Source organism: Streptomyces sp. DG2A-72 (assembly GCF_030499575.1).
GTDB lineage: Bacteria > Actinomycetota > Actinomycetes > Streptomycetales > Streptomycetaceae > Streptomyces.
Map to the genome: position 1 here is coordinate 9,919,790 of NZ_JASTLC010000001.1, position 57,671 is coordinate 9,977,460.

General features: G+C 69.8%; 50 protein-coding genes and 4 pseudogenes (2 of these 54 running past the window's edge). 27 read left to right on the forward strand and 27 right to left on the reverse strand.

Annotated elements, in window-relative coordinates; translation table 11 throughout:
* Nucleotides 1-442 carry the 3' portion of an arsenite methyltransferase gene (arsM, locus tag QQY66_RS46965; RefSeq protein ID WP_301986641.1) on the forward strand. Its footprint begins 383 nt before the window's first position, so the window shows 442 of its 825 coding nt (coding positions 384-825); the start codon falls outside the window, past its left edge; its stop codon occupies nt 440-442.
* A gap of 122 nt (nt 443-564) precedes the next feature.
* Entirely contained in the window at nt 565-2,289 is a 1,725-nt protein-coding gene (locus tag QQY66_RS46970) for a dolichyl-phosphate-mannose--protein mannosyltransferase (RefSeq protein ID WP_301986643.1), read from the forward strand.
* Nucleotides 2,290-2,324: 35 nt separating this feature from the next.
* Here QQY66_RS46970 and rox read toward each other — a convergent pair whose 3' ends face one another.
* The 3 genes and pseudogenes from rox to QQY66_RS46985 form a co-directional block, all read right to left on the reverse strand.
* On the reverse strand, nt 2,325-3,752 hold the full coding sequence (rox, locus tag QQY66_RS46975; RefSeq protein WP_301986644.1) for a rifampin monooxygenase: 1,428 nt from the start codon (nt 3,750-3,752) through the stop codon (nt 2,325-2,327).
* A 231-nt stretch (nt 3,753-3,983) separates the two neighbouring features.
* Nucleotides 3,984-4,647 (reverse strand): annotated as a pseudogene (locus tag QQY66_RS46980) (phosphotransferase).
* A gap of 247 nt (nt 4,648-4,894) precedes the next feature.
* Nucleotides 4,895-5,770: a helix-turn-helix transcriptional regulator gene (locus QQY66_RS46985; RefSeq protein WP_301986646.1), complete on the reverse strand. Its 876-nt coding sequence runs from the start codon at nt 5,768-5,770 to the stop codon at nt 4,895-4,897.
* A 105-nt stretch (nt 5,771-5,875) separates the two neighbouring features.
* Between QQY66_RS46985 and QQY66_RS46990 the strand changes: the two genes are divergently transcribed.
* The 8 genes from QQY66_RS46990 to QQY66_RS47025 all read left to right on the forward strand — a co-directional run bounded on the left by QQY66_RS46990 (nt 5,876) and on the right by QQY66_RS47025 (nt 13,950).
* On the forward strand, nt 5,876-6,574 hold the full coding sequence (locus QQY66_RS46990) for an SDR family NAD(P)-dependent oxidoreductase (protein ID WP_301986647.1): 699 nt from the start codon (nt 5,876-5,878) through the stop codon (nt 6,572-6,574).
* A gap of 159 nt (nt 6,575-6,733) precedes the next feature.
* Nucleotides 6,734-7,303, forward strand: a complete 570-nt coding sequence (locus QQY66_RS46995; RefSeq protein ID WP_301986648.1) for a dihydrofolate reductase family protein — start codon at nt 6,734-6,736, stop codon at nt 7,301-7,303.
* Between the two features lie 254 nt (nt 7,304-7,557).
* Nucleotides 7,558-8,373 (forward strand): ABC transporter ATP-binding protein, encoded by an 816-nt coding sequence (locus QQY66_RS47000; protein ID WP_301986649.1) that lies wholly within the window; start codon nt 7,558-7,560, stop codon nt 8,371-8,373.
* The gene (locus tag QQY66_RS47005) at nt 8,370-10,856 is read left to right on the forward strand and encodes an FtsX-like permease family protein (RefSeq protein ID WP_301986651.1); all 2,487 of its coding nucleotides are present in this window, start codon (nt 8,370-8,372) and stop codon (nt 10,854-10,856) included. The genes QQY66_RS47000 and QQY66_RS47005 overlap by 4 nt, the downstream gene beginning before the upstream one ends.
* 215 nt (nt 10,857-11,071) lie before the next feature.
* Nucleotides 11,072-11,719: a hypothetical protein gene (locus QQY66_RS47010; RefSeq protein WP_301986653.1), complete on the forward strand. Its 648-nt coding sequence runs from the start codon at nt 11,072-11,074 to the stop codon at nt 11,717-11,719.
* 10 nt (nt 11,720-11,729) lie between these two features.
* Nucleotides 11,730-12,689 carry a sigma-70 family RNA polymerase sigma factor gene (locus tag QQY66_RS47015; protein ID WP_301986655.1) on the forward strand — a complete coding sequence of 320 codons (960 nt, stop codon included), beginning with the start codon at nt 11,730-11,732 and terminating at the stop codon, nt 12,687-12,689.
* Between the two features lie 109 nt (nt 12,690-12,798).
* Nucleotides 12,799-13,341, forward strand: coding sequence for a hypothetical protein (locus QQY66_RS47020; protein ID WP_301986657.1), 543 nt, complete (start codon nt 12,799-12,801; stop codon nt 13,339-13,341).
* Nucleotides 13,342-13,419: 78 nt separating this feature from the next.
* Nucleotides 13,420-13,950 (forward strand): AAA family ATPase, encoded by a 531-nt coding sequence (locus tag QQY66_RS47025; RefSeq protein ID WP_301987731.1) that lies wholly within the window; start codon nt 13,420-13,422, stop codon nt 13,948-13,950.
* A gap of 15 nt (nt 13,951-13,965) precedes the next feature.
* Here the strand turns inward: QQY66_RS47025 and QQY66_RS47030 are convergent, their stop codons facing one another.
* The 4 genes from QQY66_RS47030 to QQY66_RS47045 form a co-directional block, all read right to left on the reverse strand.
* Entirely contained in the window at nt 13,966-14,775 is an 810-nt protein-coding gene (locus QQY66_RS47030) for an SAM-dependent methyltransferase (RefSeq protein WP_301986659.1), read from the reverse strand.
* 32 nt (nt 14,776-14,807) lie between these two features.
* Complete coding sequence (locus QQY66_RS47035; RefSeq protein WP_301986660.1) at nt 14,808-15,332, reverse strand: hypothetical protein; 525 nt, start codon at nt 15,330-15,332, stop codon at nt 14,808-14,810.
* A gap of 224 nt (nt 15,333-15,556) precedes the next feature.
* Nucleotides 15,557-15,802: a DUF397 domain-containing protein gene (locus QQY66_RS47040; protein WP_301986661.1), complete on the reverse strand. Its 246-nt coding sequence runs from the start codon at nt 15,800-15,802 to the stop codon at nt 15,557-15,559.
* 3 nt (nt 15,803-15,805) lie between these two features.
* Nucleotides 15,806-16,672: a helix-turn-helix transcriptional regulator gene (locus QQY66_RS47045; protein WP_301986662.1), complete on the reverse strand. Its 867-nt coding sequence runs from the start codon at nt 16,670-16,672 to the stop codon at nt 15,806-15,808.
* A gap of 238 nt (nt 16,673-16,910) precedes the next feature.
* On the opposite strand from QQY66_RS47045, the gene QQY66_RS47050 reads away from it, so the two are divergent.
* Nucleotides 16,911-18,323: a hypothetical protein gene (locus QQY66_RS47050; RefSeq protein WP_301986664.1), complete on the forward strand. Its 1,413-nt coding sequence runs from the start codon at nt 16,911-16,913 to the stop codon at nt 18,321-18,323.
* 14 nt (nt 18,324-18,337) lie between these two features.
* On the opposite strand, the gene QQY66_RS50710 is transcribed toward QQY66_RS47050, so the two are convergent.
* Nucleotides 18,338-18,751 (reverse strand): SDR family NAD(P)-dependent oxidoreductase, encoded by a 414-nt coding sequence (locus tag QQY66_RS50710; RefSeq protein WP_367667051.1) that lies wholly within the window; start codon nt 18,749-18,751, stop codon nt 18,338-18,340.
* Between the two features lie 375 nt (nt 18,752-19,126).
* Between QQY66_RS50710 and QQY66_RS47060 the strand changes: the two genes are divergently transcribed.
* The 3 genes from QQY66_RS47060 (at nt 19,127) to QQY66_RS47070 (ending at nt 23,128) form a co-directional block, all read left to right on the forward strand.
* Nucleotides 19,127-19,645 carry an ATP-binding protein gene (locus tag QQY66_RS47060; protein ID WP_301986666.1) on the forward strand — a complete coding sequence of 173 codons (519 nt, stop codon included), beginning with the start codon at nt 19,127-19,129 and terminating at the stop codon, nt 19,643-19,645.
* Complete coding sequence (locus QQY66_RS47065; RefSeq protein WP_367667052.1) at nt 19,642-20,256, forward strand: DUF6624 domain-containing protein; 615 nt, start codon at nt 19,642-19,644, stop codon at nt 20,254-20,256. The genes QQY66_RS47060 and QQY66_RS47065 overlap by 4 nt, the downstream gene beginning before the upstream one ends.
* Nucleotides 20,257-20,584: 328 nt before the next feature.
* Entirely contained in the window at nt 20,585-23,128 is a 2,544-nt protein-coding gene (locus QQY66_RS47070; protein WP_301987733.1) for a polysaccharide lyase family 8 super-sandwich domain-containing protein, read from the forward strand.
* A gap of 97 nt (nt 23,129-23,225) precedes the next feature.
* Here the strand turns inward: QQY66_RS47070 and QQY66_RS47075 are convergent, their stop codons facing one another.
* Entirely contained in the window at nt 23,226-24,362 is a 1,137-nt protein-coding gene (locus tag QQY66_RS47075; RefSeq protein WP_301986668.1) for a sorbosone dehydrogenase family protein, read from the reverse strand.
* 293 nt (nt 24,363-24,655) lie between these two features.
* On the opposite strand from QQY66_RS47075, the gene QQY66_RS47080 reads away from it, so the two are divergent.
* Nucleotides 24,656-25,777 (forward strand): DUF6183 family protein, encoded by a 1,122-nt coding sequence (locus QQY66_RS47080; protein ID WP_301986670.1) that lies wholly within the window; start codon nt 24,656-24,658, stop codon nt 25,775-25,777.
* A gap of 125 nt (nt 25,778-25,902) precedes the next feature.
* On the opposite strand, the gene QQY66_RS47085 is transcribed toward QQY66_RS47080, so the two are convergent.
* Both QQY66_RS47085 and QQY66_RS47090 read right to left on the reverse strand, forming a co-directional pair.
* Nucleotides 25,903-26,799 carry a PfkB family carbohydrate kinase gene (locus tag QQY66_RS47085; protein WP_301986671.1) on the reverse strand — a complete coding sequence of 299 codons (897 nt, stop codon included), beginning with the start codon at nt 26,797-26,799 and terminating at the stop codon, nt 25,903-25,905.
* A 68-nt stretch (nt 26,800-26,867) separates the two neighbouring features.
* Nucleotides 26,868-26,990: pseudogene (locus QQY66_RS47090) on the reverse strand (SAM-dependent methyltransferase); the annotation flags it as partial.
* A gap of 269 nt (nt 26,991-27,259) precedes the next feature.
* Here QQY66_RS47090 and QQY66_RS47095 point away from each other — a divergent pair.
* Nucleotides 27,260-28,975 carry an IlvD/Edd family dehydratase gene (locus QQY66_RS47095; protein WP_301986672.1) on the forward strand — a complete coding sequence of 572 codons (1,716 nt, stop codon included), beginning with the start codon at nt 27,260-27,262 and terminating at the stop codon, nt 28,973-28,975.
* 418 nt (nt 28,976-29,393) lie between these two features.
* A pseudogene (locus QQY66_RS47100) lies at nt 29,394-29,995 on the forward strand (hypothetical protein); the annotation flags it as partial.
* 35 nt (nt 29,996-30,030) lie between these two features.
* Here QQY66_RS47100 and QQY66_RS47105 read toward each other — a convergent pair.
* Entirely contained in the window at nt 30,031-30,312 is a 282-nt protein-coding gene (locus QQY66_RS47105) for a hypothetical protein (RefSeq protein ID WP_301986673.1), read from the reverse strand.
* 313 nt (nt 30,313-30,625) lie between these two features.
* Nucleotides 30,626-30,892: a hypothetical protein gene (locus tag QQY66_RS47110; RefSeq protein ID WP_301986674.1), complete on the reverse strand. Its 267-nt coding sequence runs from the start codon at nt 30,890-30,892 to the stop codon at nt 30,626-30,628.
* Between QQY66_RS47110 and QQY66_RS47115 the strand changes: the two genes are divergently transcribed.
* Nucleotides 30,867-31,127 (forward strand): hypothetical protein, encoded by a 261-nt coding sequence (locus QQY66_RS47115; protein ID WP_301986676.1) that lies wholly within the window; start codon nt 30,867-30,869, stop codon nt 31,125-31,127. The two genes, QQY66_RS47110 and QQY66_RS47115, sit on opposite strands and share 26 nt — an antisense overlap.
* Before the next feature lie 51 nt (nt 31,128-31,178).
* A pseudogene (locus tag QQY66_RS50715) lies at nt 31,179-32,031 on the forward strand (transposase family protein).
* A 195-nt stretch (nt 32,032-32,226) separates the two neighbouring features.
* On the opposite strand, the gene QQY66_RS47125 reads toward QQY66_RS50715, so the two are convergent.
* The 5 genes from QQY66_RS47125 to QQY66_RS47145 all read right to left on the reverse strand — a co-directional run bounded on the left by QQY66_RS47125 (nt 32,227) and on the right by QQY66_RS47145 (nt 36,254).
* A complete protein-coding gene (locus QQY66_RS47125) occupies nt 32,227-33,093 on the reverse strand; it encodes a hypothetical protein (protein ID WP_301986678.1) in 867 nt (288 codons plus the stop codon).
* Nucleotides 33,094-33,303: 210 nt separating this feature from the next.
* Nucleotides 33,304-33,708, reverse strand: a complete 405-nt coding sequence (locus QQY66_RS47130; protein WP_301986679.1) for a hypothetical protein — start codon at nt 33,706-33,708, stop codon at nt 33,304-33,306.
* A 90-nt stretch (nt 33,709-33,798) separates the two neighbouring features.
* On the reverse strand, nt 33,799-34,023 hold the full coding sequence (locus QQY66_RS47135) for a response regulator transcription factor (RefSeq protein WP_301986681.1): 225 nt from the start codon (nt 34,021-34,023) through the stop codon (nt 33,799-33,801).
* A 252-nt stretch (nt 34,024-34,275) separates the two neighbouring features.
* Nucleotides 34,276-35,556 carry an ATP-binding protein gene (locus tag QQY66_RS47140; protein WP_301986682.1) on the reverse strand — a complete coding sequence of 427 codons (1,281 nt, stop codon included), beginning with the start codon at nt 35,554-35,556 and terminating at the stop codon, nt 34,276-34,278.
* Nucleotides 35,557-35,597: 41 nt separating this feature from the next.
* Entirely contained in the window at nt 35,598-36,254 is a 657-nt protein-coding gene (locus tag QQY66_RS47145; RefSeq protein WP_301986683.1) for a response regulator transcription factor, read from the reverse strand.
* A 144-nt stretch (nt 36,255-36,398) separates the two neighbouring features.
* On the opposite strand from QQY66_RS47145, the gene QQY66_RS47150 reads away from it, so the two are divergent.
* Genes QQY66_RS47150 through QQY66_RS47165 form a run of 4 tightly spaced genes read left to right on the forward strand, consistent with a single transcriptional unit; the run spans nt 36,399 to nt 40,070 of the window.
* A complete protein-coding gene (locus QQY66_RS47150; protein WP_301986685.1) occupies nt 36,399-36,956 on the forward strand; it encodes a hypothetical protein in 558 nt (185 codons plus the stop codon).
* Nucleotides 36,953-38,098 (forward strand): peptidoglycan-binding domain-containing protein, encoded by a 1,146-nt coding sequence (locus QQY66_RS47155; protein WP_301986686.1) that lies wholly within the window; start codon nt 36,953-36,955, stop codon nt 38,096-38,098. Before QQY66_RS47150 ends, QQY66_RS47155 begins: the two co-directional genes overlap by 4 nt.
* Complete coding sequence (locus QQY66_RS47160; protein WP_301986687.1) at nt 38,095-38,844, forward strand: ABC transporter ATP-binding protein; 750 nt, start codon at nt 38,095-38,097, stop codon at nt 38,842-38,844. The genes QQY66_RS47155 and QQY66_RS47160 overlap by 4 nt, the downstream gene beginning before the upstream one ends.
* The gene (locus tag QQY66_RS47165) at nt 38,841-40,070 is read left to right on the forward strand and encodes an ABC transporter permease (RefSeq protein ID WP_301986689.1); all 1,230 of its coding nucleotides are present in this window, start codon (nt 38,841-38,843) and stop codon (nt 40,068-40,070) included. Before QQY66_RS47160 ends, QQY66_RS47165 begins: the two co-directional genes overlap by 4 nt.
* A gap of 280 nt (nt 40,071-40,350) precedes the next feature.
* Here the strand turns inward: QQY66_RS47165 and QQY66_RS47170 are convergent, their stop codons facing one another.
* Complete coding sequence (locus QQY66_RS47170; protein ID WP_301986691.1) at nt 40,351-40,506, reverse strand: hypothetical protein; 156 nt, start codon at nt 40,504-40,506, stop codon at nt 40,351-40,353.
* A gap of 568 nt (nt 40,507-41,074) precedes the next feature.
* Between QQY66_RS47170 and QQY66_RS47175 the strand changes: the two genes are divergently transcribed.
* Both QQY66_RS47175 and QQY66_RS47180 read left to right on the forward strand, forming a co-directional pair.
* Nucleotides 41,075-47,641: a type I polyketide synthase gene (locus QQY66_RS47175; RefSeq protein WP_301986692.1), complete on the forward strand. Its 6,567-nt coding sequence runs from the start codon at nt 41,075-41,077 to the stop codon at nt 47,639-47,641.
* Complete coding sequence (locus QQY66_RS47180; protein ID WP_301986694.1) at nt 47,638-48,765, forward strand: thioester reductase domain-containing protein; 1,128 nt, start codon at nt 47,638-47,640, stop codon at nt 48,763-48,765. The genes QQY66_RS47175 and QQY66_RS47180 overlap by 4 nt, the downstream gene beginning before the upstream one ends.
* Before the next feature lie 71 nt (nt 48,766-48,836).
* Here QQY66_RS47180 and QQY66_RS47185 read toward each other — a convergent pair whose 3' ends face one another.
* Nucleotides 48,837-49,349 carry a hypothetical protein gene (locus QQY66_RS47185; RefSeq protein ID WP_301986696.1) on the reverse strand — a complete coding sequence of 171 codons (513 nt, stop codon included), beginning with the start codon at nt 49,347-49,349 and terminating at the stop codon, nt 48,837-48,839.
* Between the two features lie 69 nt (nt 49,350-49,418).
* On the opposite strand from QQY66_RS47185, the gene QQY66_RS47190 reads away from it, so the two are divergent.
* Complete coding sequence (locus QQY66_RS47190; protein ID WP_301986697.1) at nt 49,419-49,937, forward strand: hypothetical protein; 519 nt, start codon at nt 49,419-49,421, stop codon at nt 49,935-49,937.
* A 334-nt stretch (nt 49,938-50,271) separates the two neighbouring features.
* Nucleotides 50,272-50,631 (forward strand): ester cyclase, encoded by a 360-nt coding sequence (locus QQY66_RS47195; RefSeq protein ID WP_301986698.1) that lies wholly within the window; start codon nt 50,272-50,274, stop codon nt 50,629-50,631.
* Nucleotides 50,632-50,691: 60 nt separating this feature from the next.
* On the opposite strand, the gene QQY66_RS47200 is transcribed toward QQY66_RS47195, so the two are convergent.
* From QQY66_RS47200 to QQY66_RS47230, 7 genes are all read right to left on the reverse strand, one after another.
* Nucleotides 50,692-50,994: a YciI family protein gene (locus QQY66_RS47200; protein ID WP_301986700.1), complete on the reverse strand. Its 303-nt coding sequence runs from the start codon at nt 50,992-50,994 to the stop codon at nt 50,692-50,694.
* Between the two features lie 94 nt (nt 50,995-51,088).
* Nucleotides 51,089-51,850: an IS21-like element helper ATPase IstB gene (gene istB / locus QQY66_RS47205; RefSeq protein ID WP_301986701.1), complete on the reverse strand. Its 762-nt coding sequence runs from the start codon at nt 51,848-51,850 to the stop codon at nt 51,089-51,091.
* On the reverse strand, nt 51,847-53,442 hold the full coding sequence (istA, locus tag QQY66_RS47210; protein ID WP_301986703.1) for an IS21 family transposase: 1,596 nt from the start codon (nt 53,440-53,442) through the stop codon (nt 51,847-51,849). Before istA ends, istB begins: the two co-directional genes overlap by 4 nt.
* A 545-nt stretch (nt 53,443-53,987) precedes the next feature.
* A complete protein-coding gene (locus QQY66_RS47215) occupies nt 53,988-54,464 on the reverse strand; it encodes a hypothetical protein (RefSeq protein WP_301986704.1) in 477 nt (158 codons plus the stop codon).
* A 2-nt stretch (nt 54,465-54,466) separates the two neighbouring features.
* Entirely contained in the window at nt 54,467-55,330 is an 864-nt protein-coding gene (locus tag QQY66_RS47220) for a hypothetical protein (protein WP_301986705.1), read from the reverse strand.
* The gene (locus tag QQY66_RS47225; RefSeq protein WP_301986706.1) at nt 55,331-56,563 is read right to left on the reverse strand and encodes a hypothetical protein; all 1,233 of its coding nucleotides are present in this window, start codon (nt 56,561-56,563) and stop codon (nt 55,331-55,333) included. It abuts the gene before it with no gap.
* A 67-nt stretch (nt 56,564-56,630) separates the two neighbouring features.
* Nucleotides 56,631-57,671: the 3' portion of a hypothetical protein gene (locus QQY66_RS47230; protein WP_301986707.1), read on the reverse strand. It continues 702 nt past the right edge of the window; the window shows 1,041 of its 1,743 coding nt (coding positions 703-1,743); its start codon lies beyond the right edge, outside the window; the stop codon is at nt 56,631-56,633.

Genomic DNA, 57,671 nt, shown 5'->3' on the forward strand with positions numbered 1-57,671 from the left:
CAACGTCGAGTTCCTCAAGGGCACCATCGAATCCATCCCGCTGCCCGCGAACACCATCGACGTGGTGATCTCCAACTGCGTCATCAACCTGTCCGCCGACAAGCCCGCCGTCTTCGCCGAGACCTTCCGCGTGCTCAAGCCCGGCGGCCGGATCGGCGTCTTCGACATCGTCGCCGACGACACCCTCACCACCCGACAGCGCGCCGAGCGCGGCGACTACGCCGGCTGCATCGCGGGAGCCCTGTCCTTCGCCGAATACCGCGCGGGCCTGGAGGCCGCCGGTTTCACGGACATCGAGATCACCCCGACCCACTCGGTCGCCGGCGGCATGCACTCCGCCATCGTCCACGCCACCAAGCCCACCACCGCCACCGGCCCGCACACCGCCGCGACGCCTGCCGCGGACGACGCCTGCTGCGGCGTCACCACCTGCCAGAACTGACCCCGCACGCCCCGCGGCAAGGACCCACATCACTGCTGCTCCATACCTGTCGTACGACGTGCTTCCCGCCCTAACTGCAAGACCGCCCACCCACCCCACACGTCACTGCTTAAGGTCATCCGGTGACGAGTAGCAACGCGCCCCGTTCCCATGTCCTTGATGGCACCCGTCCGAGAGCGGCGCCCAGCAACTGGCGCTATCGGCTTCGCCAGTTCGGATACACCGGACACCCCCCGACCGACACCCGCGAGCGCCTGGTTCCGCCCTTTCCGAGCCCGTCCACTCGCCTCTGGGAATTCATGGGCTTAAGCCCGGCACCGGCCTCCCGCCTCGCGAGGGCGATGGACTGGCTGGGGCCGGTACTCGTCGCCGTACTGGCCGGAGCGATACGTTTCTGGCAGCTCGGCCGTCCACATGCCTTCGTCTTCGACGAGACCTACTACGCCAAGGACGCCTGGTCCCTGCTGCGGTTCGGCTACGAGGGCACCTGGCCGGACCGCAAGATCGCCGACCCGCAGGTACTCGCGGACCCTCAGGTGATCCTGCTCTCCGACACCGGGGCCTTCGTCGCACACCCGCCCATGGGCAAGTGGGTGATCGCCCTCGGCGAGGGGATGTTCGGCCTCGACCCGTTCGGCTGGCGCTTCATGACGGCGGTCCTGGGCACGCTGTCGGTGCTGATGCTGTGCCGAATTGGCCGCCGCCTGTTCCGTTCGACGATGCTGGGCTGCCTGGCCGGCGCACTGCTGGCGGTCGACGGTCTGCATGTGGTGATGAGCCGTACCGCTCTGCTGGACCTCGTCGTCATGTTCTTCGTACTGGCGGCGTTCGGATGTCTGCTGATCGACCGGGACCAGGCGCGGGCCCGGCTCGCGGCGGCCTTGCCGGTCGGTGAGGACGGCCGTACGCGACCGGACGGGCACACGGGTGATCATGCCGGGACGGGAGTACGTCCGTGGCGGCTCGCAGCCGGCGTCTTCCTGGGGCTGGCGGCTTCGAGTAAATGGAGCGGCCTGTATTTCCTGGTCCTCTTCGTGGCCCTGACCTTGCTGTGGGACGTCGGCTCCCGCCGCGTGGCGGGGGCCCGCCGCCCGTATCGTGCGGTGTTGCGCAAGGACCTCGGCTGGTCGGTGCTGTCCCTCGCCGCGGTCAGTGTGGTGACGTATGTGGCGACATGGAGCGGCTGGTTCCTGTCCGACAACGGTTCCGGACGCCACTGGGCGGACGGCCGCGGCGGCACCTGGTCGTGGATTCCGGCTCCGCTGCGCAGCCTGTGGCACTACGAGTACGGGGTCTACCAGTTCAATGTGGGGCTGCAAACTGCCCACAAGTACGAGTCCAACCCCTGGAGTTGGCTGGTCCTCGGCCGCCCGGTGCTCTTCCACTACGAGTCGCCGGCACCCGGGAAGGACGGCTGCACTACGACGACCGACTGCTCACAGGCCATCCTCGCGCTCGGCACGCCGCTCCTGTGGTGGTCGGCCTGCTGCGCACTCGTATACCTGCTCTACCGATGGGCACTGCGCCGCGACTGGCGCGCCGGCGCCATCCTGTGCGCGGTGAGCGCCGGTTATCTGCCCTGGTTCCTGTACCAGGACCGTACGATCTTCTCCTTCTACGCCGTCGTCTTCGTGCCGTACCTGAGCCTGGCCGTGACGATGATGCTGGGAGCGGTGCTGGGGCCGCCGGGAGCGGCTGAGAAGCGCCGCATCCAGGGTGCGGTGGCGGCGGGTGCGCTCGTGCTGCTCATCGCCTGGAACTTCATCTACTTCTTCCCGATCTACATGGGACAGACGATCCCGAACGCCGACTGGCGCGCCAGGATGTGGCTCGACACGTGGATCTGAAGCCCACGGCAGGCCGCGAGGGAGGCGGCGCGCGCTCAACTGGCGGCTGCGCCGAACCACTTGGGCAGTCGGCTGAGCAGATCCTGCTGATCGTCGCCGACCCAGGCCACGTGGCCGTCCGGCCGGAGGAGTACCGCGGGAACGTCCAGTTCCTCGCTCACGTCGACAACGTGGTCGACCCGGTCGTCCCAGCCCGCCACCGACAACCGGCCGGTCTGGTCGAGCAGCAGCCCGCGACCGCCGTGCATCAGCTCGTAGAGGTTCCCCCGCTTCAGCTCCACGTCCCGCAGCCGCCGGCCGAGGAGTTCGTGGCCCTCGCCGAAGTCGTAGCGGATCGCGGTCGCGGTGATCTTCTCGGTCAGGTACCGGTTCACCTCCTCGAAGTCCATCAGTTCCGACAGCAGCCTGCGTACGGCCTGGGGGCCCGGCTCGTTGGAGATCAGCTCCATCTGCGCGCGGGTGTTGGTCAGCACGTCGGCGGCCACCGGGTGCCGCTCGGTGTGGTAGCTGTCCAGCAACCCCTGCGGTGCCCAGCCGCCCACCTCGGCGGCCAGTTTCCAGCCGAGGTTGAACGCGTCCTGGATGCCGAGGTTGAGCCCCTGCCCGCCGACCGGCGGGTGGATGTGCGCCGCGTCGCCGGCCAGCAGCACCCGGCCGACCCGGTAGCGCTCGGCCAGCCGGGTGGCGTCGCCGAAGCGGGACAGCCAGCGTGGTGAGTGCACGCCGAAATCGGTGCCGGCGATCACCCGCAGCCGGCGCTGGAACTCCTCGAGAGTCGGCGGTACGGAGCGGTCCTCGGCCACCCCCTCCGCGGGCACGCCGACGCGGTACACCCCGTCTCCGAGGGGCATGGCCCCGAACCGCTTCTCGGTCTTGCGGACTTCGGCCATCACGGCGGCCAGCGTCTCCGGCTCCGCGGTCACCTTCATCTCGCCCAGCAGGGTCTCGACCCGGCTGGGCTCGCCGGGGAAGCCCACGCCGAGCAGCTTGCGCACCGTGCTGCGGCCGCCGTCGCACCCGACCACGTAGCGCGAGCGCAGCCGCGTGCCGTCGGCCAGCTCGGCGCTCACCCCATGGTCGTCCTGGGTCAGCCCGGCCAGCGTGCAGCCGCGCCGGACCTCGGCGCCGAGCTCGATGGCGCGCTCGGCCAGCAGACGGTCGGTGGTGGTCTGCGGGATGCCGAGGACGTACGGATGTGAGGTGTCCAGCCGTTCCGGCGCGGGCTTGCTGATTCCGGCGAAGTAACCACCGACCGGGTACTGCTGACCGAGCGCCAGGAAACGGTCGAGCAGCCCGCGCTGATCCATCACCTCGATGCTGCGCGCGTGCAGGCCGAGCGAGCGGACAATCGGAGTCGGCTCCACGTCCTTCTCCAGCACGACCACGTGCACCCCGTGCAACCGCAATTCGCCGGCCAGCATTAAACCGCTCGGGCCGCCGCCGACCACGATCACGTCAATCATCAGAACGCCCTTTCAACGGGATTGGATTTCGGCCGTCCGCTACGTGAAAAGCGCACGTACTGTGTGAATCCGTCATTTCCGCAGCTTCTGGCTTTGGCCGCCCATTCTGTGGGACGACCAGGGCCTTGCCGCAAGCCCCCCAGTGCGCTATAGGTTGAGAGTGGCAAGGAGTACACAATCTCCTTGCCTTTGCTTTTGTCGTCCGCTGTGGACGGACCTGACGCGATTGGCTCAGCCCAGCGTGTCCATCAGGGCGGTGACATAGGCATCCAGCCGTTCCTCCACAGCCCGCGTAGTCAGCTCCGCCCTCCCCGCTTCCTGCCACGGCCGCGCCACCGACCGCACTTCTTCCGCCTCAGCGAACGGCGGACCCCATGCCGGGCCGTGCAGCGGCGCGAGATTGGTGGAGCAGTGCGCCACATCGAGATCCGGTGCAGGAATCGCCCTTCATAGGGCGGCGCCGGCTTGCGGATCACGTCTATCGCCTTGGCCCACACCGCCGCGTCTGCGCCCTTCGGAACGACGACGGCGTCGGCGGTCGTCAACGCCTCAAACTCCCGGGCCGTTCGGCGGGCCGCAACGCTTGGATCGCCACGAGTTGACGGGCCGACAAAGGGGCGCGCGCCTCCGATCCCTCATCTTCGAGGACGGTCCGGCCCGCCAGATATGTCATCAGGAGCGACGGATACTCGCAATGCGCGGCGGTCGGATCAACCGCGACCAGTCCAGGAGCCGGCACGTCCGTCCCCGTGAGCATGGTCAGGGAGTCGGCCTCCCGGTTCAGCCAGTCCTCGGCACGGTCCACGAAGAACGGGTCGACGAAGGTCCGCAGCACCAGGTCGCGGATGTCGCCGTCCCGCGTACCGACGGTCGGTCTCCGCATTTCGGCGGTGATGTCAAGGGTCGGACGGTCCCCGCCTCATCGTGGATCATGCAGCATCACGCCCGGCGTACCACCACAGCCACCGGCGACTCCACCGAGGCGACTCCAACAGGCCCCAGCTCACGGTCAGTTCGTGGAGATCGGGCCTCGTGGGGTGGCTCGGGAGGGTGGTTGAGTCCGGAGCGACTGGGGTGGCGGCGGGCAAGGATTCAGCACTCACCGAGCACCCGCAGGCGGTCGGACGGCGCGTAGGGCGGGATCAGTTGTGCGTGGTGGCCGGTGGGCAGGCGGCGGCGGTGAGCCGGAGTTTGGTCTCGTCTTCGCCGGCGGGCACCGCGGTCATGATGACGATCTTGAGCTCGGAGTCGCCGTCGGTCAGGACATCGCAGTCCACCGTGATGGGGCCCACCGACGGGTGGTCGATCGTCTTGTGGTCCTCGCGGTGCGCGGCCACCTCACCCGTCGCCCATAGCTCGGCGAACCTCCTGTTGCCCGCGTTCAGATCGCGGATCAGCGCGGCCAGGCGGCTGTCCTGAGGGAAGCGGCCGGTGGCGCGGCGCAGGTCGGAGACGACGGCGGCGTCGGTGGCGTCGCCGTCCGCCTCGGTCACCGGCCACCGCGCGAGGCGGACGGGGCAGCCGTCCACCGGGAATCTGTCGCGGGCGAAGTTGCGCAGCCGGGGCGGCGTGGGGGAGGGGTCGCCCAGCAGGGCGGCCCACCCACGGTTCCACCACACCAGTTGCCAGTCCGCCGCGAACACGGCGACCGCCACGTCCCCGAGGCGGGCGAGGACCCGCTGCATGCCGGGCGGGAGATGGTCGCAGATCGTGCCGCCCACCGGCGGTACGAGCCGGGCCAGCCGGTACAGGTGGTCCCGCTCGGCGATGGAGAGTTGCAGGGCGCGCGCGAGGGACGCCACGACCGACGCCGAGGGTGTCGTGGCCCGTCCCTGTTCCAGCCGCACGATGTAGTCGACCGACACCCCGGCCAGGTCAGCCAGTTCTTCCCGCCGCAGCCCTGCCGCCCGGCGCCCGCGCGCCGCCGGCAGCCCGGCGGCCGACGGGGGCAGCCGGTCCCGCCATGTGCGGAGCACCGCGCCCAGTCCCGTTCCGGGTGACGTCGACATGATCTCCATTCTCCCGCATCCCCGGTCGTATATGTGGGCTCGAGGGTGGTACTGGTCTTCCTACCGTCGAAGCCTCCCTGGTCCGCCTCCCTGGCCGGGACCACCATCGAAGGCATGACGATCACCTTCATCACCGGAGCCAACAAGGGTCTCGGCCGCGAGACCGCCCGCCGCCTGATCGAGTACGGCCACACCGTGCTCGTCGGAGCCCGTGACCGCGAGCGGGGCGAGGAGGCCGCTGCCGCGCTCGGCGCCCGCTACGTCCCCATCGACGTGACCGACGACGCGTCCGTGGCCTCCGCAGCCGCCAACATCGCCGAACACGAGGGCAGGATCGACGTTCTGATCAACAACGCCGGTGTGCACGGCCCCGTAGGCGATCCCAGCGATCTCACCGCCGCCGACGCCCGCGCCGTCCTGGACGTCAACGTCATCGGCGTGGTCCGCACCACCACCGCGTTCCTGCCGCTGCTGCGCCGCTCGGACGACCCTGTGATCGTCAACGTCAGCAGCGGCATGGGCTCCCTCGCCCTCACCCATGACCCCGACCGGCCCGAGTCGCGTGTCGTCGTGCCGCTGTACACCGCGTCGAAGGCGGCGCTGACGATGTTGACCACGCAGTACGCCAAGGGGCTCAAGGGCATCCGCGTCAACGCCGCCGACCCCGGCTACACCGCGACCGACCTCAACGGTCACAGCGGCCCCCAAACCGTCACCGCGGGCACGGACGCGATCGTCGCCCTGGCCACCGAGGGGCCCGGCGCCGGTACCGGACGCTTCGTCTCCCGGCATGGCGAGATCGCCTGGTCGTGAAACCGGCCGTACCGGATCAGCTCCTCAGAGGCATCGCCACCCGATACGAGAACCTGGCGCCCATCGGTTGTCGGCCGGTCCAGGGGATCCCGCGAGCCGTGATGAGTTCTGCGGCGTCCGGCGGTCATAGTGTCGAACCTTTACCGAGGAGGACTGCTGATGCGCAGCGTGACCTATTCGATGGGTGCCTCGCTCGACGGCTACATCGTCGGGCCGGACGGCAACTTCGACTGGACGGAGCCCGACGCGGAGGTCTTCCGCTTCTGGATCGACGAGATTCGACAGGTCGGCGTCCACCTGCTGGGACGACGGCTGTACGAGACGATGCTGTACTGGGAGACCGCCGACCAGGATCCATCGCTCGACGAGGCCGGGCTCGAGTGGGCCGGGCTCTGGAATCCGCTCCCGAAGGTGGTGTTCTCCACCACGCTGTCGGCGGTGCAGGGCAATGCCCGCCTGGCCTCCGGCGGCCTGGCGGAGGAGATCGAGCGGTTGCGAGCCGAGCCGGCGGAGGGCGAGATCGCGATCGGCGGCGCGACTCTCGCCGCCGAGGCCGCCGCGCTGGGTCTGATCGACGAGTACCGGGTCATGGTCCACCCGGTGCTGGTGGGCGGTGGCATTCCGTTCTTTCCCCAGCACGAGCGCCGGGTGGATCTCGAACTCGTCGAGACGCGCACCTTCAGTTCGAAATTCGTCTACCTCCACTACCGCGTGGCGTCAGCGAAATGATCCGCGCGAAGCGGTGTGAACCACCGCCCGCACCGCACTCACCCGTGCCCTTTTCCTTACCTTCTGATCCTTCTGGACAACCAGCTGTGGTGGTCGGGTAGCCGGAGCCCATTGCTGGGCCCCGGCCCGCCCGGCCTCTCGTGGCGCCCTCGGGTTATCCCCACCTCCGATCCGCCAGCAGCCGCCATGGTCCGCGATCACCGTGATCCGTAGCTTCGAGTCATCGGCTCGAAAAGATCGCGAGAGGACGGACCATGAGGCTGCGCAGCGGCAAGCGGCAGAAGACGGACGACCGGCCGGCGGCCCAGGGCACCCCCGGTCTCGCCGTCGAACTGCGTGGCGTCCGGCGGCAGTACGGCCGCGGCGGCGGTGCCGTGCACGCGCTCGCGGGCATCGACCTCGCCCTGCCACGCGGCACGTTCACCGCCGTCATGGGCCCTTCCGGCTCCGGCAAGTCCACCTTCCTGCAGTGCGCCGCCGGTCTCGACCGGCCGTCGGCCGGATCCGTGCGCCTGGGCGGTACGGAGATCACGGGCATGCGCGAGAATCAGCTCACCGAGCTGCGCCGCAGCCGCCTCGGCTTCGTCTTCCAGGCCTTCAACCTCCTGCCCTCCCTCACCGTCGAGCAGAACGTGCTGCTCCCGATGCGCCTCGCCGGGCAGCGCCGGGACCGCCGACGGGCACAGGCGGTGCTCGCGCAGGTCGGCCTCACCGACAAGGCGAAGCGGCGGCCCGGCGAGCTCTCCGGCGGCCAGCAGCAGCGGGTGGCCATCGCCCGCGCCCTGATCACCAGCCCGGACGTGGTGTTCGCCGACGAGCCCACCGGCGCCCTCGACACCGGCACCGCCGCCGAGGTCCTCGGCCTGCTCCGGCACGCGGTGGACACCCTCGGGGCCACCGTCGTCATGGTCACCCACGACCCGGCCGCGGCGGTCTGGGCCGACCGTGTGCTGTTCCTCGCGGACGGCGTCTTCGCCGGCGGCATCGACCGCGGCTCGGCCGAGCAGATCGCGGCACACATGGCAGCCCTCACCTCCCGTACGGGCGCGATGGTGGGGGCGGCGGCGTGAGGAGCTTCGCCCCCAACGGCCTCGCCCGCGCGGCCGTGCGCTTCAAACCCGCGTCGTTCGCGGGCACGTTCGTCGCGCTGATGATGGCGGCGCTGATCGTCTCCGCCTGCGGCATCCTCCTGGAGACAGGCGCCCGCGCCTCGGTTCCGCCCGAGCGGTATGCCAAGGCGCCGGTGGTCGTGGCCGCGGACCAGTACGCCCGCTTCGTCACGGGCAGCGGGGACAGCCGGTCCGAGTCGGCGGACCTGCTGCCGGACACGGCGCGCGTGGACGCCGCGCTGGCCGACAAGGCGGCCCGTGCGCCCGGCGTGGAGGGGGCGGTGCCGGACTTCACGTTCCCGGTGCGCCAGGACGACGGCGCGCTGACGGGCCACGGCTGGGGAGCGCACGCCTTCACCGGTGCCGCGCTCACCTCCGGTGCCGCACCCCGTACCGGCGAGGTCGTACTCGACGGCGCCGCTGCGCGGGCCGTGAAGGCCGGCGTCGGCGACACGGTCACGCTCGAAACCGCCACCGGGCGCGCCGACTTCCGCGTCTCCGGGCTGGCGAAGGCCGGACCCGGCGACGTGGCCAAGGGCGCCACGGGCTGGTTCGCCGACGCCCAGGCTTCCGCGCTGGCCGGGCATCCCGGCAAGGCCGACGCAATCGCCGTACTGGCGAAGGACGGGGCCGACGCCGATGCGCTCGCCGCGGGCGTGAAGAAGGCGCTCGCCGGCTCCGGCGCCAGGGTGCACACCGGCGACGATCGCGGCGCCGTCGAGGACCGTGGGCTCGGGTACGCCAGGGAGATGCTCACCGGGCTCGGCGGCTCCTTCGGCGGGATCGCCGCCATGGTCGCCGTCTTCACGGCGTCCGGCACGGTCGCGCTGTCCGTCGCCCAGCGAGCCCGGGAGTTCGCGCTGCTGCGCGCCGTCGGAGCCACTCCGCGGCAGATCCGACGCGCGGTCGCAGCGGAGGCGCTGCTCGTCGCGCCCGCCGCCGGTCTGGCCGGCTGCCTGCCCGGGATCGGGCTTGCCCACTGGTGGTTCGGGCAGTTGCAGGACCGCGGGGCCGTCCCGGAGGCCGTGGACCTGTACATCTCCTGGATCCCCCTCGTCGTCGCCGTCGGCGCGGGACTGCTGACCGCGCTCGCCGCCGGCTGGGCCGCCGGGCGCCGGCCCGCGAAGATCAAGCCGGGGCAGGCGCTCACCGAGGCGTCGGTGGAGCGACTGCGGCCAGGCGTGATCCGTACGGTGCTGGGCCTGGGCGCCCTCGTCGGCGGCGGGTTCCTCACCGTCGTCGCCGCCCGTTCGGCCGGGGAGGACGCGGCCAACGCCGCCCTCGGCGTCGTCATGCTGTTCATGCTCGCCGTCGCGCTGCTCGGCCCGCTGGTGGCGCGGCTGTGCGCGGAGCTGTTCGGGCTCCCGCTGAGCGGCGGCGGTGCCTCGGCCTCGCTCGCGGCCGCCAACTCCCGTACGAACGCCCGTCGGCTGGCCTCCGCGATCACCCCGATCGTGCTGGCCATGGCCTTCGCCTCGACGCTCGTCTTCATGCACACGAGCGAGAGTCATGTCGCCGCGAAGCAGCTGCGCGCCGGAGTCACCGCGGACCACGTGGTCACGGGCCCGGCCGGGTTGCCCGCCGACGCCGTCGACCGGGCCGCCCGCGCGCCCGGCGTCGACGCGGCCGTGGGCCTGCTCGACACGCAGGTGCTCGTGCCCGTCGGGTCGGGCGGCGACCGGTGGCTGCAGAGCTCGGCGACCCAGGGCGTCTCCGGCTCCGGCGCGCAGCTCGCGAAGGTGCAGGACCTCGACGTGCGCAGCGGCAGCCTGGACCGGGTCGGCAAGGGCCGGATCGCCATCGACAAGACGCTCGCCACGTCGGCGAAGGTCAAGGTCGGCGACAAACTGCCCATCTACCTCCCGGACGGCACCAGGACCAGCCCCGAGGTCGTCGCCGTGTACGGCCGCGGGCTCGGCCTCGCCGCGGTGACCATGGACCGCGCGTCCCTGGCCGCCCACGTCACCTCGGGCTTCGACAGCACGCTCCTGGTACGGGGCGGCGACGCAAAGGCCCTCGCCCCGCTCGGCAAGGTCACCGACGCCTCCGGCTACGCAGTCGAGCAGAACACCGACCGCGAGCTCAACGCCTGGGCCAACTACACGATGGCCGGCGTCCTCGGCGGCTTCGCCGCTGTCGCCGCCGTCAACACGCTCGTGATGACCGTCCTCGACCGCCGCCGCGAGCTCGGCATGCTCCGCCTCATCGGCTCCACCCGGCGCCAGGTGATGCGGATGCTGCGCTGGGAAGGCCTTCTGGTGGCGGTGACCGGCATCGTCCTCGGCACGGCCATCGCCGCCGCGACGCTGATCCCGATGATGCGCGGCCTCACCGGCGAGGCCCCGTACGTACCTCCCCTGGTGTACGCAGCCTTCGCCGGTGGCGCGGTGGGACTGGGCCTGCTGGCAGTGACCCTGCCGGCGAGGGCGGCGCTGCGGCGCTGAGGCGCGCCCCGCAGAGCAGCAGAGACGGCGGACCTGTGCTCGCCGAGCGGCGGGTGGCGGTCCGCACCATCTTCGCCTGCGACTACCTCGCCGGCCCGGGCGGCGCGGGGCGGTGCATCTGCCGCTCTATGACCCACGCCATATGCGGTTCCTGTCAGCAATCGGAGAGCTGCTCCGCTCAACACCAGGAGCAAGCGAACCGACGGGAGCATCACATGAAGCACCGCATCGTCGTCCTCGGTGCCGGCTCTGCAGGAGCCTACGTGGCCGGGAACCTGGCCCGCCGGCTGTCCCCGGCGGACATCGAGGCTCCGCAGCTCGCCGACGTCTTCGCGGGCACGGGGATACGACTGCGCCTGGACCGTGTCACCGCCGTCGACGCCGAGCGCCAGGTCGCCCCCATCGCCGCCGCCGGCGGGCTCGAGTTCACCGAGGACGGTCGGATCGTCGTCGATCGCACCATGTGGTCGGTCTCGCACCCGAACGTCTACGCCGTCGGCGACAACGGCCGGCCGCTGCCGGTGTCCTGCGCATCGACCGGCTGCACCGGCATGCAGGCCATGGAGGCGATCGTGGGAGATCTGACCGGCCGCAAGATCGCGAACATGAAGCTGGACCACTCGGGCAACCACATCAGCCTCGGGCGGCGGGACGGGATCCTGCACATGGTCGACGACGAAGCGCAGGAGAAGCCGAAGTTCATGGGCGGCCGGAAAGCCGCGCGGATCAAGGCGGGCATTCTCAAGATGTCGCTGTGGACCACCTCGCACCCGACGTTCGGTCTGCCCAAGCGCAGGCGCCGCCTTGCCGCCACGCTGGATACGTCCGCCGAAAAGGCCGTCGCGCAGCCGCCTGATATCTAGGGTGGTCCGCGTGGACAGCACCGACATTGATCGTATCGACACCAGTCGGTTCGAGGCGAGCCGGAACCGGCTGGCCTCGCTCGCCTACCGGCTACTGGGCTCCGCCACCGACGCCGAAGACGCCGTGCAGGATGGGTTCCTGCACTGGCAGGCCGCCGACCGGGAGCGCATCAAGGTGCCGGAAGCATGGCTGACCAAGGTCGTCACCAACCTGTGCCTCGACCGGCTCCGCTCGGCACAGGCCCGCCGCGAACGCACCGTCGGCGCCTGGCTCCCCGAACCGCTCCTCGACGGCGACCCCATGCTCGGTCCGGCCGACACGTTCGAGCAGCGCGAATCGGTCTCCCTGGCCGTGCTGACTCTCATGGAGCGCCTGTCACCCGTCGAGCGGGCCGTCTACGTCCTGCGCGAAGCGTTCTCCTACAGCCACGCCGAGATCGCCGAGATCCTCGATGTCACGGAGTCCGCAAGCCAGCAGCACCTCCACCGGGCCCGGCGCCGCATCACCGCCGCGCGCCGCCGCGAAGGCAGCGAAGTCGACCCGGTATCCGCCCGCAGGATCGTCGAGGAATTCCTCGCCGCTGCCACCTCGGGCCGCACCGAACGGCTGGTGGCGCTCCTCACCGACGACGCGATCGCGATCTCCGACGGCGCCGGCGGCCTGGCCTCGAAGCTGCTGCAGTTCGACACTCCGCAGCGCGTCGCCGCCGTCGTACGGGCCGGCTTCAAACCCACAGCCGCGAAACGGCGACTTGCAGGCGGCACGCCCGCCATCCACTACGCGCTCGTCAACGGCGCCCCCGCCATCCTCTTCGTGATCGGCGACCAGGTCATCGGCACCGCGACGTTCGACATCGCAAGCGGCAGGATCGCAACCGTGCGCGGCATCGCCGCCCCCACCCGCCTCGTCCGCCTCACCGAAGCCTGGCGGCGGCACGGACCGGACACGCCGCTCATCACCCAGTGGTGACCCGGCGCCGACGTGGAATCGCACGACTGGACATCGGCTGACGGATCTCTCGGTCGCCGCGGTGTTGGAGACGCCCATCCGTAGGGGCCCGGTGTGCCAACGTGTGCCCATGACGACTCTTGCCCAGCTCCGCAAAGCGGCGCTTTCCTTTCCCGAGACCGTCGAGCAGGCCACCCGTACCGCGACGGCCGCTTTCATGGTCGGCGACAAGCCGTTCGCCTCGCTGGGCAAGGACAAGTGCGTCCACCTTCACCTTCCGGCCAAGGACGCGGATGAGATGGTCGCCGCGCACCCGGCCGCAGAGCAGTACAACCGCGGCGCGGTGCGGATCGGCGTACGTGTCCCGTTGGGGGAGATCGACGGGCAACAGCTCAACCACTGGGTACGACGTGCCTGGTTGGCGCGTGCCCCCAAGCATCTCGCCGCGCAGGTGGCGGCAGCCGACACCGCGGTTGCCGGCGCGGTCGGCAACCTGCCGAAGGCGATCGGCAGGCCCGCAACACAGGCGCTCGCTTCCGCCGGGATCACGACCCTCGACCAAGTGGCCCGCCTGACCGAGTCGGAGCTGCTGGCCCTGCATGGCGTCGGTCCGAAGGCCGTCCGCATCCTGGCCGAGACCCTGACCGCCACCGGCCGCGCCCTCAAGGGCTGAAGCCGTCCAGGCGGGGAACACGTGCTGGTTGTCGATGCCCGGACCGTGTCACTGGCTGTCGGTAGCGTGACCGCCGTGATGGTGGGAACCGAAGAAACACGGCTGGTCATCCTGCGCGGCAACAGCGCCTCGGGCAAGTCGACCGTCGCGGTCGGACTTCGCGAGCGGTTCGGCCGTGGCCTGGCCCTGGTCGGCCAGGACAACATCCGCAGGGTCGTCCTGCGCGAGCGGGACCGGCCGGGCGCCGCGAACATCGGCCTGATCGACCTGACGGCCCGTTACGCCCTGGACGCCGGATACCACGTCGTCGTCGAAGGCATCCTCTACGCCGATCGTTACGGCGACATGCTCGCCCAACTGCGCCGCGACCACCGCGGCCCGACCCACGCCTACTACCTGGACGTCCCGTTCGCCGAAACCCTCGCCCGCCACGCCACCAAACCGTTCGCCAACGACGTCAACGAGACGCAACTGCGCGACTGGTACCGGCCCTTGGACCTTCTGCCCGGTGGCATCGAGACCGTCGTCGGAGCCGACAGCACCCTGGCCGCGACAGTGGACCGCATCATGCTCGACACAGGCCTGACCGGCCTCCCGGCGCTGGAGTAGCTGCGCGGCGGCGCGTCAGGGCTTGCGGGCCACCCCGCCGTAGACGTCCGTGGGCTCGGGCGCGGTGCCGGGCTCGGGGTGCCACAGGGGGCAGGAGACGATGCCGGGTTCGAGCAGTTCCAGGCCCTCGTAGTACGCGGCGAGCTGCTGAGGGCTGCGCAGGACGTACGGGATGGCGCCGGTGTCGTCGTAGCCCTCCTGGGCCCGCTTGAGTTCCTCGTCCGTGTCCGTGCTGTCGTAGTGCACGAAGTAGCTGCCGGGACACAGGTCCGCTTGGAGGCGGCGGACGATTGACTTGGCCTCCTCGTAGTCCTGGATGTGGCCGAGGATTCCCATGAGCATGAGGGCGACCGGCTGGTCGAAGTCCAGGATCCGGCCCGCCGCTTCGAGGATCTTCTCCGGTTCGTGGAGGTCCGCGTCGACGTACTCGGTGACGCCTTCGGGGGTGCTGGTGAGCAGGGCCTGGGCGTGCCGGAGGACGAGCGGGTCGTTGTCGGCGTAGACGATGCGGGACTCGGGTGCCACCCGCTGCGCGACCTGGTGGGTGTTGTCGTACGTGGGCAGGCCGGTGCCGATGTCGAGGAACTGTCGGATGCCGAGATCGCCGGCCACGAAGGTGACGGTGCGGATCAGGTACTGGCGGGAGGCGCGGGCCATGGTCTCGATGTTCGGCGCGGTCTCGCGGTAGGCGTCGCCCGCGATCCGGTCGACCTCGTAGTTGTCCTTGCCTCCCATCCAGTAGTTCCAGATGCGGGCGGAGTGCGGCACCGTGGTGTCGATCTTGGACAGTGCTTCCTGGTCGGGGGCGGGCCGGCCGTCTGCCATGGGGGTTCTCCTGCCGTGCGTCACGAGGTCTGTTACCAACGTACCGTCAACTGATGCTTCTTTCGGGCGAGTTCGCGGTGCGCAGGGGTGCCGGGGCGGGTTGGGTGGGTGAGGTCGGCCGCGTCGAGGCTGACGACGGGGACGTGTTGGGCGAGGGTTCGCATCGCCCGCGCATAGGCGTCGGCCGCCTCGGTGAAGTCCGTGCAGGCGGGCCGGGGGAAGCTCACGGATGCCGTCAGGTGAATGAGGGCGCCGTCGCGTTCGGCCACGGATTCGGCGAAGTCCAGTGCCTGGATCCAGGTCACCCGGGAGTGGCCGCGGCGCAGTGGCCCGTAGACGAGTTCGTGGATGATGCTGCCGTCGAGCGCCACGCGCCCCGGTGCCGCGAGGAGTTCACGGTAGGGCCGGGTCGGGTCCACATGGTGCAGACGGTCCGGCAGGTGCTGGATCGGGAAGCCGTGACGGGCCAGCCCGGCGATGAGGCCGTCGCGGGGGATGCCGTCGGCGCCCTCGATGACCAGCGTCCGGTGGCGGAGGAGCGCCTGCGGCAGGTTCATGCCGTCGCCTCGGGGCCGACCCGGGTGGTGGTTCGGCGCGGAGCGATGCGGCCCGGGCGGGTGGAAGGCACGGTCCGGCCGGGGAGTCGGGGTGACGCGTGCATACCACTTCCGTTCGAGGCGAGGGACCTGCTCAGTGTGGTCGGACGACCCGCACGGCGGCAGTGGGCGTGCGGGTTGTCCGGTTGTGCGCGCGTAGTGGTGTGCCGGGACGGGTGGCGGAGTCAGGCGACCAGGAAGTCGGCCTGGCCGGCCTTCGCGCCTTCCAGGAACACGATCATCTCGTCGCGGGAGTAGACCAGCGCGGGACCGTCGGGGTCCGTGGACTGGCGGAAGGCGACGCTGCCGTCGGGCAGCCGCTTGGCCTCGACGCAACTGCCGCCGTTGGTACCGCTCCAGGGCTTGTGCCAGCCCTCGGTGCCCAGATCGGAGGCTGACATACCGCTGTAGATGGGGCCCTTGGATCCCATGGATCACAACTCCTTACGCAGTTCACCCAGGATGGCCCGGGTTCGATCAACCGGCTCCGCCTGCACGGACATCCGGTCCAGTACTTCGAGGTAGGCGCCGACGTCCTCGGGCCGGTCGACATAGACCGCGCCGGCCAGGCTCTCCACGTAGACGATGTCGGGCAGTTCGGAGAATCCGAAGCGAAAGTGGTGGAACGGGCCGAAGGCGCCGGGATGGGCGCCCGCCGCGAAACGCATGATCTGAATCCGGACCTTCGGCAGATCCAGGGCCGCGTGCAGCCGGTCGATCTGAGCCCGCATCACCTCGGCCCCGCCGACCGCCCGGCGCAGCACCGTCTCGTCCAGGACGGCCCAGATGGCGGGCGCGTCCGGCTTGGCGAGCAGGTCCTGGCGTTTGAGTCGTAGATCGACGCGGCGGGCTGTCTCCTCCTTGGGCTCGTCGGGGAAGCCGACGCGCATGAGCGCCCCGGCGTACTCGTGTGTCTGCAACAGGCCGGGGACGTAGTGGGGTTCGTAGAGACGGATGACCGAGGCTTCGCTCTCCAGGCTCACGTATGCCTTGAACCATTCCGGGAGCACGTCGCGGTACTGGTACCACCACCCGGGCTGGTTCGCCTTGCGGGCCAGATCGAGGAAGTCCTCGATCTCCGCCGCCGGGACGCCGTAGGTCTGCAGCAACTCCTTCACGTACGGAATGCGCAGCCCGACCTCGGCCTTCTCGATCCGCCGAACCGTGAGCGCGGTGACCTCGATGGCGCGCGCCGCGTCCTCGAAGGACACTCCGGCCTGCTCCCGCAGCTGTTTGAGCCGCTTGCCGAGGACCATCCGCAGGACGGTGGGTGCACTGCCGCTCGAGCGGTTCTCGCTCACGTCCTACCTCCCTCGGCGGCCATCACAGCGTGCAGTGTGCCACGCGGTCCACGACACAGACAGAGCGATGCGGATCGATACGAAATTATCAGAACGGCAGTTGCGTATCGAGTATCTACGCGACCATAGTTCTCGTGGGACCTCCCGCGCGGAGCAGCGCGACGAAGGTCAACTCTGCTCGGGCGGCGCTGACTTGACGGCCCGGCAGGTACGGCGCAGCACACGATGCGAGACCTGGATGGCCACCGTGACCGACGGACACGCAAGGAGCCCGGGCAAGGGCCCCGCCGGAGGCAATGCGGCACTGGCGACCGCGCTGAAGGAGGCCGGCTGCTCCTACGCCTCCCTCGCCCTCAGGGTCAACGAACTCGGCCACTGCCAGGGCGCCGACTCCAGCTACGACAAGGCGTCGGTGACCCGCTGGCTGCAGGGACAGCAACCCCGGGGCAGGACACCGGAGTTGATCGCCACGGTGCTGTCCGAACGGCTCGGCCGCGCTGTATCTCCCGTGGACCTCGGCTTCCATCCCGACCAGCAACGCCCGGTCGTGGCCAGGACACTCATGTACGGCGAAGACATGGCGGACACCCTGCACGCGCTCGCCGAGCTGGGGTCGACCGACATCTCCCGGCACAGCCTGCTCGGCTCGGTCCCCTTCGTCGCCGGCGCCCTGACCGACCCTCAGCGCGAGTGGCTGCTGTGGCTGCTGGAGAACCAGGACACCGGGCAGCTGACGCCGGTGGCCGACGGCGGCCCCGTCGAACAGGTGCACGCGATGATCGCCATGTTCGACGAGATGGACAACCACTACGGCGGTGGCGGGGTGCGCACCAGCATCGTGCACTACCTGTCCACCGAGGTCGTCCCGATGCTGCAGCGGCGCGGTACGTCCCCACAGGTGCAGCGCCCCCTGTACACCGCCGCGGCGCGCCTCGCGGCGATGGCCGGCTGGAGCTCGTACGACGCGGGGGAGTACGGGCTGGCACAGCGCTACATGATCCAGGCGCTGCGCCTGTGCGCCGAGGGCCGCGACCGGGTCCTGGGCGGGCAGATCCTGGCCGGACTGTCCCACCTGGCCACCAGCCTCGGCCGTCCCGACGAGGGGGTGTGCCTGGCCCGCGCGGGCATCGTCACCGCCAAGGAAGCGGGCAGCCCACTGGGCCTGATGCGTCTGCACGCCATGTTGGCCCGCGGACACGCGGCCCAGGGGCACGCGCGCGAAGCCGGCGATGCGCTGCGCCGGGCCGAGCGGCACCTGGATGCCAGCCGCGGTGTCGAACAGGAGTCTCCCTGGGTGCGCTTCCTCGACGACCACTATCTGCAGGCCGAATCCGCGCTCTGCTTCCGCGACTTGGGGCTCGCCGCCCAGGCCGAGCGCACGGCGAGGGAGTCGGTCGGCGCCAATGCCGACCGGCGCAGGCGTCAGGCCATCAGCCGCTCCGTACTGGCCACGGCCCACTTGCAGCAGAACCGGCTGGACGAGGCCGTCGGTACCGCCACCGAGGCGCTCGACGGCCTCGCCACCGTGCACAGCGAACGCTCCATACAGGCTCTCCGCGACTTCCGCAGGCGGCTGGAGCCCCGCCGCGATGAACCCCTTGTACGGGAGTTCGAGCGCCGGTCCCGTGCGGTGCTGGGGGCGGCGGCGTGAACGGAGGACCCGCCTCAGTACCCGTCCGGGGACGGGGCATTCTGCGCCCGGTCCACCGGCACATGGGCGCCCGAGACACCGCTCGACCAGTCGGACAGCAGGAACGCCACCACCCGCGCCACCTCCTGGGGCGCAACCGGTTCTCCGCCCGGCAGCTCCGCCGCCGCGAACCCGGCGAACCGCTCGGGATCCTCCCGGCGCATGTGCTCCCAGCGTCGGCCGGGGATGAGCATCGACCCCGGGGAGACGGCGTTCACCCGGACCCCGTCCGGACCGAGTTCACGCGCGAGCGACGCGGCCAGGTAGATCTGGGCGGACTTCGCGACCCCGTACTGGATGGGCGGCCCCGGCTTCGAGCCGGAGATCGACGAGATCAGTACGACCGAGCCGCCGCCCGCGTCCCGCAGGTGCGGGATCGCGGCACGCACCAGCCGCACCGCATGACCGGCGTTCAGCTACCACGTCGCAGCCCAGTCCGCGGCGTCCGTCCGCTCGAAGCCGCCTCCGCGAGAGCCGCCCGCACATCTCGGCCACCAGCAGCCGTACGATCTGCTCACCCAGACCCCGTGTGCCACCCGTGACCAGCACGCGCTTGCCGCGCACGCCGGGCCGTCCACGGGACTCCTCGCGCGCCCCCACCTGGCTCGCGCGCACGTTGCTCACGCGCTCGGACATACCTCCCGCACCACTACGCACCCGCAACCGGACAACCCGCACACCCCCTGGTCCGGCCGCCGGTCCGGGTTGTTGGCTGCATATGCAGCCAACACTTCCCGACCGCGCTGCCCCCACAAGGAGGCTCCATGACGGCACCCAGGGCCCAGCGCCACAAGCCGTCGCCCTCCCCGGCACACATCCCCCAGGCAGACCGTGCGCCCCTCGGTCAGCCGCATCCCACCGTGATCCCGGTGAACAGACCTTCCCGCCTCCACACCACGATCCCCGCCCAGCCCTCGCGCGCCGCAGACGTGCGGCACATGGTCACCGAGCACCTCAGGCAGTTGCGGCTGCCGCCGGAGTACGTGGACAACGCCGTCCTCGCCACGGACGAGTTGTTCGCGAACGCGGTCCAGCACGCGCGTAGCGGCCCCGGCGGCACGGTCACCCTCACCATCGAGTGCGGCGAGTCCGAGCTGCGGGTGACGGTCGGCGATCAATCGCCGCTCCTGCCGCGGCTGCGTACGGCGGGCGGGGCCGAGGAGTCGGGTCGTGGGCTGGCCATCGTGGCTGCGCTGGCCGATGGCTGGGGTGTCGCACCTCCGGAGCCCGGCAGCCCGGGCAAGCGGGTGTGGTTCACGTTGGAGTTGGGGTGGGTGCCGTGAAGAGCGTGCTGGGGCAGCTGACGCAGGTCGAGGCCTCGGACGAGAGCCGTCTCGCCGGTACGTCGGTACGCTCAGACGACGGCGCGGCAGGTACCGAGACGGCAGACCCGTTGCTGCCGGTGGCGGCCGCCCTGGCCGCAGAACTGCTGCACCGGGCCGATCACGAGCGGGACCTCATGCGGCGGGCGCAGGCCGACCCCACCCCGCAGCGGCGGTCCGACATCGTCGCGTGCCGCCGTGCCAACGCCGATGCGCTCAAGGCCGTCGTCCACCGCCACGGCTGGCCGGCCGCCGACCGGGTGGGCGCCCACGCCTCGACCGCGGCCCTGATGATCCTGCTGCACGCCCCGGACCTGAACTTCCAGCTCTCCTGCCGGGACCTGATCGCCCAGGCCACCCTGGACGGCCGCTGCCCCGCCGTCCACCTCGCGTACATCGCCGACCACTGCGCCGTCGAGCAGCGCCTGCCGCAGTTCTACGGCACCCGCGTCAACCCCGTCACGCTGCGCCCGTACCCGATACGCCAGCCGGAAAGCCTCGACGAACGCCGCCGCGATGTCGGCCTGGGTCCGCTGGAGGAGCAGATGGAGGCGCTGCGACACGGTTGCTGAGACACATCCGCGAAGCCACGTGACCTCGCGTACTCGCTGGTCGTGACCCGGACGGCGTTCGAGCACCGCGCGACCAGGGCCGTGTTCGTCTTCCCGGGCCAGGCCTCGACTGCGTCGACGTCGTACAGTCCCGCGCCGTGGGCTGTCTCCGTACCGCTGTCGGCAGCTGACACGACTCCGCCTCGTACTAGAGGGCCTGGCGGGAGTGTGGCCTGACGGGCTGTCATGCTCATGGGCTGACCTCATTCGCCCCACTTCCAATGAAGTCCATAACCAGGGAGGTTGAGAGGGAGTTCCAGCTGTGGACGCGAAACCGACGGAGGACGCCATGGACATCACCCGCAGAGGCCTGTTGTCCGCTCTGTCAGCTGCTGGTCTGGTGGCGGGGATTCCCCCCGGGCCGGCGAGCGCGGAGGAGGCCGCCGCGGGCATGGCACGGATTCTGGCCAACACGGTGGCGGTCTTCGCCGGGACCGCCGAGTCCAATGCCCGGCCGGAGACGGCCGCCAAGGTGGCGACCGTTCACAAGGCCGCGCGGGCGAATCTGACGTCGATGGACGACGCCGGCGCGGGCGAGCTGTTCGCCGGTCTGGTGCTCGGCGCCGACCCGGCCCGCCTGGACACCGCCTTCCGGCGGCTGTATGAGATCGCGCTCGCCACCCGCACACCGGGCGCGGCTGATTCGGACCTGTTCGGGAACACGGCCGTGCAGCGCCGGGTGATCGACGGTCTCGTGTGGCTGCACGAGCGCTACTACGGCGACCAGTCCCAGGGCTACTACGGCAACTGGTTCCACTGGGAGATCGGTCTGTCCCAGCACATCAGCAGGACGCTCGTGTTCCTCGCGGACCAGGTGCAGACCTACCGCCCGGACCTCCCGCGCAGGTACGTCGCCTCGATGGACGCCTACCTCCGCAACGGCATCGACGGGGACGTGAACCTCGACTCGCGCTTCCACACCGGCGCCAACCTCGCCGACATCACCACGAACCGGATCCTGCAGGGCGCGCTCCTCGGCGACGACGCCCGCGTCCGCAAGGCCCTCACCGACCAGCTGACCGTCTTCGCCACCATCGACCCGTACCACCTCAACCACGGTGTCACCGACGGCTACTACGCCAACGGCTCCTTCATCCAGCACGCCTCGGTCGCCTACACCGGCTCGTACGGCAAGGGCCTGCTGACCCGTGTGGTGCAGACCCTGAAGATTCTCGACGGCACGGGCTTCGCACACGGTGAGGACCTGGTGTCCACCGTCCAGGGCTGGGTGCGCAACGGCTTCGCCCCGCTCATCTTCGAGGGCTGGATGATGGAGATCGTCAAGGGGAGGGCGGTCTCGCGGACGAACACCGGCTACAGCGACGTCGCCGTGGTCGTCGAGGCCGTGGTCGATCTGTCGTCGCTCGCGGAGGGCGCCGACGCCGCCGCCCTGAAGAGCTACGTCAAGCACATCCGGTCGACCTCGCACACGGCTCCCGACCCTTCCGGTTTCGTCTCCCCGGTCAGCATCGTCCGGTACGCCGACATCATCGGCGACGCGACCATCCCGCCCGCGGACCTGGGCCCCGCCTCGCGCAGCCTCGCCTTCAACGCGATGGACAGGACCGTGCACCGCAGACCCGGATACGCCTTCGCGCTCGCCCGCAGTTCCGACCGGATCAGCAAGTACGAGTACATGAACGGCGAGAACCTCATGCCATGGTTCCAGGGGGACGGGGCGTACTACCTCTACCTCTCCGGACAGGATCAGACCCAGGCGTACGGCATCGACTACTTCACCACGGTCTCCCCGTACGGCCTCGCCGGAGTCACCGCACCGGTCGAGCAACGGCGCACGATCCCCGAGCTGTACGGGAAGCCGTACTACGACAACCCCGGCCACCCGCTGAACTTCACCTCGTCCTCCGAGTCGCAGAACACGTACGTCTACTTCCCGCGAGGCACCAACCGGCACTCCGGCGGCGCTGTCCTCGGGACGTACGGGGCCGCCGGGATGGTGCAGTCCTGCGATGTCGCCCACCGCGACAAAGCGGCAGGTCTGCTGCCGGACGACTTCGTCGTCCACCGCAATGCGAGCGCGACGAAGTCGTGGTTCCTGCTCGACGAGGAGATCGTGGTCCTCGCAGCGGGGGTCGGTGACAGCGCCGGGCGGGCCGTGACCACGACCGTCGACGCCCGTACCGCCGCACCGGACGACCAGGTCTCCGTCACCGGCAGGCTCCGCGACGGCCGGCCCTGGACCGGCACGGGCACCGGTGACCTGCGCTGGCTGCGCTACGCCAATGCCACGCAGCGGACCGCCGTCGGCTACGTCTTCCTCGACACTCCGCCGGTCCGGGTCGCCCTGGAGAAGGTCACCCGCAGCCGCCGGGTCGTGCGCACCTCGAACCCGGACACCGCCGTGGCCCGCAGCGTGTTCGGTGTCACGGTCGACCAGGTTCCCGGAGCGCAACCGGCCCGCCTGGCCTACGCGTTGGTGCCGAACGCGGGGGAGACCCGACTCCAGGCGTACCGGCACGGCCCGCTGAAGGTCCTGGCGAACACCTCGGGCCTCCAGGCCATCACCCACACCGGCCTCGGCCTGACGGCCGCCAACAGCTTCACGCCCGGCCACCACGAGACCGCCGGGCTACGCATCGAGGGGCCCGCCTCGGTGATGGTGCGGCGCGAGCGGCACGGCCTGACCACCGTCGCCGTGTCCGACCCGACCACGGACCGAGACACGGTCGGCGTCCTCCTGCACGGCCGTCCGCTGCGGGAGGTCACGTCCGACGCCGGAGTTCGCGTGAGGTCGGTCCGGGGCGGAACCCGCCTGGAGTTCGACACCGGGCACGCGTACGGCCGGAGCTTTACGGTCGTACTGCGCGGCTGAAACGTGCCGCATCGTGAGGTCGGCCGGCCGGAGATCCCGGAGGCGCTCCGGCCGGCCTGGATGGCATGCGCTGCTCGACGGCTCCTTCCGGTGGCCGTTATGCCGGGTCGATGCGGGAGACGCTGCCGCCATTGGCGAGCACGTACAACTCGCCATTGCCGCCCTGCACGAACGAGACGACCCTGCCGCCGTTGACTCCGAGGTCGTTCACGCCGGTCACCTTGCCGTTCTCCATCTGCAGAGAGCGGACGGTGCCGTCGCAGAAGTCACTGAACACGTACTGACCCTTGAGGTCCGGAATCGCGTTGCCCCGGTAGACGTATCCGCCGGTCACCGAGCAGCCCAGCCCGCTGCGGTCGTACTCGTGGATCGGCGGCACGTGGTTCGCGGGCTCCGTGCCGCCCCGGAAGGGATGGTTGCCCTCCATCTGGGACCAGCCGTAGTTCTCGCCGCCCTTGCTGCTCGCCGGGGCCCAGTCGATCTCCTCCCAGGCGCTCTGGCCCACGTCACCGATCAGCAGGTCGCCCGTGCCCGCGTCGAAGGAGAACCGCCACGGGTTGCGCAGCCCGTACGCCCAGATCTCGTCCTTCGCGTTCGGGTCGTCCACGAACGGGTTGTCCGGCGGGATCGCGTACGGTGTGCCGCCGGTTGGGTCGATGCGCAGGAGCTTGCCGAGCAGCGTGCCGAGGTTCTGCCCGTAGCCGTGCGGGTCGCCGCCCGAGCCTCCGTCGCCGAACGCGATGTAGAGGTAGCCGTCGGGGCCGAACGTGATGTCGCCGCCGTTGTGGTTGGCGTAGGGCTGCGTCTGGGTGAGGACGGTGCGCCGGGTGTCCGGCTGGATCTTGCCGTCCCGTACGGCGAACTCGTCCACGGTGCTGGTGCCTTGGAGGTTCGTGAACGAGATGTAGAAGTGCGCGAATTCCTTGTCGAACGCGATGCCGAGCAGGCCGCGTTCGCCGTCGGTGGTGGTCTCGCCGGAGATGTCGAGGACGGGCTCGCCGAGCCCTTGATCGTCCAAGGCCCTTACGGTGCCTGCGCGTTCGGCGATCCAGACCGTGCCTGCGGGACCGGCGGCGCCGGCGGTCGGATTCTTGGCCGTGGCCACATTCTTGAGGGCGACCTTCGCAGCCTGCCGTGGGGCGGCGGGCTCGCCGGCGGACGCCGTGGTTAAGGAGAGGGACGCGACGAGGCAGACAGTGCCGATGATCGCCGCGCTTCTGGTGCGAACTTTCACCGTGATCCTCCTGGAGGCGGTGAACGGGAAGGTCACCCGGCTGCTTGGGCAGGTTCAAGGGTGTCGCCCGCGCCAGCACGCAACCTGGGTGGGGGGATGGTGTGCTACTGGCATGGATGAGGATACTGGGACAGAGGTGCCCGGAGTAGACCAGGACTCCACCCATCTCCCTTCGTCCTGTTTCCATCGCGCCCTCCGTGGCCGCGTAGTACGTCGTTCTCAGCCTCGGTCCCCGGCGCGTCCCGTTGATTTATCGGATGAGGCGAGGCCGCCGAACTCGTAGGCTCGGCGCCGTGGCTGATCAGATACAGAAGATCGTGACCGAGCTGCCGGACCTGAAGGACGTCACCGGCGTGTGGGCGGTGGCCGACGGCCGTGTCGCTCAAGGGGACCCTCACTTCTCCGCCGACCTCGGCATTGCTCTCGCCAGGGCGTATGGCTCTGGGCAGATGTGGCAGTACAGAAGCGTCTTCGATCATCTTCTTCGCCTGCTCGCCACCAGTGCCGGTCCTGAGAACGTTGCCCAGGCGCTGCGACTGGTCTCCTCGGCGGAGGTCACCAGCAAGAAGCTGGACCGCTACACGGCTTCACTGCTTGCCTCCAGCCAGGAGGCCAAGGATCTGGCTGCGGCCTTCGCCGGACCTGCTTCGGAGGAGCTTCGGGTCTGCCTGGTCCACGAACTGGTGCTCAGGGGTGTCGCCGTAGAAGAGACAGCCGGTGTCGCGCAGTGGGCCACGTCGTCGCACTGGAGGCACCACCCGCTGGGCTGGCTGCCCCTGACGCTGTCCGACGTGGAAGGCGTTCCCGATCTGCCGAGCCACAGCACTCGTGGCAGCAGTCACTCCATGCCGTTCGGACCGTCGGAGAGCCGCAACACGGCGGTGATTGTCGGCGCGCGTGTTCCCTCAGTGGAGGAGACGACAACAGAAGCCGCAGCCACAGCCATGGGCAAGGCCGTGGCGAACTGGGCCGAAGAGTCCAACGGGCGCATCGAGGCGCGGGTTTTCGATCTCGCGGCCCCACTGGAGGCCGAATCCGTCCCGAACGCGCTCCTGACGCTGGGGCTGGACTGTCTGCACGGAGCGGGAAAGAAGGCCGCTCTGTCGGTCGCTGTCCGTCCGCCGGCCCAGGCGTGGCGAGTGCTCTTCGCCGCAGCTTCGACGGGAGGCGCATACAACTCCGGTTCCTTCGGCGCCTACGGCCGTCTGGCGGCCTGGCAGTCCCTGGCCGCTCTGGGCGGATGCTCGCAAGACGCTACCGACAGGGAGGTGGAAGCACGTGTACGGGACTGCGTCTGGCACGGGTTCGACGCCGACACGACGTGGTTCGAGCAAGTGGCCTGGGACATCGGTCTGGCCGCCCTTGCTCCGGACCGCCGCCGCCTGGCCGTGCTGGCTGCCACCGATACCGACTGAGGTGCCTGCGGTTTGCGCGTTGAGCCGGTAGCCAGTTTCTCCCGCGGGCTGCCGGCCGCGGTTCACCGGCTTCCTCCGACGAGGCCCCGGCTTTCAGGCCGGGGAGAACCCTGGCCCACTTGACGTCACCCGCCCTGCATCCAGGCCCGGGTGCCGAAAGAGGCGCACGCTCGTGAGGACACCACGGCCGCGGCACGCAGGGCCTCGACGAAGCCTTGCGAAGTCAGGTGGCCCTGAAGCGCCAGGTGATGGGTGAGGGCTCCGTGCAGGACGTCACCCGCTCCCAGGGTGTCTGCCACCCGGACGGGAGGCACGTCCACCGTGCCGCTGCCGTCCGGGCCCGCCCACATGATGGACTGCGCGCCCCGGCTGACTGCCGACCAGGCAACTCCGTGGTCCCGCAGAAACTGCAGGGTCTCTGTCGGTGTGCGGGTGCCGGGCGGGTGGAAGTCGTCCGAGCAGACGGCCACGTCGATCGATGGCAGCAAGTTCTGCGTGCCGGCCTTCCAGGAGCCCCCGTCGAAGACGGTTCGACGGCCGACGGTACGCGTAGCGTGGGCGGTGGCCACGGCCAGCTCCATGTGGTGGCCGTCGACTTCGACGATGTCGCAGGCTGCGACCATCGCGTCGAGGTCGTCGGGAGGGGCGAGCCGGTGCCCCGTCGCGTTGATCGAGGCGACAGCGCGGTCCCCGCTTGATGCGGTCACCAGAATCGAGGACACGGTGGGCGGTTCGACCGAATCGGCTGCCAGGTCCGACACGGTCACGCCCAGCCGGTTCAGATCCGCCGCGACCGCGAGTCCCAGCGGATGAGAGCCGATCGCGGTGAGCAGCCGTGCCACGCCGCCCAAGTGTGTGAAGGCCGCGGCGGCGTTCGCCGCCGGTCCGCCTGCGGTCACGACTTGCTTACGCGCCGTCAGTTTCTCATTGGCGCCCGGCACATGATCCACGAGCTGGATCACGTCCAGTGTGGACAAGCCGACGAACAGACACTCCGGGCGTCCCCTCGTCGTCGGCCCCACTCGGCAGCACCTCCTCCTGCTTGGGCCGACAGTGTACGAAGGGATGGAACCCGCAGTCCGGAGTGTTCCACCGCCGCTCGGGTGCGGAAGCCGAGCGGGATCCCGCCCTTGGCATACTCGGCGATGACCTGTTCGGCAAGTTCCGGAAACAGGACGGACGCTGCGTGGGACAGCACCAGATGACTGCCCGAGGCTCGTAGCCGGCACGGACCTGCTCGGCGTAGCCGTCCTCGGCGTGTCGGGCACCGCCTCGGGCGCCGACAGCTCCCGCCTGAGTCCGAACACAGGGACCTCTGTCTGCCGCATCACGGCACAAGACCGCCGACGCGCCCGCAAGTTGGCTGCTGTCGATGCCTGGTGACCGTTGTCACCGGGGGGCCTGTCGGCCCGTCATATGTCTGCGTAGGCTGCATCGCGTTCCGGGCACGGGACCGCCGTACCGCCTGTTGGAAGGGACTACATGGTGAGGCTCCGCAGCGCGCAGTGGTACGAGGGTCAGGACCGCAACGCCTACATCCACCGGGCATGGATGAGGCGGGGCGTTCCTGCTGACGCCTTCGTCGGCCGACCGCAGATCGCCATCGCCAACACCGCCTCGGACCTGACCCCTTGCAACGCGCACCTGGACGAGGTCGCGGCCTCGGTACGAGACGGCGTGCACGAGGCGGGCGGCGTTCCGCTGGATCTGCCCGTGGTGTCGCTGGGCGAGACACAGGTGCGGCCCACCGCCATGCTCTGGCGCAACATGGCGGCGATGGCGACGGAGGAGTTGCTGCGGGCCAACCCGATCGACGGTGTCGTCCTGCTCGGCGGCTGCGACAAGACGATCCCGTCGCTGCTCATGGCGGCATCCTCGGTCGACCTGCCCGCTGTCGTCGTGCCAGGTGGCCCGATGCTGACCGGGACCTTCCGCGGCACACCGTTGGGCTGTGGCACGGACGTGTGGCGGCTGTCGGAGGAGGTGCGTGCGGGCACGCTCTCCCAAGAGCAGTTCACCCGTTCCGAATCGGCGATGATCCGCAGCCGCGGGCACTGCAACACGATGGGCACGGCTTCGACGATGGCAGTGGTCGCCGAGGCCCTGGGCACGGTGATGCCCGGTACGGCCGGAACCCCCGCCCCTGACAGCCGTCTGCTGGAGGCCGCGCACCACACCGGCCGGCTGGCTGTGGACATGGTCGCCGCCGACCGGCGTCCGGGCACCTTTCTGACCAGGGCGTCCTTCCACAACGCGATCGTGGCGCTGGCCGCCGTGGGCGGCTCGACCAACGCGGTCGTCCACCTCCTCGCGATCGCGGGCCGCCTGGGCATCGACCTGTCGCTCGACGACTTCGACCGCATCGGCTCCCGCGTACCGGTCCTGGTGGACCTCCAGCCGGCCGGCCGTTTCCTCATGGAGGACTTGCACCGCGCCGGGGGACTGCTCGCGGTCCTGCGTGAGGTCCGTGACCTGCTCGACCCCGACGCGCTGACCGTCACCGGCAAGCCATTGGTCGACTTCCTCGACGACGCTCCGATCTGGGACACCAACGTCATCCGCACCCGCGCCGAACCTCTCGTCGCCGAGGGCGGCATCGCCGTCCTACGCGGCAACCTCGCTCCCGACGGAGCGCTCATCAAACCTGCCGCGGCCTCCCCGCACCTGCTGCGCCACCGTGGCCGGGCGGTCGTCTTCGACTCCATCGAGGACTTCCACGCCCGCATCGACGACCCCGACCTGGACGTCGACGCCGACTCCGTCCTCGTCCTGCGCGGCTGCGGCCCCAAGGGCTACCCCGGCATGCCCGAAGTCGCGAACATGCCGTTGCCGAAGAAGCTGCTCGAACAGGGCGTCCGCGACATGGTCCGCGTCTGCGACGGCCGGATGAGCGGCACGGCGTACGGCACGGTCGTGCTGCACGTGGCCCCGGAGGCCGCGGCCGGCGGCCCTCTCGCGGCGGTGCGGACCGGGGACTTCGTCACCCTCGACGTCGAGGCCCGCCGTATAGACGTCGACGTGCCGAACGACGAACTCGCGCGCCGGCAGCCGAACCAGGCCACGCTCGATGGCTTCGCCAACCCCCGGCGCGGCTGGGAGCGGCTCTACATCGAGCACGTTCTGCAGGCCGACACCGGTGCCGACCTCGACTTCCTGGTCGGCTCCAGTGGATCCGAAGTGAGCCGTGAGTCGCACTGACCGCTGACAGTGCTACGACAGCGTCCTCGGCTTCTGAGCCATCGGGTTCGACGGAGTAACTTCCCTGCCAGTGAACCGAGTCGCCCACACACCGTCCCTGCGGGTGCGTGCGCGTGCCTGCACAGGTGGAGAGCCCAGTGTCCCAAGGCGTCCGACCGGCGGCAGGTCAATGTCCTCTCGTCCAGGCCGCTCCCCTCGGGGAGATGTCTTGCTTCGGCAGGGTCGGTGGCCCAGTCCTCGCGCACCACGGTCAGGTCGTCGCCGAGGGCCGCGGCGATTCGGCGACCGGGGGGTGATTGTCCGAGCGCCGGGGCAGACAGGCACAGGCGTGCTGGTTCCGGAGCGACCACCTGGCGGTTGGCGGTGATCAACGCGCTGCGCGTTTTCGCCCCCTGAGGGTTGCGAAGGCAGGAGAGCACTCAAAGCTCTGTCCGACGGCGGCGCGGCACCTGGCACGATCGTCATCTCACCGGGAGATGTCCCTGATCCCGGAGAAGGCCGGCGGCTACTGCTGCGGCCTCGACGGGGCGGACGGCCCCAACATGGCCTGCGGGGATGGGCACGCCCCCGTTCGAGCCGATCGCCACGTGGGGTTCGTGGCTGGGGTCGAACCGCTGGTGGTCGTGGATCCCGCAGTGGGAGCGGCAGCCGGCTGGGCGCCCGCCCACCTGCCGGCGGCCGCCTCTGGGTCGGCCGGCGCGGCGCGTCGTCCTGGCCGGACCGGGACTGCCCGCCCCGACGCGGACGCCGACATCCTCCTCCGGTGCCGCTGCCGTTCGGTGTGTGGCTGTGGCTCGTCTTCCCCGAGCCGTATCTGTCCGTCCCCGCGGCTGGCGGCATACCCGACACCGTCCTCCGCGACGATCCGCCCGCGCCGCGCCCCGTCATCTGTTCCGGGCCGACCCGGGAGCGCTCCAGCACACCCTGGTCCGGCTACCAGCCGGCGGATCATGCCGCAGAAGCGGGGCTTGGCACGCCCATCCACGCCGACGAGCTGCCGTTGCCTTCCTGCGACCTTGACCCGCTGGTCAGGCATCCCTGGACGCTGCACCCCGTCACTGAACGTCGCGCACCGCGAGCAGTTCGACCGCCGCCCCTGACGACTCCAGCAGTGGTGCAGCGGCAGAACGCCGGTGATCCGCCCGGTAGGCAGCGAGGTGCTGGCTGGTGGGAAAGGTGATGAGGTGGGCCTCGACCTGATCGTCCAGTGTGCGCAGCCGGCGCTCAAGACGTCCTCCATGCTCGGCAAGGAGTGGCAGAACGGCGCTTTCATAAGCGTCGAAGGCGCCCAAGCCGCCTTCAGGCAGCCGCGCGAGCATCAAGTAGGTGACGGTCATGGCTTCCTCACAGCGGTCTGAAGACAGCGAGCTTCTGAGCCTAGTTGGGGCGCGTGTCCTCAACGCCGCCCTGGTGGCCCTCTGTTCGCGCGACCTCTTGGCGTCTCGGCCTGATTCCGGGATCGGCGCCGGCTCGTCGCCAATGAGCAGGGTGCCATCGTGAATTCGCATGTCACGGGTCTGGTGTGAGTGACGACTCGGGTACTCGTGCCGGTCGGTGGCCGATGACCATGGTGTAGATCATCGGACAGGTCCGGTTCCGGTGGGATGCCGGGTTCGGCTGCGCCCGTGATCGACCCCCGCCTACGATCCGTCAGCAGGTCGGCACGCCACGAGACCGTGGGAGGCTGCGGGGATGCAGGAGCGGCAGTGGATCACCGCTCGCCGGAGCGAACTGGACGCCCTTGCCGAGCAGTTGGCCAAGCAGCTTCAGGAAGTCCAGGCCGAGCGGGACGAACTGGCGATCGCGGATCGGGTGTTGAACCGTCTGGCCGAGCAGGCCCAGGCCCAGGCCCAGGCCGACGCCGAGGCTGTCGCTCCGGTAGCGGCTGCAGGTGGCCGGGCGGGCGGTCCTGCTCATCCCGCACCGCAGCGACGCGGACAACGAGGGTGCGCTGCCCGGCGACTCCCGCAGGATCCTGGCGATCGTGCGGGAGGCCGACGGCCCGGTGCAGGTCAGGGCGGTCGGCGAGCGGCTGGGCCTGAACACCTCGGTGCGCGGCAAGCTGGAGCCGCTGCGCGCGAAGATGACCAAGCTCGCCGACCGCGGCCGGCTGCACAAACGGCCCGACGGGCGGTTCACCGCACGCCCGTGAATGCGTGAGCGAGCCGTAACTGGTGGGCCCCCGGCGGCAGTTGAGTTTGGTGTGAAGAAAAACAACGGTCTCGCCGAGGGCCCTGACCGGCCACCGGCCTTGTCTGCACGGCCCGCCTGCCGCTGTCGAGCGCCATCCTGAACTATCTCGCCGACCTGATACGCGGCCACCTGAAGAAGATCGGCTCGCGGTGGCGCTCCCTGCCCATGGGAAAGATCGCGGGGATCGTGCTGTCGGTGCTGCGCTGTGACCAGCGGCCCGGCGATCTGGCCGGCGGGAACGGGGTGCACCGCACCACCGTCACCCGCTGGGTGCGGGAAGTCGTCGGACTGCCGGCTGCCCGCGCCCCGCGTCTGGACCGCGCGCTGAGGAAGATCGCCCGAAAAGGGTGGCGGGGTGGTGCTGCTGGACGGCTCCTTGATACGCGTCCGGCGGCGCACCGGGATCGAGAACCGGAAGAACTATTCGGGCAAGCACAAATGCCACGGCCTGCTCGTGATCGCTCTCACCGACGACCGCGGCCGACTGGTATGGGTCTCCGCGGTGCGGCCCGGACGGTCCTCGGAGATCACCGCCTGCCGCCACGACAAACTCACCGCTCACCTGCGGGCTGCCGGTCTCGGCGCCATCGCCGACCTGGGGTTCGTCGGCCTCGACGACGGCGCTCCGGACGCCGACCCGGCGGTGATCACCGGCTACAAGGCCGCCCGCAACCGGCCCCTGACCCGTGGTCAGAAGCTGTCCAACGAGGCACGGGCCGCGGTGCGGGCCCCGGTCGAGCACGGACGGCTTCGCCCATCTCAAGAACTGGCGCGTCCTCGGCAAGGTCCGCACGGATCCGAGGTGGGCGACCGCGCTGGTGCGGGCCCTGCTGGTGCTGACGAACCGGGAAGTCGCCCGTTGACGGATGATCTTGTCGGTGGACTACCGCCCCGGACCTGCCCGAGCCTCCCGACGCCTACGCACACCAGGTCGACTGACGTGCAGTCTTCACGATGCACCGAGCTCAATCAGTGCCGAGGCCGCATTAAGGCCCTTGGTCTCGGGGAACAGCCGGTGGTGTGACCCGGTGACGCGACCGGGCGGCCTACGGCAGCCCTCAGCCGCCTGCCGTCAGCGCGTCGGCGGCCCGGGCGCGGGCGCCGTTTGCCTGCTTGAGGCCCTTCAACTGCTCGGAGTTCTGGTCGATCAGCTGCTTCTGGTAGGCGGACTCGACCGCGAACCAGACGCCCACCAGGTTGGTGCTCTTCTTGCACCGGATGTCGGTCGTGGCGGTGCCGATCGTCCGGGCGCTCGTGCTGCCGGAGAGACCCGGATCGGCCAGCGGGGCGAGCGGGTCGGTGTATTCGTATCCGCTGTGGGCCATGCAGTCGGACCAGGCCCGGGTCACCTTCAGCACCCGGGAGTCGGCCTTCGATCGGTCGAAGGACTGGAACGACAGCTGCTGGGCCAGACCCGGGTCCGTTCCCGCGGGCGCGGTGGTGCCCAGGGACTGGTCGGCCTGGGCCACACAGCCGCCGTCCGGGACCTTGAGCCCCTTGATGCTGGACCTTCCCTTGCCGAACAGGACGGTCTGCGCGTCGACGCCGAGTCTCGGTTTCGCGGGGGGTTTCTGCAGGGCGGGGTCGCGGTTACCCAGCCCGTAGCCGTGTTCGGCCGCGTCCGACGCGTCAGTGATCCCGTACCGCCGTTCAGTGGCGCTGCGTGGCCCGTAGTTGGCGGTGGGCTGCTGGACCGAATAACCGAATCCGAACCTCCGCATGCACCGGTCGATCAGGACGACCCGGGCCTGGTCCAGATCACGCAGTTGGCGGTCGGTGAGCAGATAGTCCTGGAGCGGGAGCCGGAGACTTGCCGCGGCGATTATCCGGGGAATGGCCGGAATCTCTGGTTCGGAGTTGTTCTCGTTCTTTGGGCTGGAGGAACAGGAGCTGATCGCGGTGAGCGCGAGAAGGGCAGTGCACACTGCAGGCCCGGACCGGCCTAACGCTGATCTTACGTGTGGTTTGCGAAGGTAGAGAGACATCGTGAACTCCGCGAATCTCAGTTAGGATCAAACAGCCGGGTGCCCTGCCCAGCTGCAATGGGCAGGGCACCGGGCTTGCGTGGTGTTTTTCTGTTGCAGGTGTTTCCTGTTGTGCGGTGGTGTCGCGTCGGTTCGATCTCGGGATCAGCGTCAGCTGAAGTACGCCGACGACACCGTGTTCTTGTAGGTCGAGCTCAGGTTGCCGTACCCACCCGGCGAAATGTATCCGCAGGAACCGCCATAGCTGTAGCCGGTGCACACCCACCAGGTGTAGGTGTCGCGGTTCCAGTCGGACTCGGTGTTGTTGTCCGCCCGGATCGTGGTGCCGGGGAAGTAGTCGTTGCTGAAGTCGGAGTTGGAGACATACAGGTCGAAGACCGGCGTCCCGTAGTTGCTGAGGTAGTAGAGCCCCAGCTCGCCGACCTCGACGACGCCGTTCTTGTGAGTGGCGGCGGACGCCGATCCGGCACCCACCATTCCGATTCCGCCGAGTGCGGCGATCGCCGCGCCCGTCGCAACGGTGCGGCGGAGCTGCCGCATGAGATTGGTTCGCACGATTGATCCTCCAGAATTCGAGTTCTGCCAGCGTCGTTCCGTCCCGGACAGCCGGGCCTAAGCAATGGCACCAGATCGTGCAGTGACCGGCTATTGGCCGTTGGGACAGTTCTGCACGTGGTAAACGTAGGAGACCAGTCCGGCCTGAAATCGCCCGGAGACGTCAAGCTTTGCCACGATGCTGGCAATGTGGGCCTTGACTGTCCGCTCGGTGATGTAGAGAGCGCGGGACATGTCACGATTGGACGACCCCATGGACAACAGCCGGAACACGTCCCACTCGCGTTCACTCAGCAGTTCGACTCTTTCGAGCACGGAAACTCCTCCGACCTGCCCCTTGGCGGAATTCAGCCGAAAGAGCGCACAGGTCTGGCATCTGTAAGCGACATCCATTCTCTCCCCCCGGTTCTTCGGTTCACTGAGATCCACACGGGGCCGGGCCTTCCCTCCGACGCCGGCGTACCCCCTGCAAAAACGGTGAATGGACTCCGTTCAGGGAGGTTACAGGTAGGAATAAGGGCGCGCCGGAAAAATACACTGGATCTACGAATTCCGCTGTTTTCAGGCCTATTTTTCGTCGCCAGCGGAAGGCTGTGCGGGCAGCGCGACCCGAACCGTAAGCCCTCCTCCGGTACGCGCTGCGGCGCTCGCCTCGCCGCCGTGCCCGCGGGCCACGGAACGCACGATGGACAGCCCCAGGCCCGTGCCCTGCGCTGATCCGACCCGGTCGTCGAGCCTTCGGAACGGCTCGAAGAGCGCAGGGGCCTCGTACGGCGCCACCTCAGGCCCACTGTTGTCCACCGTAAGGCGGACGGCGTCGTCGCCGTGGCCGCCGCAGACCACGCGTACCCATCCCCCGTCGGTGTTGTACCGGATGGCGTTCTGCACCAGGTTCTGCGCCAGGCGCTCCAGCAGCACCGGATCCCCCTCCACCAGTGCGGGGGCTGCCTCCAGAGTCAGCGTCACACCGGCCCGCCGGGCATCCGGCTGGGCCAGGTCCGCCACCCGGCGCACCACCGCGGTCAGATCGACGGGCACCGGATCGGCCACCTCGTGCTGGGACCGGGCCAGGGTGAGCAGCCCGTCGATCAGCCGCTCGTGGCGGGCGTTCACCGCCAGCAGGTTCTCGCCGAGCTGAGCGACCTGGGGCGGGGCGTCGGGGCGGCCCATCGCCACCTCCAGCAGCGTTCGATTGATCGCCAGTGGGGTCTTCAGTTCGTGGGAGGCGTTCGCGACGAAGCGCTGCTGTCCTTCGAAGGCGGCGTCCAGCCGGCTCAGCATGTCGTCGAAGGTGTCGGCGAGTTCACGCAGCTCGTCGTGCGGACCGGTCAGCCCGATCCGCTCGTGCAGGCTGCGGTCCGCGACCCGCCGGGCGGTGGCCGTGATCCGGCTGATGGGGCGCAGGGTGCGGCCGGAGACCAGCCAGCCGATCAACAGTCCGCCGACCGCGAACAGGCCGAGGGCCACCGAGCCGCCCACGACAAGCGGCTTGAGCGTCCGTCGCCGGAAGTCGGCGCGGAGCTGCCGCGCGGCCTCGCGCACCTGCTCCTTGTACGCGGCCACGTCCTCGTTCCCGGCGCTCCCCGACGGAGCGCCGCTCGGCACGGGACTGGGTGCGGAGCCCGCGTCCGTACTTGGTGACGGGGTGGATTCCGGCACCTGCGCGGGAGCGGTGGCGGATACGCCGGGCGGCGGGTACACGGACGAGATGTCGATCGGCTGGGTGGCGATGATGCGATCCAGCATGACGTACGTGACCAGCAGCAGCGTGACCCCGGAGAACATCACCAGCCCGCCATACAGCAGGGTCAGCCGGACGCGGATGGTCCGCTTCGGTGGATCCACCACGCCCGGGGCCACACCCGGATTCCTGCCCCGGCCCGAACCTCTCACGGGATCTGGTATCCGAAACCCGGGACGGTCTGCACGACCTGCGGCGGGCCGAGCTTTCGGCGCAGGGTCATCACAGTGACGCGTACGACATTCGTGAACGGGTCGATGTTCTCGTCCCAGGCCTTCTCCAGCAGTTGCTCGGTGCTGACCGCGCTGCCCTCCCCGCGCAGGAGCTCCTCCAGTACGGCGAACTCCTTGCGCGACAGCCCTACGTACCGCCCGTCCCGGTAGACCTCCCGGGGCCCCGGGTGCAGTGAGATCCCGGCCCGCGAGAGCACCGGTGGGGTGGCGGGGCGGGCCCGCCGCCCCAGTGCCCGGACGCGGGCGACCAGCTCGCCGAAGGCGAACGGCTTCGGCAAGTAGTCGTCGGCGCCGAGGGAGAGCCCTGCGATCCGGTCGGCGACCTCGCCGGCGACGGTCAGCATCAGGATCCGGGTGTCGTAGCCCTTCTCGACCACCGTGCGGCAGACCTCGTCGCCGTGCACCCGCGGCAGGTCCCGGTCCAGCACGAGAACGTCGTAGTCGTTGACGCCCAGCCGCTCCAGGGCCGCGGCGCCGTCGTAGGCGACGTCCACCGCCAGCGATTCCCGCCGCAGCCCTTCCGCGATCGCCTCGGCGAGCAACTCCTCGTCCTCGACGACGAGTACGCGCACGGCGGCCCACCTCCCCCCTCAGTCCCGGGCGATGCTGCCCGAGCACCTATAAGACACCCATAAGCACCAGTCCTGACAGTGGACTTACAGACCGTCGGATGTCATCTCCACTCACGTACCGAGAACACGGGGAGAGATCTTGACATGACCGGACAAAGCATGGACCGCGTGCGCCACGCCGGATTACTCACCGCCGTACCGCTGCTCGTCCTCGCCTTCGGGGTCGCCGGCTGCAGCGGGTCCGACGACGGGCCCGGGGTGGCCACCGCCGCGAAGTCGACCGATGCCGACCCCTCGCAGGCGGGCGACGACGACGAGCAGGCCCAAAAGTATGCCAAGTGCATGCGGGACCAGGGCGTGGTGATGAAGGAGACGTCCGAGGGCACGGCCGAGGTCGACAAGGAGAAGACCTCGATCGAGAAGATCATGTCGGCGACCGAAAAGTGCCGCGCGCTGCAGCCCGCCGCCTCCGCGCCGCCCCAACTGTCGCCCGACGACATCGAGAAACGCGGCCGGTACGCGGCCTGCATCCGCGGACACGGCCTGCCGGCCTACCCGGACCCGGACCCGGAGACCGGCGAGTCCGAGCTGAGCGATGACCTCGCCAAGCGGATCAAGACCGACCCGAACGCGCACAAGGCGCTCGAAGCCTGCCGCAACCTCCTGCCGCGGACCGGCGGCGGGTCTGTGAACGACGGATGACCGCGGTCGAACGGCGCCACCGTCGTACGCGAGTCCTGGTGGGCGGGACGATGGCGGCGGCCACCGCAGCGGCGGCCGTGGCCGCGGCCCTCGGTTTCGGCGGTGGGGAGTCCGGTGCCACGACGCCACGCCGCGACATGCCCGCCGCCACCGCCCATGTCGTACGCCGCACCCTCACCGACGCGACGAACCTGTCCGGTCGGCTGGACTACGGCGCGACCGCCCCCATCGTCTCCCGGGCAACGGGCACGGTGACCTGGCTGCCGCCGGTGGGCAGCCTCGTCGGACGCGGTGGTGTGCTGCTACGCGCCGACGACAGACCGGTGCCGCTGCTCTACGGAGCGCTGCCGATGTACCGCGCGCTTGCCGAGGAAGCCGAGGGCCCGGACGTGCTCCAGTTCGAGCGCAATCTGCGGGCGCTCGGCTACACCGGCTTCGCCGTGGACGAGGAGTTCACCAAGTTCACCGCCGCCGCGGTGAAGCGCTGGCAACGTGACCTGGGACTGCCCGCAACCGGATCCGTCGGCGTGGACCAGGTGATCTACGGGCCTGGCCGGGTGCGAATCGCGCAACATTCGGTCCGCCTCGGCGCGTCGGCGGACGCCCAGGTGCTCACCTGCACCAGCACCACCAAGGTCGTTACGGCCGATGTCCAGACCACTGACGCCGGTTGGGCGATCAAAGGCACGAAGGTGCAGGTCAGGCTATCGAGCGGTGCCTCGGTGGCGGGGACGGTGGCGGCGGTGGGTGATGAGGGGACGGCAGGATTGGGGGAATCGGGGGAGTCTTCCAGCGGGACGTCGGGCGGGCAGGACTCGGACGGCGGGTCAGAGTCCCAGGACGACACGGTCACGGTCACCATCGCCATCACCAAGCAGAAGGCACTGCGCGGGACGGGCCCGGGAACAGTCGACATCCGCTACACGGCCGAACGGCGCGAGAACGTCCTGGCCGTCCCGGTGGTGGCACTGCTCGCGCTCGCGGAGGGCGGTTACGGCCTTGAGGTCGTCAAGAATTCCGGTGCCGACAGCGGACCCCGTACGCGCATCGTGCCCGTACGGACCGGGCTCTTCGCCGAGGGTCTGGTCGAGGTGCACGGCCCGGGGATCACCGCCGGTGCGACTGTGGGGATGCCGGAATGAGCGTCGAAACGAACACCGGGACGAGCCCCAGGACGGACACCGTGACGAACGTGGCCGAACTGCGCGGCGTGTCCAAGACCTACCCCGGCGGCGTCACCGCACTGCGCGGCGTCGACCTTGACATCGGTTACGGCGAACTACTCGGCATCGTCGGCCCGTCCGGCTCCGGCAAGTCCACGATGCTGCACATCATCGGTACTCTCGACCGGCCCTCGTCCGGCATGGTGCGTATCGATGGCTACGACGTGTCGCACCTGACGGACCGTCAATTGTCGGCGTTGCGGGCGGAGCGGATCGGCTTCGTCTTCCAGCAGTTCCACCTCGCGGTGGGGGTGCCGGTGCTGGACAACGTCGCTGACGGGCTGCTCTACGCCGGTATACCGCTGCGCGAGCGCCGCGCGGCCGCCGAGGCCGCGCTGACCCGGGTGGGCCTCGGCCATCGGCTCGGCCATCTGCCGCACCAGCTGTCCGGCGGAGAGCGGCAGCGGGTGGCCATCGCCCGCGCGGTCGTCGGCGAACCCGCCCTGCTGCTGGCCGACGAGCCCACCGGCAACCTGGACTCCGCGTCCGGCGCCGGGTTGATGGAGGTGCTGCGGGACTTGCGGGCGGGCGGCACGACCGTCGTCGTCATCACCCACGACCGGGAGATCGCCGCGGATCTACCCCGTCAGGTGCACGTACGCGATGGCCTGTTGACGGAAGGCGCGGAGTCACTCGCGCCCGGCGCGGAAGGCAGCGGATCATGACGAACACACCTCGCGAACCGCAACCGCAACCAGCACGCACTCCCCCGTCCCACGCCCGGCTGCGCCCCTCCGACGTCGCCCGGGTCGGAGCTGCCGGTCTGCGCGCCCGACCGCTGCGGGTCTTCCTCTCCGCCGTCGGCATCGCGATCGGGATAGCGGCCATGCTCGCGGTCGTCGGCATCTCCGCCTCCAGCCGTGCCGACCTCGACCGCACCTTGGACGAACTCGGCACCAACCTGCTCACCGTCAGCCCTGGCACCACCATGTATGGCACCGACGCTCAGCTGCCCAAGGCGTCGGTCCTGATGATCGACCGGATCGCCCCGGTGCGTTCTGTCTCCGAGGTCGGCCGGATTGACGCGCACGCGTACCGCAACGACCGCATCCCCAGCGGCCAGACCGGCAGCATCGAGGTCCTGGCGACGCGCTCCGACCTACTGCGAACCCTCGGCGCCCAGGTCACCACCGGCGCCTGGCTGAACGACGCGACCGCCCGCTATCCGGCAGTCGTCCTCGGGGCAAAGGCCGCACGGCGGCTGGACGTGCGCACGCCGGGGGTGCGGATCTGGCTGGGCGACACATGGTTCGGCGTCGCCGGGATCCTCGCCCCCGTACCGTTGGCCAAGGAGTTGGACGCGGCGGCGCTGGTTGGCTGGCCGGTCGCTCAGCGCTATCTGGGGTTCGACGCGCACCCGACCTTCGTCTACGTCCGATCCGCCGAGCCGTCCGTGGAGGCCGTACGCTCCGCGCTCGCCGCCACCACCAATCCCGAGGCGCCCAACGAGGTGCGCGTCTCCCGGCCCTCGGACGCGCTCGCCGCTCAGCGCGCCACCGACCAGACGCTGGGCGCCCTACTCCTCGGCCTCGGCGCCGTCGCCCTGCTCGTCGGCGGCATCGGGGTGGCGAACACCATGGTCATCTCCGTATTGGAACGCCGCCCGGAGATCGGCCTGCGCCGCTCGCTCGGCGCGAGCCGCGGCCAGATCCGGTTGCAGTTCCTCGCCGAGTCACTGCTGCTGTCCGCGCTGGGCGGGGTGGGCGGCGTGCTGCTCGGCATCGGCGTGACCGCGGGATACTCCGCCACCCAGTCCTGGCCGACCATGGTCCCGCCCTGGGCGGTGGTCGGCGGCCTCGGCTCGACCCTCCTGATCGGCGCGGTCGCCGGGCTCTATCCGGCAGTGCAGGCATCGCGACTCTCCCCGACGGAGGCGCTGGCCGCGCCGTGAGCGGACAAGCTCCTCGTCAGCCGGTGGACCGGACAACGGCCACACGGTGGCGCTCGTGGCGTCTGCCCCGCTCTGAAGGGCAAACGCCCTCGGGTGAACGTAGGAGGCATACGCAGCCACCGACGCACGACCAAGGCGCAGCCACGGCGCGCAGCTCCTGCCGCTCGCCCAGCGGGTGGACCCCGCGGTCCTGCACAAACGACATCCACTCGCACAGCGTGTTCGCGCGGTTTCGCCAAGTCCGTTGTGCTGGCGCTCCGTCGAGAGGGAGTTCCCTCAGTCACCGATTCCCGACCGCCGCCGGCCGCGGTACGCCCGGAGCGTCTTCGAAGCGGAGGTCGTCATCGACGAGGATGGGCATCCGGTCGCGGATCAGCGGCTGCCGATCGAGGTCCCAGGACTCCCAGCCTCTCGCGGAGAAGTTGATCAGGTGCATGGCGTCGGACCCTAGATATCCGACATGAACTGCTGCAACACACTGCGGTGCGCTCCACGAGAGGGCGGTCAGGAGAATGCGACACGCTAACTAAGCAGCGACTTCGGTCGAAGTCGCGGCACATGCTGTGTCCCTCGCAGGTCGTGTCGCTTTCGCGGATGACAGACGAGCGGTGCGTGTCGCCGTCGCTGAGATCCGCCCGTGTCGCATTCGAGCGGTCCAGGGAGGCGTCAGTGTGTCTACCATCACAGTGACTTGAGCGGGATCAGCGGTTTGCGCCGAGCGGAATCGGCGGAGCGACGGGCTCCCAGTCTTCCGACCGAGGTTCACGGGTGCGCCCGGCGCACACTCTCCACTGGATTTCTCGTCCGAGCGCCGATGCGAGCGCTCCCGTCGGCGCTGTCTGTCCGGGTATCTGTAAGTCACGGACGGTATGGGACTGGCGCCGTCCAACGGTGTGCAGCACGGCAGTTGGTCGCCTCAGGGCTGCTGAGCTGCATACATGTTCGCTTGGTTTCCCACCACCCCGGACCGCGTCGTTTCCGTCGCTCGTATGGAGTAAGCCCTCATGTCGACCGAACCTGCCGTGCCGGCTGAACTCGACCATGGACCGACCACGGACCGCGGTCCCATGGCGGAACCCATCGCTGTCATCGGGCTCAGCTGCCGTTTCCCCGACGCTACCGATCCCGAGGGGTTGTGGCAGCTCTTGGAGGAGCGCCGCGAGTCTGTCGCTCCCGCGCCTGTGGACCGGCCGTGGATGCATGAGCTGTACGACCCCGAGCCCCGTGCGCCCGGACGCCTCCCCACCACTCGGGGTGGGTTCCTGAGCGGCATCGACCTGTTCGATGCGGGGTTCTTCGACATCTCGCCGCGTGAAGCCGCCCGTATGGACCCGGCGCTGCGGATCCTCCTGGAGACCGCGCACGAGACGATCGAAGACGCGGGCATCCCCAGCGAACGTCTCTCGGCCCGCCCGGCCGGGGTCTTCATCGGAAGCTGCCACAGCGACTACTGGCTGCGGCACATCGCCGACCCCGATGCGCTCGATTTCTACACCGAGCTGGGGGCCACGTCCCGCGCGGCCCACTCCGGTCGGCTCGCGTACGCCTTCGACCTTCGCGGGCCTGCCATGTCCGTGGACGTGGCCTGCTCCTCCTCGCTGCTGGCGGTGCATCTGGCAGTGCAGAGCCTGCGGGCTGGGGAGTGTGACACAGCCCTGGCGGGAGGGGTCAACATCATCCTCACCCCGTACACCCACCTCGCCTTCAGCTGGGCCGGTGGTCTCTCTCCCGACGGCAGCTGCAAGTTCGCCGACGCCTCGGCCAACGGCTTCGTACGCAGCGAGGGTGCCGGGATGGTCCTCCTCAAGCCGCTGCGGGCCGCGCTCGCGGAGGGTGACCGGGTACGCGCGGTGATCCGCGGTAGCGCGGCGAACAACAACGGTTTCAGCGGGATGGGCATCGCCGCGCCCATGCTTGAGGGTCAGATTGACGCGGTGCGGCGTGCGTTCCGGGACGCGGGGGCGGACCCGGCGCGGGTGGCGTTCGTCGAGGCGCACGGCACGGGGACGCCGCCCGGAGACCGGACGGAACTCCAGGCGCTGGCACAAGCTCTGGGCCGGGAGCGTGCGGCCAGGTTCGCGGTGGCGTCCGGCAAGGCGAACCTCGGGCACACCGAGGCCGCGGCCGGGATCGCCGGACTGATCAAGGCCGTCCTCACTCTGGAGCGACGCCGGGTGCCGGGCAACCCGCACCTCACCGACCCCAACCCGGCTGTGGACTGGGAGGCGGCTCCCTTCTTCGTACCGAAGGAGAACATCGACCTGCCGGCCGAGGGCGAGCTGCTGGCCGGGGTTACCGGTCTTGGAGCGTCCGGCACCAATGTGCACGTGGTGCTCTCCTCGGCACCTCAACCGGAACTACCGCTCGCGCACTCTCCCGGCCCGTACCTGCTGACCCTCTCCGCCCGATCCGCCGAAGGGGTACAGGAGCTGGCTGCCACTCACCGCGTGCGGTTGCTGGGCAGCAACTCGCCTCCGCTTGCTGAGCTGTGCGCGGCGTCGGCCCGGCAGCGCACCCACCATGAGTGGCGGCTAGCGGTGGCCGGGCAGAGCGTGGAGGAGGTGGCTGCCGCGCTCGCGGGCCGGGCGGGAGTTCTGGCGGAGAGGCCGCGGATCGTCTTTGTGTTTCCCGGGCAGGGGGCTCAGTGGCCGGGCATGGGGCGCGAGCTCCTTCAGTCCAGCACAGTGTTCCGCGCCACCCTCGAACGCTGCGCGGAGATCATCGGCGATGAGACGGACGGCTGGTCGCTGCTCGAGGCGTTGCGCGGTGAGGAGACGCAGTGGCTGAAGCGCACCGCGTATGTACAGCCCGCGCTGTGGGCGATGAGTGCCGCCCTCGCCGACCACTGGCGGGCTTGGGGGATCGAGCCGGACATGGTTCTAGGGCAGAGCCAGGGTGAGATCGCCGCCGCGTACTGCGCGGGTGCGCTCACCCTGGAGCAGTCCGGGCGGCTCAGCTGTCTGCGGGCCCGGCTGATCGACGAGCTGGCCCCGCCGGGAGCGATGGCATGGCTGCCGCTGCCACCCGCGGATGTGCCCGGTCTGCTTGCCGAATGGTCGGTGGATGCGCAGGTCGCGGTCGCTGAAAGCGTGTCGTCGGCGGTCGTATCCGGATCGCAGGGTGAGATCGACCGGCTGGTCGACGCGTGCGAGGAGCGGGAGGTCGACTGCCGTCCCATCCCCGTGGCGTACGCAGCCCACAGCGCGCAGATCGACCCCGTACGCGAGCCACTGCTCGCCGGGCTCGCGGACCTGGTGCCGGGCGAGACACAGGTGCCCTTCGTCTCCACGGTCACCGGGGAAGTAGTCGTGGGTACGGCGCTGGATCGCGACTACTGGTGGCGCAACCTCCGCGAGACGGTCCTCCTGGAGCCAGCTGTGCGCACCCACTGCGGAGGCGGGCCTGTGGTGTTCCTCCAGGTCTCGCCGCACCCTGTGCTCACCAGTGCCCTTCATAGCAGCACGGGCGACAACCAAGCGGCGGTCGTGGCATCACTGCGGCGCGGAGAGCCCGAACAGCGTGCGCTCCTGGACGCGCTGGGCGAGTTGTACGAGGCCGGGGCCGAGCCCGACTGGGAAGCCGTTTTCCCCACGGGCGGCCGGTCACTGCGACTGCCGTCCTATCCGTGGCAGCGGTCACGGCACTGGTACCAGGCCCAGAACTATCCCTACCCGCCCGTTGACTCGGTGAACGGGACCCGGCCGGGGCCAGCACCTGAGGAGGCTCAGATGCCCCCTGCTGATGCGCAGGGTGATCCGGTGGCCGATCAAGTGCGGGACCTGGCGCAGGATCTCGTGCGCGACCGGCTACTGCTCGACCACCGGGTGGGCGGAACGTCTGTCATGCCGGGGGCTGGGTATCTGGAGCTGCTGCTGGCAGCGTCCGGCGGCGAGGTCGTCGATGCCAGGTTCTGTGAGCTGCTGCTGCTCGACGTCGCTGATCCCCCCGAACTGCGGGTGCGCGCTGACGAGTCGGACAGGGGACGGACCTTCACTGTCGAAAGCCGGGCCGGCGGAGAGTGGACCGCTCATGCCACCGCCGTCGCCCCGCGCGAGCCGGCCCCGCCGGGTCGCGGCGAGAGCCCACTGACCGTCCGCCGGCGCTGCACGGCCCTCCTGAGTGGCGAGGAGTTCTATTGCGCGTACTCCGGCGGCCGCAACACCTGGGATGGAGCCTTCCGATCGGTCGAGGAGTTGTGGCACGGGCCCGGTGAGGCCCTTGCCCGGATCGCCGCCAGGCCGGAGAGCGAGGGGCGGCTTCATCCGGCGTTGCTCGACTCCTGCCTACAGCCGATCGCCGCGCTGATGCCCCGCGACGAGAGGGGCTTCGTCCTGACAGGTGTGGACCGGCTGCGGGTGGACGACCAAGCCGAGTTCGAAGGTCAGCTGTGGGCTCACGCCCGGATCGTGGAGGAGGGCGGACCCAGCATGCTGTGCGCCGACATCATCGTGAGCGACAGCGAAGGACGGACCCTGGTGGAACTGACCGGTGTACGCGCCCATGTCCTGGACCCCGCTCTGCGGGAGGAATCCCCCGAGGCCGACGCCCCTAGCGAGGACCACCACACCCACGACGATTGGGCGCACGCCCTGCACTGGGAGCCTGCCCGCCTGCCGGCGCCCCGCACCGCCCCCGGAACCTATCTGCTGCTCGGCACCGGCGGGCCGCTGGGCCGTCGCCTGGCGCGGGCTCTAGGCTCGGCCGGACACGCCGTGACGGCTGCCCCCTACGGCACCGGTGACCTGCCCGGACTGCTCGCCGAAGCCGCCGAGGACGGGCCGCTGGAAGCGGTGATCTGCCTGTACGACACCATCGACGGGTCCAGTCCGGCAGGTCCGGCAGATGACACAGACTCTGAGGCGTCAGGGAAGGCGTCCTGGTCCGCCAAGGACCTCCAGGCGGAGATCGTACGGCTCTGCGCGCAGGTCACCGACACCGTGCGCGCGCTGCTCGACTCGCCCTGCCGGCTGCTGCTCGTCACCCGGGGCGCCCAGCACGCCCTAGATACGGACCGCTGCCCGGCCCCGTGGGCCGCCGCCCTGTGGGGGCTGGGCCTGGTCGCCGGACAGGAGCACCCGGAACTCGGCCTGCTGCTGGCCGACCTGGACGACGGGGGTGACCCCCGCGAGGACGCGGGGGAACTCGCCCGGCTCGTCCTCTCCGGGACGGAAGAGTCCCAGGTCGCCCTGCGGGGAGGGAAGTTCCTGTCCCCACGGATCGGACCGGCCACCCCGGGCGACGACCGCCCGCCTCTGGCCCTGCACACCGACGGCGGTCTCGACGGGCTGTCCCTCATTCCCTTCTCTCGCACCGCGCCGGGTCCCGGAGAGATCGAGATCGAGATCACGCACGCCGGTCTCAACTACCACGACGTGCTCGCCGCCGCCGGCGCGGACGGCGACGCCGAGGGCGGCCCGCCGTCCCTGGGATGCGAGTGCGCGGGCACGGTGGCCCGGATCGGATCCAACGTCACAGGGTTCACCGTTGCGGACAGGGTGACGGCGTTCTCCTACCCCGCCCTGCGCACTCATCTGACCGTTCCCGCCTCGCTCGCCGTCCCCACCCCCGATGCGCTTTCGCAGGCAGAGGCCGCTGCGCTGCCCGCCGCCCATGCCACCGCGTACTACGCGCTGGTCGACCGGGCCCGGCTCCAGCCCGGCGAGCACGTACTGATCCATTCGGCGACGGGTGGGGTGGGCCTGGCAGCGATCGACATTGCCCGCATGATCGGGGCAACGGTGTACGCGACAGCCGGCTCTCCCGCCAAGCGGGAACTCCTGCTGCACAAGAGTGTGGAGAAGGTCGCAGACTCGCGCGGCACGGACTTCGCCCGGGAGTTCGAAGACGGGGTGGATGTCGTGCTGGGCACGCTCGTCGGGGACGGCGTCGATGCCGGGTTTTCGATCCTGCGTCCCTTCGGCCGTTACGTCGACCTGTCTATCAACGACATCGCAGCCGGCCGGCCGCTGCCGATGAGTGTCTTCGCCGACAGCCGCAGTTACCTGCCCGTCAACCTGCTCCATCTCTACCGGCATGCCCCCGACCGTCTGAGGGATCTCGTAGCCACGGTGACCGACCTGGTCGCCGAAGGAGCTCTGGCCCCGCCCGCTGTCCGGGTCTTCCCCGTGGAGGATGCGAGCGCCGCGTTCACGCTCATGGCCCGCTCCGGCCACACTGGCAAGATCGTCCTCGCACTGCCGCGCGAGGAGAACCCCGAGCCGGTAAGCATCCGCGACGACGCGACCTATCTGGTCACCGGCGGGCTCAGCGGAGTCGGCGGGCTGCTCGCCCAGTGGCTGGCAGGGCAGGGAGCAGGACGGCTGCTGCTGACCGGCCGGTCCGTACTTAAAGACCTGCCTTCCGACGACCGGCGGGTCGCCCTCCTGAAACAGCTGCGGACCGCGCACCCGGGCACCGAGATCGCATATGAGGTGCTCGACGCCGGCGACGAGGAGGCACTGACCGGGCTCCTGGACCGTGCGGACATCGACGGTCAGCCTCCCATTGCCGGGGTCGCCCACGCGGCAGCCGTCCTCACCCCCGGACATGTCGCCGACCTCACACCTGAGGAGCTAGCCCGAATCCTGCACCCCAAGGTCGCCGGCGGCTGGGCCTTGCACCGGGCTTTCGCCGACCGGCCGCTGGACTTCTTCGTCCTCTTCTCCTCCGCGGTCGCCGCCCTGGGCGGTCTGACCATGGGTCACCAACTGGGCGCGTACGCCGCGGCCAACACCTTCACCGACGCCCTCGCCGTGCACCGCACGGCCACCGGGCTGCCTGCGACGGTCATCGACTGGGGCTACTGGACGGAGGTCGGTATCGCGGCCCGCCTCAGCGAGTCCAACGGCCACGACGTGCGCCCCCGGGGCATGGGCCCCATCCGCCCCGAGGACGCCCCGCCCCTCTTCGACCTGATGCTCCGCACCACCGGGCGGCATCTGCTGTTCCCGCCGCCGGACTGGCACCGCTACCTGGCCGCCTACCCCCAGGACGCACGTAATCCGCTGCTGCACGGGGTGAGCCCGGGCACCGGCAGCGACCGGCCGGACCGCCTTCCCACACAGCCTGCCGCCCCGGCGGCCGAATCCGGGCCGGCGCGGAAGAAGGGCGACTCTGGGACCCGGACGTCTAAGCGGCCGAAGAGCCGAGGTCAGGGTCCAACCGTGGAACGGGAACAGGCCGGGGACGGGGGCCGGGTGCAGAAGCAGGCGCCGATGAACCGGACGCGTACACCCGGTGAGCCCGTCCCCGACCAGGCCGTGTCCGCGAAGACCGAGACCGCCCACCAGGACCCCGCGCCCGCTACCAGGGACGTCACTGACGCCGCCACGATCGAAGAGCAGCTTGTCGCCCATCTCGCTCTGATCCTCGGTAGTGAAGTCGCGCGGATCGACCGTTCCCGGGCCATGAACCGCCTCGGGATGGACTCACTCATGGCCGTCGAGCTGCGGACCCGGATGCGGCGGGATCACGGCCTGGACGTGCCGGTGGCCCGGCTGCTGGGCTCCGACAGCATCCGCACGGTCGCAGCGGCCCTGGCCGCCGATCCTTCGCGACAGGAGTCGGCGTGAACGCGCCTCGCGCTGTCCGCGCTGTTCTGCTTACCGGGGTGACCGGCAGCCTCGGAGGCCATCTGTGCGCTGAGCTCCTGGACCGCACCTCGGCCACCGCCCACTGTTTGGTGCGCGGCAACGCCCATCGGCTTCGGGACTGGCTGGCAGAGGCCGGTATCGAGGGCGGGGAGCGGGCCGTCCCCGTGGCCGGGGACATCGGCCGACCCCTGCTGGGACTGGGGCCGCGGGCCTACGACGCGCTCGCCGAGTCCGTGGACGAGGTGCTGCACTGCGCCGCACACGTCAACCTGGCCGCCGGGTACGAGCAGCTGGCCCCGGTCAACGTCGGCGGGACACGCAACATCATCGCCTTCGCCGAACGGGCAGCCCGACTGCAAGGCCACCGTGTGCCCGTGCGCTACGTCTCCACCCTCGGCACCCTGTCCACCGCCCGCGACGCGGGCCTCAGCGAAGTGGACGAGCGCACCCGGGCGACACCACAGACGGCAGGACAGCTCGGCTACCCGCTGAGCAAAATGGTCGCCGAACGCGAACTGTTCGCAGCCGCGGCACGCGGACTGCCCCTGACCGTGTTCAGACCCGGCGTGGTCACCGGGCACTCACTTACAGGGCGCACGTCGGCGTCAGATCTGATGGTGCCGATGATGCGAGCGTGGGCCGCACTCGGCTGCGTACCGGAGGGGGCTGATGTCCTGCCTGTCGACGCGGTGGACGTGGTGGCCCACTCGATCGTCGCGCTGTCGCTGCAGCCACACGCCGCAGGCAGCATCTACCACCTGATCCATCCCACTCCCCTCCCACTGACGGATGTGTTCGACGCGATGCGTCGGGCCGGGTACCAGCTGGAAGCAGTCACAGCTGACCAGTGGTGGGAGCAGATGGACAACCACGCTGATGACCCGGAGGTGCTCGCCCTGGCAGCGATGCGGGAACTGAGCAGCTACACGCTGATCCAAGGACCGCAGTCCCGTGTGCCACGGATCCGCTCCGATCTGACCTGGAAAGCCCTGGCCGACGCGGGAGGCGGGCGGCCACCCCTGGACGGCCCCTACCTCGACAGGTTGATCAATTGCCTCGTCTCCGACGGTGTCCTGCCCGCTCCAACAGCCGCGAGGCGGTAAGGCGACGGTCTGGTGCTGCCGAGCGGGCGCGGTCGGATGGTGGTGTTTTCCGGCGGCACGGTCGACTTCACTCAAGCGACGTTCAACGGCGCCGTCGTAGATTTCTCCGATGCAGATGGTGCCGTGCCGTCTGGCCTAGTGCCCCCAACCGGGAGACCCCTGCCGACCGGGCTGAGCTTGCCGCAGGCGTGGTACCCGCCGACGCCCTGACGAGCAGAGATAGGCCCTGACTCGATATGCGTTAGCTCGTGTGTGATGGCGAACGCCATGGCCGCGGCACGGTAGTCCCGCGGGCTCTGTCCGGACGGCCACTCCCCACCGACCTCGTCGGCGACCCTCAGCGCTCCAGTGGGCACGTGCGCCTCGCCGATACCCGCGACCGCGCGCACGCACTCGCTGACGGTGAGATCGAGCGCCTCCTGTGCGTGCATCGCACTCGCCTCCCACCCAGGCGGGAGCTGCTCGGGGGTGTAAGGAAGCGACAGGTGCGTCCCCCAGGCGATTTCAGCGGTCAGGTCGGCCAGGAGCGGGGAGATGCCTATCAGGTAGCCGGTGGCTTCTCCGGGGTTCACAAAGACGGACACACCGAGACCTGGTGGGCCGCTGATGCCCGCCTGGGCGGCTACGGCCCAGACTCGCCCTGCCGGCTGATCGTGGCCACCACCGATCCGGCCGCCCTGCCGGAGAAGGCCACCTGGTACCTGGCCACCAACCTGCCCCACCCCGACGCACCCCACGTCACCACCTGCCCGCACCCGCCGGCCGACCTGGCCGAGGTCGTCCACCTCTACGGCCTGCGGCCGTGGATCGAGCAGAGCTACAAGCAGGTCAAGGACGAACTCGGCTGGGCCGACTTCCAAGTCCGCTCCGACCGCGCCATCCGCCGCCACCAGACCTTGGTCAACTGCGCCTTCTCCTTCTGCTGGGACCAGTGGTTCACCCCACCCGGACCCCTGCATGCCAGCGCGCCGGACCCGTGCCCCGAAGAGGGGCCAGAGAGGGGGATCGGCCTCGCCCCACCAGCCCTGGTGGCCCAGGGCCTTACGGGCCATCCGTTCCTGGCTCACCCCCGCCGTCACCCTCAACCGATGGTGGCGAGCCTGGACGGACAAGGACCCACCATCCGAGCTCCAGGCCCTGATCGACGCAGTCACCACCGGACATGGCATTGACCTCTACCGCCGGATTTGACGAACTACCGGTAGTGGCGCTTTCCAGCTCGTCGGTGTGTCGACGGTCAGGTAATTCCCTACCCCGAACGTCACGTAATTCCCCACCCTCGTCCGGGCTGCGGTGCTCGGCTGGAGCGGTCAGTAAGGGGAACTCATGGTCTCTGATCGCTCGTACGGGATGATCTCGGTGTGCGTGGTGAGGACGACCTGTTCGAGTCCGAGTCGGTCGAGACGAGGTTCTTCGCTGTCTGCGCCGGAGTCGGCATCCCACGCAGGTTCGCTCCGCTCTTCTCATAAGCTGATCCACGCCCGTGTCCTGGACAGGAAGCGTGAGATGACAGACGACGTACGAGCCCTCGCAGAGCGCATGTATGAGGCATTCAACGCGCGTGACCTTGCCGCGGCAGAGGCGATCTTCTCGGCCGACTTCGTGAGCCATCCGTTGGGCACCGTTGGCGTCGACAGCGTTGTGAAGGCGTGGAGCGGGCTCCACGCCATGTTCCCGGACATCCAGGTCATCGTCGAGGACATGCTTGTGGATGCAGACAAAGTCGCAGTCCGTACGAGCCTGCACGGCATCCCGGCGGGAGTTGAGGAACAGGTTCTCCCCTCGATGATGGAGATCTTCTGGGTGCGGGACGGGCGCATCGCCGAGCTGTGGGGCCTGTCTTCACTCAGCCGCCCCGGGCGCTGAGTTCAGCGTTCAGTCTCCCTGGGAACGGTGCGCGGGGACAGGCGATGGGACGGGTGAACATCAGCGGTCCGTTCTCAGCACGGGACTCAAGTCGGGGTGCACTCGCCCGGGGGTGATAGTCGTGATGGTGTATTCCGCGACGTTGTTGAGGACGAAGGGGTCCTGCGCCGCGATCTGTTCAATGGTCGGGCGGTCGACGCCGCGTGCGATGATCACGCCGCCGATCGACGTGGGGACGGTCTGGCCGGAGACCAGGAAGGTGCCGTCTTGGTGGTGTCGTTCCAGATAGGCGACGTGGTCGCGGACGAAGGGTTCCGCCGCCTGTTCCGGGGCCGTGTAGTGCAGTGACAGTAGATGCAGCATGATCCTCTCCGGCTGAGCAGTGGCCGGAGAGGATCATGTCACCACGTCCGGTCCGGGCGGGAGCCACCTGGACCGGACGGAGGTCGCCAGCTGGCTAACGCAGCGGCGGGTCGGTCGGGTTCTTCGGGCGCTTGTTGGGCCGGTAGCTGGGGCCGTTCATGATGACCTGGTGGCTGGCGTTGATCAGCCGGTCCAGCAGTGACTCGGCGACTACGGGGTTGGGGAAGAGGGGATACCAGTCGCTGGGCGCCCGGTTGCTGGTGATGATCAAGGACCGGCCTTGCCGCTCGGAGACGAGTTCGTAGAGGTCGTCGGCCTGGGACGCGGACAGCTGGCGCATGGCGAAGTCGTCGAGGATGAGCAGGTCGGGGCGGATGAGTTCGCGCAGGCGCTTCTCCCAGGTGCGGTCCGCGTGGCCGCCGGCGAGTTCGGCCAGGATCCGGCTGGTCTTGGCGAAGCGGACGCCTGCGCCCTGCCGGACGGCCTGGTGGCCGAGGGCCTGCGCGACGTGCGTCTTCCCGACACCGACGGGCCCGAACAGAATGACGGACTCGCCGGAGTGGAGCCAGCGCAGGGCCGCCAGGTCGCGGATCTGGGCGGCGGGCAGCTTCGGGGAGGCATTCAAGTCGAAGCCCTCCAAGGTGGCCTGCTGCTCGAACTTCGCTTTGCGCAGGCGGCGTTCGAGAGCGACGCTCTCGCGGCGGCTGATCTCGTCCTGGCAGAGGACCTGGAGGAAGTCGAGGTGTCCGAGTTCGCCGTTGTGGGCCTGAGTGAGGCGGGCGTCGAGCGTTTCCAGCATGCCGGACAGCCGCAGCGTCTTGAGCGAGTCGCGCAGGGCGGTGGTCATCACGCTCATCGGGCGGTCTCCTCGGCGTCACCGCGGTCCTGGTCGTCGTGGACATCACCCGGAGTCTGGGTGGGGATGGTGGCCGGGAACAGGCCCTCGGGCCCGTGCAGGAAGGCCGCGGCCCCGGCGTCGCCGGTCTCCGGTTCCGGGTCGGTCTCGGTGCCGGCGACCAGGATGCCCTTGACCGTGCGGTAGGACGGATCGCCGACCGCGGCCGCCTTCCTGCAGGCTGCCTCAAGTCTGGTGTCGCCGTACTTCTTCCGCAGCCCGAGGACCCCTTGGGCGGCGCGGAGTCGGTAGAGGGCGTTGACCTCCAGCAACTGGTCGATCACTTCCCGGCAGGCGTCCCCGACCTGTGAGGCTTGGCCGCGGCACCAGATCGGCGTCCGCATCTGGAAAGCGATCTTCTCGGGCGGGTAGTCGTTCTTGTCGGTGCGCTTGCCCTGCTCAAGTGCCGCATGGGTCTTGACCAGCTCCCCCTCGTGGAAGATCTGCACTACGGCAGCGGTGGAGCGGACATCGACGCGGCGGCCGATCAGCTTCCAGGGCACCGAGTAGAGAGTGCGGCCGACCTTGACGTGGATGTCCGGGCCGACCGTCGCCTTCGACCATCTGGCCAGCACGAACGGCTCCTGCGGCAGGGGCAGCAGGGCCTGGGCCTCCACTGCCTCGAACACCGACAGCGGCTTCGCGCCGCCCAGCGGGCGGCACCGGCGCTGACCGGCGACGTTCCTCGCCCAGAGCAGGGCCTCGGCCTGCATCTGCTCCAGCGAGGTGAACGTCCGCCCGCTCCAGAACGAATCGCGGACATAGGGCATGGGCCGCTCCACCCTGGGCTTGTCCTTCGGCTTCGCAGCGCGGGCCGGGTCCACCAACGTGCTGTAGTAGAAGGCGAGTTCGGCATACGACTTGTTGATCTGCGGGTCGTAGAGATCCGGTTTGTCCACCCCGGTCTTGAGGTTGTCCGGCACCAGACGGCGCGGGACGCCGCCGAAGAAGCGGAATGCTTCCACATGTGCGAGGGTCCAGGCGTGCTGGTCCATGTGCACCACGGGGCGGACGAACATGTGCCGCGAGGCGGGCAGCACCATCACGAACGCCCAGATCCTGTGCCGCCTCCCAGTGGCCGGGTCGATCCACTGCCCCAGGAAGCCGTAGTCGATCTGGGCCTCCGAGCCCGGCTCGACATCCTCCCGCAGCACCGTGACCTTGGAGCGGGCCGCCTCGTCGGGCAGGTTCTCGTGCACCCAGCGGCGGAACGTCGACAGCGACACCTTCAACTTGCCTTCGTCCCGAAGACGTTGGTGGATCGTGGTGACCGTCGTCGTCTTCAGCAGTTCTTTGACGTAGTCGCGGTGCGGCTCGATCTCTCCCCATCGAACCTGGTTCAGCTTCCGGCTGGCCAGCTCCGGGAACCAGCTCTTGAGCAGTTTGGCCCAGTCCGTCTCGCTCATGGGCGGCCCGCCCGGGGTGATCCCGGCCGCCTCCGCCGGCGCCAGGTACTTCCTGATCGTCTTGCGGTCCACCCCCAGTGAGGCGGACACCTGGCTCTTGGACCGGCCCGCGTACCAGTGCACGTAGATCTCGACGATGTCGACCACTGTGAAAGTTCTCCTTGCCATCCGGTGCGTCCGTCGGCCTCTCGGCTCGCAAATCGAGGGACCGCGACGACTCCGAGAGGTCAGGACCCTCAACCCGGCACCGGCATGCCCATGGGGAACCCGACCGATTCGCAAGGAATGGCTAACATCAACTCAAACCACACAAAACAGGGAACATCGCACCAGTTCGAGCATGGTCAGCAGCACCGCCGCTGGTCAGCGTCCCGGTGGGGAATCGTGACCACAGGGGTGGGGAATTACGTGACGCTGATCATGCAGATCGTGGGGAATTGCCTGACCGTCGACACGGTGATCAGGCCGCGTAGCTGTTCCGGCCGGAGCGGTGAGTTCACCGGGTCGCCCTGACGGGTTCCCCGATGCTGCCCGGCCTGTGGTGCCGGAGCGCGTTCATGGCCTTCGGCCAGCTCAACTTCCCGTCCTTTCCGCGTCGTTGGGGATGCGTGCGATCGGTGCTCCGCCTGTTGCTACCTGTGGGGCATTCTGCCTAAGCAGACAGGATGAGGGCGTAGATCCGGACGTCGGCATCAGGGGCTGTCGTGTGCCTTCGGTACGGCACGCAGGGACGAGCCCTCGGCGACCTGGGTGCGCAGACGCTCGATCTCGTCGTGCTGGGCGGCCAGCCGGGAGATCGCCATGGTCTTGAACTCGGTCAGCTCGGCCAGTTGCTCATCTCGGGCGGCGATCCGCTTCTTCAGCTCGTCGACCTGCTGTTTGAGCCGGTCGACCTGGGCATCCCGAGAGTCGGCTATCTCTCCGGCGGCCCGGAGTTCCCCAAGTCGTCGTGTGAACTCTTCGGCGAGGTGCTGGTAGGGCCCGGGCCTGAGGGTGCCGTCGCGGTTGTTCTTCGGGTAGAAGCCGGTGCGGGTGACGCCGGCTGTGGCGGCAAGGGTTTTCAGGTCGGCTCTGCCGCCGGGAGGGAGGTTGCCGGCCAGGATGCGGTCCATGGCCACGCGGATCGCAGCCTCGTTGCGGGCCTTGTCCGTTTCGGTGAGCCGGGCCACGGTCAGCCCCTCCCATCAGGTGCGCCGGCGGCGTCGATCGCGGCGACGACCCTCAGGGCGCGCTCGCGTTCGGGATCGAGTCGCTGCTTCTCGCCCTTGGCGATGCGGGGGCTGGCGAGGAAGGCGTCGATGCTCTGGGCGTGTCCGGCCCAGACGGGGCGGTGACAGGGGTGGTGGGTGGCTTGCGGGCAGCGGGCCGAGTCGCACATCCCCACCAGCGGCTTCTTCGCGTCCGGGGTTCCGGCCAGCCGCAGGCACAGGGCCTTGGCCGGGTCCCTAAACCAGCAGAAGTTCGCCGCTCCGACGTGGAGGGTCCCCGCGAGCTTGCGCAGCAGGTTCTCCAGGTGCCGGTCGTCGTGGAGGATCTTCGGATCAGTGCGGGCGGCGTCCCTCAGCGCGGTGTCGATGTGCGTGAAGGCATCGATGAGGCCGCGGGCGCCGGGCCCGGCGGGCATGATCCCGGCCTGGGCGTCGCGGAATGCCTTCACGGTCAATCCCAGATGCTCCTCTTCCTCCGTGGCCTCGACCTCCGCGTGGAAGAGGCGCTGCGAGCCGCCAGGGCGCGCGGCATACCCCTCTGTTGTGGCCACGCTGATGTGTTTCAGAGCCACCTTGGCCGCGAGGAGTCCGCCGGGCCGCTTGGCGATCGACAGGGCCAGCGTGCGCCGCAGCATGCGGGACCCACACGGCCCGCTCGGGATCACGGGCAGCCCCCAGTGCGCGCGCAGACCGGTGCGCTCCAGCCAGGCCCGCAGGGTGCGCACCCGCACGGTGAACTCGACGTTGCCGAACAGCGCCTCGCCGCGGGGGCGGCCGACGAGCCGTTCGGCCAGGGCGACGGCGCGGTCGACGTGCTCGATGACCACTCACTCGTCCGGGACGCCGCCGAACCGCTGGTTTTTGACGACCTTGCCGGACAGGCGGAAACGCCGCCCGCCGGCCACGGTCCGTACGGTGGTGCGGCACCCCACTTCCAGCTCAAGCAGCTCGGAGGACCGCATCCCGGAGAGCGCCGAGGTCACCACGGCGCAGGCGGTCAGCATGTTCCCCACGGCGGTGCGCAGGTCGTCGGCGGCCAGCGGCGCGGTCCACGGGACCGGCTCGTTGTCACCGTAGCGGGGGATGCTCGGTGCGTTGCGCGCCCAGGGGCCGGCGAAGCCCATGTCCTTGGCCACCTCCACGAGGACGGGGGCCAGGTGCGGCTTGGCCGTATCAGCGATCTTCCGGAAGCCCGCGAGGCTCACCAGGTGGCGCCAGGCCAGCGGGCGCAGCGGATCACCGTGCAGGTGCGTGTACCGGGCGATCTGGTTGGCGGAGATCTTCGGCAGCGGTTCGGCCCGCTCGCGGAACTCCTCGCACAGCGCCTTGAGCCGCGGGACATCGGCGATGCGTGCCACCGGTCCCTTCGCCCGCATCTCCTCATGCGCGCGCCGGTCCTCCACCACATCGGCGACGTGTGGGCCCACCACCTCGACCAGGTACAGGCACGTCGCCAGAAGCGGCTGCAGCAGCTCATCCGGCACCGGCTGCACGGCGTTCTCGCCGCGCGCCTTCACGCCGGTCACCGCCGCAGCAGGACGCCCATCCCACGGGACGAACCCTGCCCGGTAGGCGTCGGTGGACAGCAACTCGGCGTACAGAGCGATCACCTGCACCGTCCGCACCACGATGGTCACGGACTCCGGGTCAAGGCGCCAGCGCGGCAGGCCCCGCAACGGGGCGGACCAGGACTGCTCCTCCAGATGCCGCGCGCACATCTCCTGTGTGGCCTCGGCCAGGCGGTGGATCCCGCAGCTGGTGAGGTAGTTGAACCACAAGGTGAGGTAGACGAGATAGCGATAGCAGGTGCGCGGGCTGCGCGTGGTGCGCGGGGCGTGCGGGCACTCGACGACCGCCTCGTGTTGGGGCGCCAGGAGAGCCAGGAGGATCTCCTTGGCAACCACCCGCCACGCGGGGTTGAGGATCGGGGTGAAGTCCCAGTCCAGCTCGTACGGTGCGATCTGCCGGTGGGCGTCGGCCAGGTCCATGCGCCACCGGTCCTGGTCGAAGACGACCCGGCGCGCACCGGCGGCAAGGCGCAGGCTGGCGACGTCGCACACGTCGGCTCCGGCGAAGGCGGAGCGTGCCCGGCGCGGTGCGGTGCGGTAGCGGTGATCGGGCGGGGCATCATGCGCTGATCTCCTCGGGGCGCAAAGGCAGTTCGGTGTCGTCGTCGGCCACCTCCAGGCGGGCGCGATCCACCGCGGTCTGCGACAACTCGGCGAGCTTGGGCAGGATCTCGTTGTCCAGGCGGTCGGCGTACGGGCCGAAGCTGCGCAGGAACTGCTCGATAGGCATTTGCCGGAACTGCCGGGCGAAGAACGCCTTCAGCCGCAGCAGGTTCGCCGAGTGCCGGGGCAGGAACAGAGCCAGCGGGCACAGCAGACACACCCAGGGCCTGGCCGGGCACGGCTTGCCCTTCGGGCCGTGCAGCCCGGCGAGCTGGTCCGCGCACGCGGCGGTGAACACATCCCGTTCCCCGCCGAGCAGCTCGGCCAGTGCCCCCTCGTCCAGCTCTAGGCGCCTGACCGCCTCGGGAAAGGCACGAGCGGCCTTGGCAGCCGTCTCGCTGGACAGCACGACCGGTGGGAGGGCCTTGCGCAGCACGTCCGCCTGCCCGTCCTCGATGATCGACTCAACAGCCTCCAGCTGCGCGGGCGTTGTCGGCGTCACATAGTGGTCGCCCTCGGTACGGGAGGTGTGATTGGGGTCGATCGTCGTCCGGCCGGTCCACCCCCGCCGCGCCAACCGCTCCTCGTAGGTGGTGCGGATCCGGCTGCGGTTCACCTCCAGCCGTGCACCCCAGTCGTCGAGCAGGTTCAGGTGCCGGATGAGGTCACGTTGCGGCTTGTTGTTCTTCTGCAGCCCGAGCACACCGTTGACGCCGTGCGGCTCGCAGGCGATCCACAGAGCCTGGCGCAACTCCTCGGGCGCGAACCTCCGCAGCGGCTCGGCGTGGGTCAGCCACCGCTGAAGCAGCCGGACCGCCTCGCGGGGAGGCGTAGCGCCCTCCGGCCCGCTGCGGCCCTTGTAGTAGCTCAGCAGGACCGTCGAATCGCCGGCCCACTCGATGTCCCCCAGCTCCAGGTCCGCAATGCCGTCCGGGACGAGACCGCTGTACATGCCGAACAGCAGCCGGTACGCCGTCTGCACCCGTGGAGTCGGGAA

Bases quoted from the DNA above. Each gene is read 5' to 3' on its own strand.
- QQY66_RS47030 (WP_301986659.1), bottom strand. From the start codon at position 14,775: ATGGCAGACGGCCGGCCCGCCCCCGACCAGGAAGCACTGTCCAAGATC.
- QQY66_RS47095 (WP_301986672.1), top strand. From the start codon at position 27,260: ATGGTGAGGCTCCGCAGCGCGCAGTGGTACGAGGGTCAGGACCGCAAC.
- QQY66_RS46995 (WP_301986648.1), top strand. From the start codon at position 6,734: ATGCGCAGCGTGACCTATTCGATGGGTGCCTCGCTCGACGGCTACATC.
- QQY66_RS47025 (WP_301987731.1), top strand. From the start codon at position 13,420: ATGGTGGGAACCGAAGAAACACGGCTGGTCATCCTGCGCGGCAACAGC.
- QQY66_RS47040 (WP_301986661.1), bottom strand. From the start codon at position 15,802: ATGGGATCCAAGGGCCCCATCTACAGCGGTATGTCAGCCTCCGATCTG.
- rox (WP_301986644.1), bottom strand. From the start codon at position 3,752: ATGATTGACGTGATCGTGGTCGGCGGCGGCCCGAGCGGTTTAATGCTG.
- QQY66_RS46985 (WP_301986646.1), bottom strand. From the start codon at position 5,770: ATGGAGATCATGTCGACGTCACCCGGAACGGGACTGGGCGCGGTGCTC.
- QQY66_RS47110 (WP_301986674.1), bottom strand. From the start codon at position 30,892: ATGAGCAGGACCGCCCGCCCGGCCACCTGCAGCCGCTACCGGAGCGAC.
- QQY66_RS47150 (WP_301986685.1), top strand. From the start codon at position 36,399: ATGACCGGACAAAGCATGGACCGCGTGCGCCACGCCGGATTACTCACC.
- QQY66_RS47195 (WP_301986698.1), top strand. From the start codon at position 50,272: ATGACAGACGACGTACGAGCCCTCGCAGAGCGCATGTATGAGGCATTC.
- QQY66_RS47170 (WP_301986691.1), bottom strand. From the start codon at position 40,506: ATGCACCTGATCAACTTCTCCGCGAGAGGCTGGGAGTCCTGGGACCTC.
- QQY66_RS47020 (WP_301986657.1), top strand. From the start codon at position 12,799: ATGACGACTCTTGCCCAGCTCCGCAAAGCGGCGCTTTCCTTTCCCGAG.
- QQY66_RS47060 (WP_301986666.1), top strand. From the start codon at position 19,127: ATGACGGCACCCAGGGCCCAGCGCCACAAGCCGTCGCCCTCCCCGGCA.
- QQY66_RS47000 (WP_301986649.1), top strand. From the start codon at position 7,558: ATGAGGCTGCGCAGCGGCAAGCGGCAGAAGACGGACGACCGGCCGGCG.
- QQY66_RS47070 (WP_301987733.1), top strand. From the start codon at position 20,585: ATGGACATCACCCGCAGAGGCCTGTTGTCCGCTCTGTCAGCTGCTGGT.
- QQY66_RS47165 (WP_301986689.1), top strand. From the start codon at position 38,841: ATGACGAACACACCTCGCGAACCGCAACCGCAACCAGCACGCACTCCC.
- QQY66_RS47010 (WP_301986653.1), top strand. From the start codon at position 11,072: ATGAAGCACCGCATCGTCGTCCTCGGTGCCGGCTCTGCAGGAGCCTAC.
- QQY66_RS47050 (WP_301986664.1), top strand. From the start codon at position 16,911: ATGGCCACCGTGACCGACGGACACGCAAGGAGCCCGGGCAAGGGCCCC.
- QQY66_RS47035 (WP_301986660.1), bottom strand. From the start codon at position 15,332: ATGAACCTGCCGCAGGCGCTCCTCCGCCACCGGACGCTGGTCATCGAG.
- QQY66_RS47105 (WP_301986673.1), bottom strand. From the start codon at position 30,312: ATGACCGTCACCTACTTGATGCTCGCGCGGCTGCCTGAAGGCGGCTTG.
- QQY66_RS47155 (WP_301986686.1), top strand. From the start codon at position 36,953: ATGACCGCGGTCGAACGGCGCCACCGTCGTACGCGAGTCCTGGTGGGC.
- QQY66_RS47175 (WP_301986692.1), top strand. From the start codon at position 41,075: ATGTCGACCGAACCTGCCGTGCCGGCTGAACTCGACCATGGACCGACC.
- QQY66_RS47200 (WP_301986700.1), bottom strand. From the start codon at position 50,994: ATGCTGCATCTACTGTCACTGCACTACACGGCCCCGGAACAGGCGGCG.
- QQY66_RS46990 (WP_301986647.1), top strand. From the start codon at position 5,876: ATGACGATCACCTTCATCACCGGAGCCAACAAGGGTCTCGGCCGCGAG.
- istB (WP_301986701.1), bottom strand. From the start codon at position 51,850: ATGAGCGTGATGACCACCGCCCTGCGCGACTCGCTCAAGACGCTGCGG.
- QQY66_RS47160 (WP_301986687.1), top strand. From the start codon at position 38,095: ATGAGCGTCGAAACGAACACCGGGACGAGCCCCAGGACGGACACCGTG.